The 56,829-nt window shown below is 61.6% G+C and carries 55 protein-coding genes (2 of these 55 running past the window's edge); 34 read left to right on the forward strand and 21 right to left on the reverse strand.

Annotation, left to right across the window (positions count from 1 at the left end):
* Window positions 1-804: the 3' portion of an aldehyde dehydrogenase family protein gene (locus EJ067_RS21655; protein WP_126087281.1), read on the forward strand. Its footprint begins 627 nt before the window's first position; only the last 804 of its 1,431 coding nucleotides appear in the window; its start codon lies off the left edge, out of view; its stop codon occupies window positions 802-804.
* 125 nt (window positions 805-929) lie between these two features.
* Here EJ067_RS21655 and EJ067_RS21660 read toward each other — a convergent pair whose 3' ends face one another.
* From EJ067_RS21660 to EJ067_RS21680, 5 genes are all read right to left on the reverse strand, one after another.
* A complete protein-coding gene (locus EJ067_RS21660) occupies window positions 930-1,394 on the reverse strand; it encodes an NAD(P)H-dependent oxidoreductase (RefSeq protein ID WP_245468001.1) in 465 nt (154 codons plus the stop codon).
* A 216-nt stretch (window positions 1,395-1,610) separates the two neighbouring features.
* Window positions 1,611-2,681 (reverse strand): GlxA family transcriptional regulator, encoded by a 1,071-nt coding sequence (locus tag EJ067_RS21665; RefSeq protein WP_245468002.1) that lies wholly within the window; start codon window positions 2,679-2,681, stop codon window positions 1,611-1,613.
* A 26-nt stretch (window positions 2,682-2,707) separates the two neighbouring features.
* Complete coding sequence (locus EJ067_RS21670) at window positions 2,708-4,312, reverse strand: GMC family oxidoreductase N-terminal domain-containing protein (RefSeq protein ID WP_126087283.1); 1,605 nt, start codon at window positions 4,310-4,312, stop codon at window positions 2,708-2,710.
* Window positions 4,312-5,313 (reverse strand): flavin reductase, encoded by a 1,002-nt coding sequence (locus EJ067_RS21675; RefSeq protein WP_245468003.1) that lies wholly within the window; start codon window positions 5,311-5,313, stop codon window positions 4,312-4,314. Before EJ067_RS21675 ends, EJ067_RS21670 begins: the two co-directional genes overlap by 1 nt.
* A gap of 23 nt (window positions 5,314-5,336) precedes the next feature.
* Window positions 5,337-6,698 carry an LLM class flavin-dependent oxidoreductase gene (locus EJ067_RS21680; protein WP_126087284.1) on the reverse strand — a complete coding sequence of 454 codons (1,362 nt, stop codon included), beginning with the start codon at window positions 6,696-6,698 and terminating at the stop codon, window positions 5,337-5,339.
* A 768-nt stretch (window positions 6,699-7,466) separates the two neighbouring features.
* Between EJ067_RS21680 and EJ067_RS35515 the strand changes: the two genes are divergently transcribed.
* Complete coding sequence (locus EJ067_RS35515; protein WP_245468004.1) at window positions 7,467-8,315, forward strand: hypothetical protein; 849 nt, start codon at window positions 7,467-7,469, stop codon at window positions 8,313-8,315.
* Between the two features lie 34 nt (window positions 8,316-8,349).
* Window positions 8,350-8,676, forward strand: coding sequence for a hypothetical protein (locus EJ067_RS35520; RefSeq protein WP_245468005.1), 327 nt, complete (start codon window positions 8,350-8,352; stop codon window positions 8,674-8,676).
* A 216-nt stretch (window positions 8,677-8,892) separates the two neighbouring features.
* Here the strand turns inward: EJ067_RS35520 and EJ067_RS21690 are convergent, their stop codons facing one another.
* Entirely contained in the window at window positions 8,893-9,621 is a 729-nt protein-coding gene (locus EJ067_RS21690; protein ID WP_126087285.1) for a glucose 1-dehydrogenase, read from the reverse strand.
* A 44-nt stretch (window positions 9,622-9,665) separates the two neighbouring features.
* On the reverse strand, window positions 9,666-10,736 hold the full coding sequence (locus EJ067_RS21695; protein ID WP_189510065.1) for an alcohol dehydrogenase catalytic domain-containing protein: 1,071 nt from the start codon (window positions 10,734-10,736) through the stop codon (window positions 9,666-9,668).
* 254 nt (window positions 10,737-10,990) lie between these two features.
* On the opposite strand from EJ067_RS21695, the gene EJ067_RS21700 reads away from it, so the two are divergent.
* The 5 genes from EJ067_RS21700 (at window position 10,991) to EJ067_RS21720 (ending at window position 15,701) form a co-directional block, all read left to right on the forward strand.
* Window positions 10,991-11,833: a fumarylacetoacetate hydrolase family protein gene (locus EJ067_RS21700; RefSeq protein WP_245468006.1), complete on the forward strand. Its 843-nt coding sequence runs from the start codon at window positions 10,991-10,993 to the stop codon at window positions 11,831-11,833.
* A 96-nt stretch (window positions 11,834-11,929) separates the two neighbouring features.
* Window positions 11,930-12,730: an SDR family oxidoreductase gene (locus EJ067_RS21705; RefSeq protein ID WP_126087288.1), complete on the forward strand. Its 801-nt coding sequence runs from the start codon at window positions 11,930-11,932 to the stop codon at window positions 12,728-12,730.
* Window positions 12,731-12,740: 10 nt separating this feature from the next.
* Window positions 12,741-13,754: a zinc-binding alcohol dehydrogenase family protein gene (locus EJ067_RS21710; RefSeq protein WP_126087289.1), complete on the forward strand. Its 1,014-nt coding sequence runs from the start codon at window positions 12,741-12,743 to the stop codon at window positions 13,752-13,754.
* A gap of 41 nt (window positions 13,755-13,795) precedes the next feature.
* Complete coding sequence (locus tag EJ067_RS21715; RefSeq protein WP_126087290.1) at window positions 13,796-14,686, forward strand: sugar phosphate isomerase/epimerase; 891 nt, start codon at window positions 13,796-13,798, stop codon at window positions 14,684-14,686.
* Between the two features lie 13 nt (window positions 14,687-14,699).
* A complete protein-coding gene (locus EJ067_RS21720) occupies window positions 14,700-15,701 on the forward strand; it encodes a TIM barrel protein (protein ID WP_189510067.1) in 1,002 nt (333 codons plus the stop codon).
* A 37-nt stretch (window positions 15,702-15,738) separates the two neighbouring features.
* Here EJ067_RS21720 and EJ067_RS21725 read toward each other — a convergent pair whose 3' ends face one another.
* On the reverse strand, window positions 15,739-16,620 hold the full coding sequence (locus EJ067_RS21725) for an NmrA family NAD(P)-binding protein (RefSeq protein ID WP_126087292.1): 882 nt from the start codon (window positions 16,618-16,620) through the stop codon (window positions 15,739-15,741).
* A gap of 156 nt (window positions 16,621-16,776) precedes the next feature.
* Here EJ067_RS21725 and EJ067_RS21730 point away from each other — a divergent pair, with 156 nt between their 5' ends.
* The 10 genes from EJ067_RS21730 to EJ067_RS21775 all read left to right on the forward strand — a co-directional run bounded on the left by EJ067_RS21730 (window position 16,777) and on the right by EJ067_RS21775 (window position 26,793).
* The gene (locus EJ067_RS21730) at window positions 16,777-17,859 is read left to right on the forward strand and encodes a sugar ABC transporter substrate-binding protein (RefSeq protein ID WP_245468007.1); all 1,083 of its coding nucleotides are present in this window, start codon (window positions 16,777-16,779) and stop codon (window positions 17,857-17,859) included.
* A 113-nt stretch (window positions 17,860-17,972) separates the two neighbouring features.
* On the forward strand, window positions 17,973-18,914 hold the full coding sequence (locus tag EJ067_RS21735; protein WP_245468008.1) for an ABC transporter permease: 942 nt from the start codon (window positions 17,973-17,975) through the stop codon (window positions 18,912-18,914).
* Window positions 18,911-20,428: a sugar ABC transporter ATP-binding protein gene (locus EJ067_RS21740; RefSeq protein WP_126087294.1), complete on the forward strand. Its 1,518-nt coding sequence runs from the start codon at window positions 18,911-18,913 to the stop codon at window positions 20,426-20,428. Before EJ067_RS21735 ends, EJ067_RS21740 begins: the two co-directional genes overlap by 4 nt.
* Window positions 20,429-20,480: 52 nt before the next feature.
* Window positions 20,481-21,455, forward strand: coding sequence for an ABC transporter permease (locus EJ067_RS21745; RefSeq protein ID WP_126087295.1), 975 nt, complete (start codon window positions 20,481-20,483; stop codon window positions 21,453-21,455).
* A 40-nt stretch (window positions 21,456-21,495) separates the two neighbouring features.
* Entirely contained in the window at window positions 21,496-22,398 is a 903-nt protein-coding gene (locus EJ067_RS21750; protein WP_126087296.1) for a VOC family protein, read from the forward strand.
* Between the two features lie 22 nt (window positions 22,399-22,420).
* Window positions 22,421-22,813, forward strand: coding sequence for a nuclear transport factor 2 family protein (locus tag EJ067_RS21755; protein ID WP_189510069.1), 393 nt, complete (start codon window positions 22,421-22,423; stop codon window positions 22,811-22,813).
* A gap of 97 nt (window positions 22,814-22,910) precedes the next feature.
* Entirely contained in the window at window positions 22,911-23,867 is a 957-nt protein-coding gene (locus EJ067_RS21760; protein ID WP_126087298.1) for a VOC family protein, read from the forward strand.
* A gap of 83 nt (window positions 23,868-23,950) precedes the next feature.
* The gene (gene hisD, locus EJ067_RS21765) at window positions 23,951-25,258 is read left to right on the forward strand and encodes a histidinol dehydrogenase (RefSeq protein WP_126087299.1); all 1,308 of its coding nucleotides are present in this window, start codon (window positions 23,951-23,953) and stop codon (window positions 25,256-25,258) included.
* The gene (locus tag EJ067_RS21770; protein ID WP_126087300.1) at window positions 25,255-26,034 is read left to right on the forward strand and encodes an SDR family NAD(P)-dependent oxidoreductase; all 780 of its coding nucleotides are present in this window, start codon (window positions 25,255-25,257) and stop codon (window positions 26,032-26,034) included. Before hisD ends, EJ067_RS21770 begins: the two co-directional genes overlap by 4 nt.
* 96 nt (window positions 26,035-26,130) lie before the next feature.
* A complete protein-coding gene (locus EJ067_RS21775) occupies window positions 26,131-26,793 on the forward strand; it encodes an FCD domain-containing protein (RefSeq protein ID WP_126087301.1) in 663 nt (220 codons plus the stop codon).
* 171 nt (window positions 26,794-26,964) lie between these two features.
* Here EJ067_RS21775 and EJ067_RS21780 read toward each other — a convergent pair whose 3' ends face one another.
* The 7 genes from EJ067_RS21780 to EJ067_RS21810 form a co-directional block, all read right to left on the reverse strand.
* Window positions 26,965-27,948: a beta-ketoacyl-ACP synthase III gene (locus tag EJ067_RS21780; protein WP_126087302.1), complete on the reverse strand. Its 984-nt coding sequence runs from the start codon at window positions 27,946-27,948 to the stop codon at window positions 26,965-26,967.
* A complete protein-coding gene (locus EJ067_RS21785) occupies window positions 27,945-29,210 on the reverse strand; it encodes an adenosylmethionine--8-amino-7-oxononanoate transaminase (RefSeq protein ID WP_126087303.1) in 1,266 nt (421 codons plus the stop codon). The genes EJ067_RS21780 and EJ067_RS21785 overlap by 4 nt, the downstream gene beginning before the upstream one ends.
* On the reverse strand, window positions 29,207-29,845 hold the full coding sequence (gene bioD / locus EJ067_RS21790) for a dethiobiotin synthase (RefSeq protein WP_126087304.1): 639 nt from the start codon (window positions 29,843-29,845) through the stop codon (window positions 29,207-29,209). The genes EJ067_RS21785 and bioD overlap by 4 nt, the downstream gene beginning before the upstream one ends.
* Window positions 29,842-30,996 (reverse strand): 8-amino-7-oxononanoate synthase, encoded by a 1,155-nt coding sequence (locus tag EJ067_RS21795; protein ID WP_126087305.1) that lies wholly within the window; start codon window positions 30,994-30,996, stop codon window positions 29,842-29,844. Before EJ067_RS21795 ends, bioD begins: the two co-directional genes overlap by 4 nt.
* Window positions 30,993-31,991: a biotin synthase BioB gene (bioB, locus tag EJ067_RS21800; RefSeq protein ID WP_126087306.1), complete on the reverse strand. Its 999-nt coding sequence runs from the start codon at window positions 31,989-31,991 to the stop codon at window positions 30,993-30,995. Before bioB ends, EJ067_RS21795 begins: the two co-directional genes overlap by 4 nt.
* An 84-nt stretch (window positions 31,992-32,075) precedes the next feature.
* Entirely contained in the window at window positions 32,076-32,525 is a 450-nt protein-coding gene (gene panD, locus EJ067_RS21805) for an aspartate 1-decarboxylase (protein WP_126087307.1), read from the reverse strand.
* Between the two features lie 324 nt (window positions 32,526-32,849).
* Complete coding sequence (locus tag EJ067_RS21810) at window positions 32,850-33,596, reverse strand: 3-oxoacyl-ACP reductase family protein (RefSeq protein ID WP_126087308.1); 747 nt, start codon at window positions 33,594-33,596, stop codon at window positions 32,850-32,852.
* 283 nt (window positions 33,597-33,879) lie between these two features.
* On the opposite strand from EJ067_RS21810, the gene EJ067_RS21815 reads away from it, so the two are divergent.
* Genes EJ067_RS21815 through EJ067_RS21830 form a run of 4 tightly spaced genes read left to right on the forward strand, consistent with a single transcriptional unit; the run spans window position 33,880 to window position 37,810 of the window.
* Window positions 33,880-35,166 carry a Re/Si-specific NAD(P)(+) transhydrogenase subunit alpha gene (locus EJ067_RS21815; protein WP_126087309.1) on the forward strand — a complete coding sequence of 429 codons (1,287 nt, stop codon included), beginning with the start codon at window positions 33,880-33,882 and terminating at the stop codon, window positions 35,164-35,166.
* Entirely contained in the window at window positions 35,166-35,588 is a 423-nt protein-coding gene (locus EJ067_RS21820; RefSeq protein WP_040974911.1) for an NAD(P) transhydrogenase subunit alpha, read from the forward strand. The genes EJ067_RS21815 and EJ067_RS21820 overlap by 1 nt, the downstream gene beginning before the upstream one ends.
* 1 nt (window position 35,589) lies before the next feature.
* Window positions 35,590-36,987 (forward strand): NAD(P)(+) transhydrogenase (Re/Si-specific) subunit beta, encoded by a 1,398-nt coding sequence (locus tag EJ067_RS21825; protein ID WP_126087310.1) that lies wholly within the window; start codon window positions 35,590-35,592, stop codon window positions 36,985-36,987.
* A gap of 13 nt (window positions 36,988-37,000) precedes the next feature.
* Window positions 37,001-37,810 (forward strand): SDR family oxidoreductase, encoded by an 810-nt coding sequence (locus tag EJ067_RS21830; protein ID WP_126087311.1) that lies wholly within the window; start codon window positions 37,001-37,003, stop codon window positions 37,808-37,810.
* Window positions 37,811-37,886: 76 nt separating this feature from the next.
* On the opposite strand, the gene EJ067_RS21835 is transcribed toward EJ067_RS21830, so the two are convergent.
* On the reverse strand, window positions 37,887-38,876 hold the full coding sequence (locus EJ067_RS21835; protein WP_126087312.1) for a zinc-dependent alcohol dehydrogenase family protein: 990 nt from the start codon (window positions 38,874-38,876) through the stop codon (window positions 37,887-37,889).
* Window positions 38,877-38,976: 100 nt separating this feature from the next.
* Here EJ067_RS21835 and EJ067_RS21840 point away from each other — a divergent pair, with 100 nt between their 5' ends.
* The gene (locus EJ067_RS21840; RefSeq protein ID WP_126087313.1) at window positions 38,977-39,873 is read left to right on the forward strand and encodes a LysR family transcriptional regulator; all 897 of its coding nucleotides are present in this window, start codon (window positions 38,977-38,979) and stop codon (window positions 39,871-39,873) included.
* Window positions 39,874-39,964: 91 nt separating this feature from the next.
* On the opposite strand, the gene EJ067_RS21845 is transcribed toward EJ067_RS21840, so the two are convergent.
* The 3 genes from EJ067_RS21845 to EJ067_RS21855 form a co-directional block, all read right to left on the reverse strand.
* Window positions 39,965-41,080, reverse strand: coding sequence for a branched-chain amino acid ABC transporter substrate-binding protein (locus EJ067_RS21845; protein ID WP_126087314.1), 1,116 nt, complete (start codon window positions 41,078-41,080; stop codon window positions 39,965-39,967).
* Between the two features lie 76 nt (window positions 41,081-41,156).
* Window positions 41,157-41,741, reverse strand: coding sequence for a hypothetical protein (locus EJ067_RS21850; RefSeq protein WP_126087315.1), 585 nt, complete (start codon window positions 41,739-41,741; stop codon window positions 41,157-41,159).
* 182 nt (window positions 41,742-41,923) lie between these two features.
* A complete protein-coding gene (locus tag EJ067_RS21855; protein WP_126087316.1) occupies window positions 41,924-43,558 on the reverse strand; it encodes a sigma 54-interacting transcriptional regulator in 1,635 nt (544 codons plus the stop codon).
* A gap of 186 nt (window positions 43,559-43,744) precedes the next feature.
* On the opposite strand from EJ067_RS21855, the gene EJ067_RS21860 reads away from it, so the two are divergent.
* The 11 genes from EJ067_RS21860 to EJ067_RS21910 are packed head-to-tail and all read left to right on the forward strand — an operon-like array spanning window position 43,745 to window position 55,068.
* The gene (locus tag EJ067_RS21860) at window positions 43,745-45,001 is read left to right on the forward strand and encodes a CoA transferase (RefSeq protein ID WP_245468009.1); all 1,257 of its coding nucleotides are present in this window, start codon (window positions 43,745-43,747) and stop codon (window positions 44,999-45,001) included.
* A 57-nt stretch (window positions 45,002-45,058) separates the two neighbouring features.
* On the forward strand, window positions 45,059-45,838 hold the full coding sequence (locus tag EJ067_RS21865; protein WP_126087317.1) for an enoyl-CoA hydratase-related protein: 780 nt from the start codon (window positions 45,059-45,061) through the stop codon (window positions 45,836-45,838).
* Window positions 45,839-45,842: 4 nt separating this feature from the next.
* Entirely contained in the window at window positions 45,843-47,459 is a 1,617-nt protein-coding gene (locus EJ067_RS21870) for a class I adenylate-forming enzyme family protein (protein ID WP_126087318.1), read from the forward strand.
* Entirely contained in the window at window positions 47,456-48,223 is a 768-nt protein-coding gene (locus EJ067_RS21875; protein WP_126087319.1) for an enoyl-CoA hydratase-related protein, read from the forward strand. Before EJ067_RS21870 ends, EJ067_RS21875 begins: the two co-directional genes overlap by 4 nt.
* Window positions 48,216-48,923 carry an SDR family oxidoreductase gene (locus EJ067_RS21880; protein WP_126087320.1) on the forward strand — a complete coding sequence of 236 codons (708 nt, stop codon included), beginning with the start codon at window positions 48,216-48,218 and terminating at the stop codon, window positions 48,921-48,923. The genes EJ067_RS21875 and EJ067_RS21880 overlap by 8 nt, the downstream gene beginning before the upstream one ends.
* A gap of 53 nt (window positions 48,924-48,976) precedes the next feature.
* Entirely contained in the window at window positions 48,977-50,089 is a 1,113-nt protein-coding gene (locus tag EJ067_RS21885; protein ID WP_245468010.1) for an acyl-CoA dehydrogenase family protein, read from the forward strand.
* On the forward strand, window positions 50,086-50,964 hold the full coding sequence (locus EJ067_RS21890) for a 3-hydroxyacyl-CoA dehydrogenase family protein (protein WP_126087322.1): 879 nt from the start codon (window positions 50,086-50,088) through the stop codon (window positions 50,962-50,964). Before EJ067_RS21885 ends, EJ067_RS21890 begins: the two co-directional genes overlap by 4 nt.
* A gap of 1 nt (window position 50,965) precedes the next feature.
* Complete coding sequence (locus tag EJ067_RS21895) at window positions 50,966-51,607, forward strand: 3-hydroxyacyl-CoA dehydrogenase family protein (protein ID WP_126087323.1); 642 nt, start codon at window positions 50,966-50,968, stop codon at window positions 51,605-51,607.
* Window positions 51,604-52,731 (forward strand): CaiB/BaiF CoA-transferase family protein, encoded by a 1,128-nt coding sequence (locus EJ067_RS21900; RefSeq protein WP_126087324.1) that lies wholly within the window; start codon window positions 51,604-51,606, stop codon window positions 52,729-52,731. Before EJ067_RS21895 ends, EJ067_RS21900 begins: the two co-directional genes overlap by 4 nt.
* 57 nt (window positions 52,732-52,788) lie before the next feature.
* Complete coding sequence (locus EJ067_RS21905) at window positions 52,789-54,225, forward strand: 3-hydroxyacyl-CoA dehydrogenase NAD-binding domain-containing protein (protein ID WP_126087325.1); 1,437 nt, start codon at window positions 52,789-52,791, stop codon at window positions 54,223-54,225.
* A 36-nt stretch (window positions 54,226-54,261) separates the two neighbouring features.
* Entirely contained in the window at window positions 54,262-55,068 is an 807-nt protein-coding gene (locus tag EJ067_RS21910) for an SDR family oxidoreductase (protein WP_126087326.1), read from the forward strand.
* A gap of 205 nt (window positions 55,069-55,273) precedes the next feature.
* Here the strand turns inward: EJ067_RS21910 and pcaF are convergent, their stop codons facing one another.
* Window positions 55,274-56,479 (reverse strand): 3-oxoadipyl-CoA thiolase, encoded by a 1,206-nt coding sequence (gene pcaF, locus EJ067_RS21915; RefSeq protein ID WP_126087327.1) that lies wholly within the window; start codon window positions 56,477-56,479, stop codon window positions 55,274-55,276.
* Between the two features lie 151 nt (window positions 56,480-56,630).
* Window positions 56,631-56,829: the end of an NADPH:quinone oxidoreductase family protein gene (locus EJ067_RS21920; protein ID WP_126087328.1), read on the reverse strand. The gene runs 794 nt beyond the window's last position; the window shows 199 of its 993 coding nt (coding positions 795-993); its start codon lies off the right edge, out of view; it ends in the stop codon at window positions 56,631-56,633.

Consider the following 56,829-nt stretch of genomic DNA (forward strand, 5'->3'; position numbering starts at 1 on the left):
TTGTCGAGTCATCCTGATGTCGACATGGTGTCATTCACCGGGTCCACCCGTGCAGGCGTTCAAGTCGCTAAGAACGCAGCCGATACCGTCAAGCGCGTCCATCAGGAACTTGGCGGAAATTCCGCCAACATCCTGATGCCGGATGTCGAGCTGGAGCCAGCCGTTACCAGGGGAGTTCTCGGCGCCTACCGCAACGCGGGCCAGTCGTGCACCGCGCCGACACGGATGCTCGTGCCTCGGCAACTGCACGCGGAGGCGATCGGGATCGCCAAACAGGCGGCCGAATCCGTGGTTATCGGTGACGTGAATGACGAAGCTACCATGCTCGGCCCGGTGATGAATGAACGGCAGTTCGAGCGCGTCAATTCGCTGATCGAATCGGCAGTCCGAGAAGGTGCAAGCCTCGTCACAGGCGGGTCCGGCCGACCGTCGTCGCTGAACCGGGGATTTTTCGTGAAACCGACGGTGTTCGGCCATGTGACGAAGGATATGACCGTGGCTCGGGAGGAGATGTTCGGCCCGGTCGTCAGCCTCATCCCGTATGACAGCGTCGATGAGGCGATCGAGATCGCCAACGACACGCCCTATGGCCTCGCCGCTTATCTGCAGTCGAAGGATCTGGGCGCGGCCAAACGCGTCGCCTCGAAACTCCGCGCCGGACAGGTGATGATCAACCACCCTGCCTGGGATGCGTCCGCGCCGTTCGGAGGCTTCAAGCAGTCGGGGAACGGTCGCGAATGCGGGGAGTTCGGTTTCGAGGCATTCCTCGAGGTCAAGGCGATCGGCGGACTCCATGGAGGCTAGTGCGTTTCGCCGTTTCACGGAAACGGCGAAACGCCCTATCGCTTTGTTTTTACGCAATTCCGAACGGAAAACCGCTCACACTTTTCCTGGAATTGCTCTAAGCCAAGCCGCACCCGCATTCAAACTCAGCGCACCGCGGCGACAAGCGTTCCCGCGGCCGTTGCGATCCGCTGACGCAGTCCCTCCGTCGGCTCGTTTTCCGGCCCGAAATCGTGGTCGAGGGCATAAACGGACCCGGCCACCACGTTCGCCCGAAAGAAGGCAAACAGCGGTCGAAACTGGTGGTCGATCATCAATTCGTGGCTCGGCGCCTTGGCTGTCGCCGCGACGAGGACCGGGCGCCCGCGAAGCGCGTTCATATCCAGCACATCGAACAGATGCTTCAGCAGGCCAGTGTAGGATGCCTTGTAGACCGGTGAGCCGACCACGAGCGCATCACATGTTTCGATGGCCGTCCAAATTTCGTCGATCTCGGGCGGCGCCTGTTTCCTTCCGAAGGTGGCGCCAAGGGAAGGTCCGGCGTCCACCAGATCGAAGACCCGGGAATCCCAATTCAGTTCTCTCGCGGCCGTGCCGACGATCGTTTCCACCAGGCTGCGGGTCTTCGAAGGACGGCTGAAATTGCCGCTGATGCCGACTATGGTTGCCATGGAGCCAGCCTCCTTTCCAGTTGTGTTTCGCGTCCGTCATAAATCGTTCGCGGTTGACGACGCGATTGACGTCAGCCGAGCAGACAACGACCATCGCTGCTCTATTGCTGTAGGCCGGTGCGCTCCGCGGCAATGAAGCGGCCGACGCATGTTCAGTCATACCATGCGTCCCGAAGATGCGCGCGATCCAGCCCGTCCGAGAGAAGGAACGCAGGCACTTCGAGGACGCTGCGTTCGCATCCGCTGCGGGGAGACGCCATGGAATGCTTTGTAGCACTTGGCGAAATGGGACCCCGAGACAAAGCCGCACGCTATGGCCACGTCGAGGATGGCCATGCTTGACTGCAGGAGCATCAGCCGTGCCCGATCCAGCCGAAGCTCGAGCAAGTAGCGTGAGGGGGATGTCGCGAGCTCTCTGGCGAACAAACGCTCCATCTGCCTGCGGGAAAGCTTGATGTGCCTCGCCACCGCCGCGACATCCGTCTGATCCGCGATACGGTCTTCCATGAACTGAACGGCCGATAGCACAAGCGGGTTGACGCTGCCCAACGTTCTCAACGGACTGGGCTGCCGTTCAAACGGCTCCCTTATGCGATCGACAATTGCCTGTTCGCATATCGCCAACGCCACCCGCCGGCCGCAATCCTTTTCAATAAAATGGAGCATCATGTCGAAGGAGGCCGTCCCGCCGACGCAGGTATGGATGTCGTCGTCGCTTTCGATGAGGCCACTGCCGACAATGACGGACGGAAACGTCTCTCTGAAGGCTGGAAGGTTCTCCCAGTGGATGGTGCAACGCCTCCCAGCCAACATTCCCGCATTCGCGAGGATGTACGCACCCGTGCAGATTCCCGCCACGGAGATGCCGAAATTGCGGCTTTGGCGCAGCCATCCAGCGATAGATTTGTCCACCGCATGTTCGACGTGCCAGCCAGCGCAGACCACGATCATATTCGGCCGCTCCGCTCGTGGGCTCGAGCGCTCTGCGGCAACGGAGCGATCGGGCGAGACCGACAGTCCGCAACTGGATCGCACGGTGTCACCGTCCACGCTGACGATCCGCCATCGATAGACGTCTTCCCCCATGACCGCATTCGCCAAACGCAACGCTTCGATGGCGGACGTAAACGCAAGCATGGTGAATTCGGGCACGATGTAGAAAACGAAGGTCTTTGACACGGGCTCTTTGGTCATTGTCGGATCACTCGAAACTGCAGCGGCGGTCATGCTTCCGCGCCCAATCACCCGTCAAATCATGCCGTCGCGTAGGCGGCTTGTTTCTTAAGGATCAGATCGGCGCCCTTCTCTCCGATCGCCATGCTGATGGCATTGAGATTGCAGCTCGGTATCTGCGGGATGATGGAGGAATCGACCACGCGCAGGCCCTCCACGCCGATGACCTTGAGATCCGGCGTCACGACGGCCATGGGATCGATGCCCATCTTGCAAGTGCCGCACGGATGGTAGCTGCCGCTCGCGTTCTCGCGCATATAGGCGATCCATTCGTCGTCCGTCTGGACGTCCTTGCCGGGCTTCATCTCGCCCGTGACATAGGGAGCGAAAGCCCTCGTTTGCAGCGCTGCCCGTGCAATCCTGCCGCCCGCCATCAGTGTTTCGATGTCGTAGCGATCGCTCAGAAGGTTCAGCTGAATCTTCGGTTGTTCATTCGGATCGGCCGAGCGAAGTTCCAGATAGCCGCGACTGCGTGAAGCGTTGACATTGGGCTGGAGGTTGATCGCAGCCTCCTTCTGCATCTCGATGCCTTCGTCAGTGTAGTTCGCGGAGAAGGCACCGAAATGGTACTGGATGTCCGGATACTCGAGATCGGGCCGCGTGCGCACCATTCCCATGCCGGTATAGGTGTAGGTCGCATAACCCGAGCGGCTAAGCAGGAATTGCGCTCCATACTTCAGGATGCCCAAGAGATTGAACTCCTGGTTCGGCGTCTTCACGTTGACATAAGCCTTTACCTGGGTACTGGCATGCTCCTGAAGATTGCGGCCGACGCCTGGGCTGTCTTTCAACACCGGAATGCCATGTGCCTCAAGCTGCTCGGCCGGACCGATGCCTGACAGCATGAGCAGTTTCGGAGAGTTTATGGCGCTGGCAGCGATGATCACTTCGCCGGAGCAATGCTCCGTCCGGGTCCTGCCCTCTATTTCCAGTTCTACACCGGCCGCGCGCCGTCCTTCAAAGATGACCTTTCGCGCGACGGCGCCGGTGATGATCTTGAGGTTTGGCCGTGACTTGATGGGGTCGAGATAGCCCCTCGCGGCGCTGAAGCGCGTCCCCATATGCTGGGTTACGTGGCTCAAGGCCACGCCCTCGGTCGGTTCCGCGTTGTAACTGGGGTTATGCGGGTAACCGAGTTCCTGCATGGCCTCGATGAATACCTGGGCCAGTTTCGGCGGCCTGCGGACGACACTGACGACGATCGGCCCGTCCTTGCCGTAGATATCCGTTACACCGTCCCGGTTGCCCTCGAGCTTCTTGAAGTAGGGCAGAATATCGTCGTAGGACCAGCCCCTGTTGCCGAGTTGCGCCCAATGGTCATAGTCGCCGCGATTGCCACGCACGTAGAACATCGCATTGATCGAACTGGAGCCTCCGAGAACCTTGCCACGCGGGACCATATCCCGACGGTTATTCCGCGTCGGATCCGGCTCGGCCATGAATTTCCAGTTAGTGCGCTTGTCGGCCATCGCCTTGAAGGCCAGCGACGGCATCATGATGTTGAACTTCTTGTCGCTGCCACCCGCTTCGAGCAGCAGAACCTTCGTCGATGGATCGGCGCTCAGGCGGTTGGCAAGCACGCAACCGGCAGAACCCGCGCCAACGATAATATAGTCCCAACTCATCAGTTTGGGGCCCGGTTCTGCGAAATAAGCTTGGACAGCGTCTTCTGCGTGGTACGAAGGTCCGCCTCCGGTATGCCCGCCATCTGGTCTCGCTGGAAGTTCCGCCAGCGGGTCTGGATCGCTTCGCGCAGGCGCTTTCCGGCCTCGGTGAGTGTCAGTTCTCCAGCCGTGCCGCTCACAAGCATCCCGCGCTCGGCAAGCGTCGCGAGGGCGTCCTCTGTGTCGCGCTGTCCGAGATAGGTGACGCGCGCCACTTGTTCCGCCTTCAGGCCTGGAATGTCATAGACGCAGGCGATGACGCGGGCCACCGGGATATCAAGGCCTTCCGCGTGTCTGTGCTCGTCGAACACCGCCGACAGCAGATGATGCGCCTCGAAAATCTGCGGGATAATCCCTGCCTGCGAAGGCATTTCAGGCTTGGGACCACTGACTTCGGGCGCTGCAGATACCTCCGGATGGGCGTAGGCGACCGAGTATTGGCCCTGCGCGAACAGAAGCGGCTCCCCCTCGAACCGGCTGGCCCGGCGTACCAGCCCTATTAGGACGGTGTGGTCGCCACCTTCCACCTGCGCGTAGGTCTCGCACTCGAAGTGAGCGAGGCAGCCATGAAGCAGCGGTGAGCCATGCTGGCCCGGACTCCAGTCCGCATCTGCAAACTTGTCCTCGATCTTGCTGGAAAAGTGCCGCGATACCCCCATCTGGGTGGAGGCGAGGATATTCACGGCGAACGGACCGCCAGCCTTGAACAACGGATAGCTGCGGGACGCGTGGCTGATCGACCAGAGCACAAGAGGCGGATCGAGTGAAACGGACGCGAAGGAGTTCACCGTAACCGCCGCCCGCTGACCAGCGTTCTCCATTGTGATGATGGCAATACCTGTTCCGTAGAGACCGAGGCATCTGCGAAACAGCCTGCTGTCCTCCGCGGGATCGGCCGACTCAATCGGTAGACGAGTAGCACTTTCGGACATCGTGGGTTCTCGACTGACGTTCGCCTGCATGTCGTGGACTCGTTCGATCGTGATCAGCTGGCGAGACGCGCAACTGCTGAAGCATCAGCGTCGTAGCGGCTCTTTGGCAACGGTAGTCCGAGGTTCTCGCGCAGCGTGCGGCCCTCATATTCGTCGCGGAACAGGCCGCGCCGGCGCAGTTCCGGCAAAACCAGTTCGACAAAATCATCAATGCCCTGCGGCAGGTGCGTCGGCGTGATGTTGAAGCCGTCCGCAGCACCGGCCTCGAACCAGCTTTCCATCTCGTCGGCGACGTCCTTCGCGGTGCCGACAACCGTCTTGTGTTCCTGCGCCATGCCAAGCTTTTTATAAAGCTGGCGGATGGTCAGGTTCTGCTTCTGGGCCAGTTCGTAATACATCTGCGCGCTGCTCTTGAGGCCGACCTTGTCGAGATCCGGTTTCGGTACCGGACCATCAAGCGGCAAGTGCGAGAGGTCGCCGAACGACCGATAGAGCAGCTGCAGGCCGACGACCGGATCGATCAGCGATTCCAGTTCTTCATACTTTTCCTGCGCCTCCTCGCGGGTGCGGCCGACGATCGGTGTCAGGCCGAGCATCATCAGGAGATCGGTCTTTTTCCTGCCGAAGCCGTCGAGCCGATTCTTGACCGACGAATAATAGTCTTGGGCGGACTTCAGGTCGTTCTTGGCCATGAAGACCATATCACAATACTCGGCCGCGATCTGCTGCCCTGGCTCCGATACGCCTGCCTGCACAAGGATCGGCCGACCCTGGGGCGAACGGCGGACGCTGAGCGGTCCGCGGACGGAGAAATGCTTTCCGACATGGTTGAGCACATGCATCTTGCGGTCGTCGAAAAAGATGCCGGACTCCTTGTCGATCACAAATGCGTCCTCGTCCCAACTATCCCAGAGACCGGTAACGACATCGACGAATTCCGCGGCCCGCTCATAGCGGGTGTCGTAATCGAGCTGCTTGCTCATCGAAAAGTTCCAGGCCTCCTGATCCGACCAGGAGGTCACGACATTCCATGCCGCCCGGCCATCGCTGATCTGGTCCAGCGAACCGTACTTGCGCGCAATGTGGAAGGGCTCGTTATAGGTAGTTGATGCCGTGGCGACGAGGCCGATGTTTCGCGTAAGCGCGGCCAACGCCGAAAGCAACGTCAGCGGCTCCAGCTCGACGTTGTGATGCGAGCGGCAGAGCGAGCCTTTCGGCTTGTCATCCAGCCGCACACCAATTCCGTCCGCGAGGAACAGCATGTCGAACTTGGCACGCTCCGCCGTCTGAGCGACGCCGAGGAAGGACTGAAGCATAGAATTTCCGCCCTTGACGGTATCCGGATGCCGCCATGCGCCCACGTGGTATCCCATGTAGCGCATGGAGAGCCCCAGCTTCATCTGCTTCTTGCTCATAAGGAAAACCCTCCGTTGGCATCCGTGGCTGCGGCGATCTGGTTACCGCACGACCCGCCCGGACATGCTCTTGTTGAGGGGAACGTCCGACTTCGGCCGGACATTGTAAACGCCGAAAAAACTGCCGTTGTTGTTAAGCGGAGCTTACGCTAGCGATGCGCAGATGTGGAAAATCCTGAGGCCAAATTTGGCGACCATGCACAAAGTCAATTGGGCGCCAGAACAAGAGGTCGCGCCTTGCGGCGTCCATCCTGCCCGCCTGAAATGTCGCCTTTCGACATATCACTACGGAAGACCGACAGACCGCTTTCGGTCCCATTTCACCGTTCACCGACAGCTATAAGGGAGGTCGCTCATGGCCCAAAGTTTGAAGGTCTGCAAAATTTGCCGTACTTTTTGGGCAAAAATAGTACGGCGATTTCCGAGCCAAACCATTGAAAACTATGGTGATCCCGACAATCGAACCTGTGACCTACAGATTAGGAATTTGTTAGACGATCTTTCCCTTTGTTTCCCAATGCCGATCGCTGTACGATTGATCCTATTCTAACTTACTAAAATTGTTGCATTTTTCGTACTGCGCGGATATGATGGCGTAAATAAACCGACAGATCGAGCGAGATCGACAATCGCGCAATTGCCGTACTAAATGCCGTACTAATTTCATGACAGACCTTCGGATCCCTCTCACCGACCGCGCCGTCGCGAGCCTTAGGCCGGCGAAATTCAGGTCAATATTTTGCCCGGGATACCGAGCTCCAGGGCTTCATGGTGCTTGTGGGCAAACGGCGAAAGACATTCGTTGTCCAGGGTGAGCGGAGGAAGGCGGGACATCGGCTGTCCGTCCGAATGAAGGTTGCTGAGGTCGGAGAACTCACGACGCGAGCGGCGCGGGCGAAGGCCAAGAACATTCTCGGGAAGATCGCCAGTGGAATTGACCCTCGCACGTCGACCCGTAAGCGAGGCCCTGCCGAGGTTGATCTGTCATCGATCGGGAACCCTACGCTGCGCATTGCCTGGGAACGCTACCGAGACGGGCATATGAAGAAGAAGGGCCGAAGCGAAGGAACGATCAACAACTATCGCGATCACGCCGAGCGTCTACTGGCCGACTGGCTTGATGAACCCCTTTCCAAGCTCGGCAATGATCCCGCCCTGGTAACGGCACGGCACGAGAAGTTGACCAAGGAAAACGGCGCCTACATCGCCAATGGTTGCATGCGAACGTTGCGCGCCATCTACAACCATGCCCGCAAAGTCGCCCGCACGTTGCCCGCGGATAACCCGGTCTCAGCCATAGATTGGAATGCCGAACACCGACGCAATAGCGCGCTTGGGCTATCGGATCTCGAAGGGTGGTTCACCCAGCTCGCGGCTCTGAAGAACCCCGTCCGGCGGGAGTTTCATCTGTTCATGCTGCTTTCGGGCCACCGCCCTGAAGCGATTCAGGAAAGCGCGGGTAGAGCATGTCGATTTTCGCGCCCGTGTCCTGCACATACCCAGGCCGAAGGGCGGCGAGGTCAAGGCTTTCGACATACCGCTGTCGAAGCCCATGATCCGCTGTCTGGTTCGAGTGATGCGCATTGGCCGCGCCCTCTATGCAGAGCAATCGCGTGAATGGCTCTTCCCGGCGGACAGCAGAAGCGGTCACATGATTGAACACAAGGAAAAGCGCGACGATTTGTCGAAATGGGGCAATGACCTGCGGCAGACGTTCCGCACAATCGCTCAAGCCGCGGGTGTGGCGGAGCTCGATGTTCACCTTCTGATGAACCACTCGATCCCAGGCGTAAATGCGGGCTACATTACCCGCAACAAGCTTCTGAGTGATCACCTGCGTCATCAGCAGGAGGCCATTTCACGTCGGATACTCGAAGCGGGGCGTTCGCGACAGAACGGACCGCAGCCTCGCACTTCTGCCTGGCCGGCGCTCCCGGCCAGGTGCATCCTTGATGAACTGATGGGCGGCAAGGATTAGTGGCCGCACACTCGCCACATTCCGCCGGACATAGCGCGGGCTGAAGGCTGCTTTGCGCCCATGTCAGCCGTTCGGAGCTTTGTTCGCATTGCCCGGAAGCAGACGATTCGGCACTTGAGGAAGGACGCAGGAAGACGGCTGGCAGCCTTGCAGTATGCAAATCCGTCGGCTCGGTTGCTCCGGATTCAATTTCGCAGACTAGGAGGCAGTTATCGATTACTGTGCCAGGTAGCCACCATCTATATTCAGCTCTAAGCCTGTCACGAAAGAGGATTCGTCGCTCGCCAGATAGAGCACGCCAAATGCGATCTCCTCGGGCTCGCCCGCGCGACCCATCGGCGTCACGGCGATGATGCTGTCGTTCATCTCCTTGCTCTGGCCTTCGATCAGCGGCGTCCAAATGATGCCTGGATGGACCGAGTTTACTCGGATGTTGTCCTTGGCGTAGCTGATGGCCGCATTCTTTGTCATCGTGCGCACTGCACCTTTCGCGGCTTGGTAAGGTGCTGCTCCAGCAGCGCCCGTGGTGCCCCAGATCGACGAAAAATTCACGATAGACCCTCCGCCGTTGCGCTTCATGACCGGGACAATCTCGCGCATGCCGAAGAAGGTTCCCGTTTGGTTGACTGAGATGACGCGGTGCCAGGCCTCGGTGCTGGTGGCGTCTATCTGGCCATAGTGCTCGACAATGCCGGCATTGTTCACGAGGACATCCAGACGACCGTGACGCTCGACGATCTCCGTGACGATGGAGCGCCAGTCATCTTCTTTCGAAACGTCCAGCCGACGATACTGCGTGCCGGGCTGAAGCTCGCCTTTCGGTGACGGCTGGACGTCGGTCAGGTAAAGCACGGCACCCTCGGCGGCGAATAGCTTTCCGATCGCCGCGCCGATCCCTTGTGCTGCACCGGTCACAAGCACCACTTTGCCCTCGAGACGGCCCATTGTTCTTCCTCCTTCTGTCTATGAAAGTCGTGACGCTGCAGGGTCTAAGCACCGACCGCGATGAGAATCTTCAGATGGTCCTGGTCCGGCTGTGCAAGCGTATCGAAGCCTCGGACGATGGCGTCAGCCATCGTCACCCGACCCGTTATGATTTTTTCAGGCTGGACCTGTCTAACGGCGATCATCTGGACGACGCGGGGGCCGATGGTGATCGGAAAGCCCCAACTCGTTGTCAGCGTCACGGCCTTGGAAACAAGCAAGCGCATGTCCACGCGGGGAGGATCAACGAAGATGCCCACCTGAACCACTGTTCCGCCGCGCCGCACAAGCCGGATACAGTCGGCCAAGGCACGCTCGTTGCCCGCGCATTCAACCGCCACGTCGACACCCAGGCCTTCCTCGGTCGGCCCCATTACGGCATCGCCAAAATTCGCCGAAGTGGGGTCGACGATCTCGTAGCCGAGTTGGAGAGATTCCAGCCTGCGGCGGCGTGCGGGATTGGCTTCGGACACCACCACCCTCGATGCGCCGGCAGCTTTCGCGGCCATTGCCACAAGGACGCCGATCGGACCCGCGCCGGTCACCAAAACGGTGCTGCCGGCATCGACGCCGCCCCGATCGATCGCGTTGATGGCCACGGCCATCGGCTCGAAAAGCGCGCCTTGCTCGTCGCTCACGCTATCCGGCAATTTGACGATGTTGTCCTGCGGAAGGACCGCATATTCCCCCATGCCGCCATAAGCCGAAGAGAGGCCCACCAAAGCCGTCGTATCGCTGATGTGGCCGATCCCGCGGCGCACGAAATAGTCTCCCGGCTTGTTGAGATGGGGGAGGATCGCAACCCGGTCGCCGTCAGAGAAGCGGCTGACACCGCGACCGACCGCGGCGATTCTGCCTGAGAATTCGTGGCCAAGCACGAGCGGTGCCGTCGCACCGGTGAGAGGGTGCGGCCGCGTCGACACGAATATCGGCCCGTCCAGATATTCGTGAATGTCGGTCCCGCAAATCCCGCAGTGGCTGACCGCAACGATGACCTCGTTCGGCTCCGGGGCGGCGGGCGGGTCTATATCCTCCAGCCGCAGATCGCGCGCGGCGTGAAAACGAAGGGCCTTCATGATCCATCCTCCCTGGCTGTCTTTTTTGGCGCCATGCAGCCGACAGCAGGCATGACGGCGCAAGCTGGCTCCTCCACCAACCCGCTCGATATGACTACTATCCATGCGTTGATCAGATGGTCAACGGAAAAATAGATTTTTTGTTGACATATCTTATTTTTTGGAAAATCCTTGCCTCAACAAGCAGCACACTGTGAGCGAGGAAACGCATGCGCTTTGTAAGGTTCGAATTGGGGGGTCAACGAGGCTTGGCCGTGGAAAGGGCGGGTCGGCTGCGCGGCTCGATTGCTGCCGGCTCGGATCGCACGCTCGACCTGGAGCATCTGATAGCCGAAGGTCCGGAGGAATTGTTGCGCGTGGGCCATAAGCTCGCCGAGGGCGCGGAATTTGATCCCGATGCCGTCACTTTTCTTCCGCCTTTGGCGCGGCCGCCGAAGATCATTTGCGTTGGGCTGAACTATGCCGACCATACCAAGGAGTCGCCATACGAACAGCCGAATTACCCGACGCTGTTTGCTCGCTTCGCCACCACGCTGGTGGGTCACAACCAGCCGATCGTGCGGCCGCTTGCCTCGACCAGCCTCGATTTCGAAGGCGAGATGGTGGTTGTGATAGGGCGGGGCGGTCGCCACATCCCGAAGTCGCGCGCCCATGACCACGTGATCGGCTATTCGATCTTCAACGAAGGATCGGTCCGTGAATACCAGTTCAAGTCACCGCAATGGACAGTGGGCAAGAATTTCGATTCCACAGGCGGCTTCGGCCCCGCGCTGGTGACTGCCGATGAAGTGCCGGCCGGCGGCAAGGGGCTGAGGCTCGAGACGCGGCTCAACGATGTGGTCGTCCAATCGGCGACCACGGACGACATGCTCTTCGATGTCGCCACCCTCATCGAGACGATCAGCGAGGCGATCACGCTCGAAGCCGGCGACCTGATCGTCAGCGGCACCCCCGCCGGCATCGGATGGGCCCGCAATCCGCGACTGTTGATGAAGGACGGCGACAAGTGCGAAGTCTCGATCGAGGGGCTTGGAAAGCTGGTCAATCCGATCCGCGACGAAGTTCGCCGTGAGGACATGGCCGGTAAGGCCGCCTGATCGAAAGCCGGAAGCAACGCTCCGGAAAACTGCACAACCAGCGTTGCTGCGCCTGCGTGGCGCACGGGCGCGAAGCAACCACTGCCTGAGGGATCGATGGACACCGGATTGAAGGGAAAGACCGTGCTCATAACGGGCGCGGCAAGCGGCATAGGCAGGGCGACGGCGCTCGCGTTTGCCAGGGAGGGGGCGGACCTGCGGCTCATCGATATGGACGCGGCGGGCCTGGAGAAGACGGCTGCATCAGCCTCAGCGACGGGCGTGGGCATCACGCTTGCGGTCGCCGATCTATCGTCGGCGCAAGGCGTTGGACAGGGGATTGCCGACGTGTTCCCGGCCGGGAACGGCAAACTGGATGTCCTGGTCAACAATGTCGGCATTGTCGACGCGCAGCCGTTCGATCTGCTGACCGACGCACACTGGCAACGCACATTCGATGTCAATTTCCTCAGCAATATCCGCATGACGCGCGCCCTGCTGCCTCGGCTGCGTGAAAGCCGCGGCGCGATCGTCAACAACACGTCCGATCTCGCCCGCCAGCCTGAGACCATTCCAGCCGACTATGCCGCCTTAAAGACCGCTCTGGTGAGCATCACCAAAAGCCTGGCACGCGCCGAGGCCCCCCACGTGCGGGTGAATGCGGTCGCGCCTGGGCCGGTCTGGAGCCCTCTGTGGTCCCGGCCGGGAGGGTTTGCGGACAAGCTTGCGGAGGTTCATGGCATGCCGCCGCGCCAGGCGGTCGACCATGAAATGAAACTTCGGCAACTGCCGCTTGAGCGCATGGGCGAACCTGAGGAGGTTGCCGACATCATCGTCTTCCTCGCCTCGGAGCGGGCATCCTTCGTCACATCATCGGTTTGGGGCGTCGATGGCGGCTCGATCCGCAATCTGTTCTAGGAGCAGCCGGATGAAGGCAGTCGGATTCACCAAGGCCGGGCCCGTCGACGCGCCGGATGCGCTTATCGATGTCGAACTGTCCCGACCGAGCGAATTGCAGGATCGCGACCTTCTGGTCGAAGTAAGGGCCATTTCGGTCAATCCGCTCGACGCCAAGCTCAGGCGCATAGCCGACCCGGGCGGTGCGCTCAAAGTACCCGGCTACGACGCCGCCGGGGTCGTTGTGGCGGGGGGCTCGAAGGTGGCGAACTTCAAGACAGGCGATGCCGTGTTTTACGCCGGCTCGGTCGTTCGCCAGGGCAGCTATGCAGAATACCAGCTTGTGGATGAGCGGATCGTCGCGGCGATGCCGAGGAGTCTCGATTTTGCGCAGGCGGCGGCCTTGCCGCTGACCACGCTGGCAAGCTGGGAGCTTCTGTTCGACAGGCTTGGCGCCCGTCCCAAACCGGCCTCTGATGGACGTACCCTGCTGATTGTCGGCGGCGCCGGTGGGACCGGTTCCATGGCGATCCAGCTCGCGCGCGCCTTGACCGATTTGACGGTGATCGCGACGGCGTCCCGGCCGGAGACGGCAGACTGGTGCCGGGAACTCGGCGCCGCCCATGTGATCGACCACCGGCAGCCGCTGAAACCACAGGTGGAGGCGCTGGGCTTCAAGGGCGTGGATCTCGTCATGGCCCTGGCCCAGACGCCTCGCCATCAGAGCCAGTTCGTGGATCTGGTTCAGCCGTTCGGGTCGATCGGCGTTCTCGATGATCCCGATCCGTTTCCGCTCGCTACGTTGAAAACAAAGTGCATCACTGTGCATATGCATTCAATGATGGCGCGGCCGGTCTTTCAGCGCCCGGACATGGCCGAGCAGGGCGCAATTCTGCGCAAGCTGGCGCAGCTCGTCGATGCAGGGCAGGTGCGAACCACGCTGGCGCGGCGCCTGGGGCCGGCCTCGGCGAACGCGCTGATCCAGGCCCACCGGGATATCGAGGCCGGTTCCGTGAACGGCAAGATTGTATTCGAAGGTTTTTGAGGCGCCATTGCTTCGCGCCTGGCTGCGACAAGGAGGAGAGTATGGACAAGTCGTCGACGATCATGTGGGTGGGAACGGTGCGGTCGCTGCCGCTGAAGGAGCAGCTGCGCGCCTCGCGGCTGGCAGGCTGCGATGCCATCTCCATCACGCCATGGCATTATTGCCGCTGGCTTGCTGACGGCATCACGACGAAGGACATGCTGCTCATGGCGGATGACGAGGGGGTGAAGCTCACCCAGCTCGATCCCTATTCGCGCTGGGCAACGCACTGGCTGCCCGACAATCTCGATCCGGCCGCGTTTTCGCTCGGCTTTTTCGGCTTTGACGAAGACGACTTCTTTCGTATCGGCGAGGCGCTTCGTGTCGACTCCATGAGCTGCATCATCACCTGTCCGGAAAGCCAGGTCTCGATCGATCAGCTCGTCGAAGGCTTTATCAGGACCTGTGACCGGGCAGCCGGCCTGGGCTGGCGCTGCGACCTCGAATTCATCCCGTTCTGGGGCCTTCCCGACCTTGAGACAGCCTGGAAGATCATCAAGACCGCGGATCGCGACAACAGCGGCCTTGTATTCGACTTCTGGCACTATCTGCGCGGAAAGCCTGACCCGGCGCTGCTCGACACGATCCCCGGCGACAAGATCTCCACCGTGCAGATCGCCGATGCCGATGCAAAGCTGAGGCCGGGCCTGTCGCTGCTGAACGACTGCATCTTCCATCGCGTGGACGCCGGCACTGGCGGCTTCCCGGTGGTCGAGCTGCTCCAGCAACTTCACCGCATCGGCGGGCTCAACCGTTACGGACCTGAGACCTTCTCCGGACTCTACGACACGCTGTCGGCCGAGGAGATCGGCAACCGGAGCCGGGTCGCGCTCGCCAATGTCTTCGACAAGGCGGGTATTCCGCATCGTTTCGGCACGGCCGAAGCCGCCTGACATCGGCTGCAAGTTGACCGACGGCGTTGCGGTCCACTCATCGGGTGATGAAGAGGCTGCCCCCGTCACGGCGTCGACCGGCGCGGCATTCCGCCGTGGCTGGCGGGAATCTGCGACGCCAGGAAAAGACAAGCGAGGGATTGTGATGACTGCACCTGTCGATTTCGTCTTCTGGCCCGCCTCCGCGCGCGCACATGGGTTTCGGGGGCATGTGGAAGCCGCGAGGGCAGGCGGCTTTACCGCTCTTGCCATCGCGCCCGAAACCTACCTCGATGCACTGGAGTCGGGGCTTACTCCATCGGACATGAAGGCGATGGCCGCCGATGTCGGCGCTCCGTTGCGCTACCTGGATTCGCTCACCGACTGGGCGCCCATCCGAGTCCCTGCCGAATGTTCGCCGGAGCTGCGCGCCCGCTTCGACGTCAGCACCGATCACTCTTTTCGCATGTGTGAGAAACTCGGTTTGACGTCGATCCTGGCGGTTGCCGGTTATGACAAGGGAACGGTTGAGCTCTCCCGGCTGATCGATGGGTTCGGGCGGCTCTGCGAGCGCGCCAAGGCGCAGGGTTACTGGATCGATCTTGAATTCATGCCGTTCTGGGGAATGCCCAATCTTTCCGATGCCTGGGCGATCGTCAGCGGCGTTAATCCATCCAATGCCGGCATCCTTGTCGACGTATGGCACTTTTCCAAGGGCGCATACGAGCTCGACCTGCTCAAGAGCCTGCCGGCCAGGCACCTGGCTGGAATGCAGATCGATGACGGCGTGCGGCGGCAGGTGGGCAATTCGCTCTTCGACGATACGATCAACTATCGGAATTTCCCGGGAGAGGGTGAATTCGACGTCGTGGAGATCATCAAGATCGTCGCGGGCAAAGGCAACCTCCGCCATGTCGGCCCCGAAGTCTTCTCGCTGGAAGCCGACGCGCTGTCGGCGACAGAGGCTGGAGAGCGTTCGGGAGATACCTCCCGCAAGGTACTGGCCGAGGCCGGCGTGAGGCTGGCAACAGCCTGACACCTGGGCCGGACAAAACGGTCCGGACGCTCGCATGCTATCCTGTCTTTCGTTCCGCCGCGAAGCGGCGGGCGAAATCCTCGAAGGCGGCGGGCTCGCGGCCGAGGATCATCGATGCCGCCGCCGGATTGCCACCCGGCAGACCGAAGCGGTCATAATGCCGGCACATCGCCGCATAGATCCGAAGGTAGTCCTCCGGAAAGCGGCCGCGGTTGCGGCGTCGCCATTCCGCCGGTGCATAGCGCGACGCCCGAACCGGCTTGCCCAAAAGTCCGGTCAGCACCTTCGCCATGCCGGCGTGTGAAAGCGGCTCGCCGCCAACCAGTTCATACGTGCCCCCGATGTAGCGCTCTGTCGTGAGCACGACCGCCGCCGCCTCGGCCAGATCGGCGAGATCCACCATCGCCATGGGAAGGTCTGTCCGGTAGGGGCGTTCATAGATGCCCTCGGTTTCGATCTTCGGCCATTCGAGCGCGATGTTCTGCATGTACATCGCCGGCTGGAGGATGGTGTAGGGCAGGCCGGATTCGATCAGCATCTCCTCCAGCCGAAGCTTCTGCCGGTGGTGGATCATGGTTCGGCATTGCGAATGGAAGACCGAATGAAGGACGAAATGCCTTAGACCGGCGGCGCGGGCGGCCGCGATGATGTTGGCTCCCAACGCTATCTCGCGGTCATTGAAACGCGGTCCGATATGGTAGAGCCGCGCAACTCTCGATACTGCGCTATCGAGCGACGAGCGATCCCCGAGATCGGCAACTGCGACCTCATGCGCGCCTGCAGCGCGAAGGCTGTCTTCTCCCGCCAGCGTGCGGGTCATGGCGCGAACGCGCGCTCCGCGCGCGGCAAGCGCGGCGATCACCGCTTTGCCTGTCCGCCCCGTGGCGCCTGTGACAAGCACGGTTTCTCCTGTTCCCATGGCCGAATCCTCCTATCGGTTGCGCAGGTATCGATTATCACTTTTCCTTTTAGATAATTTATTAGTCTTTACAAAATAGATTTTTTGAGGAAATGTATCCTCTGCAGGGCCGTAGAGGACGGCCCGTCGCATGAACACGATCATCGGGAGGATGAAGTGAAACTGCTGAAAAGGATTTCAGCCGCGGTAGTGGCGGCTGTGGCAATCGCCGTTGGCCCTATGGCCGGCCACGGCGCAATGGCCCAAGAAAAACCAAAGACCATCTATCTGGCCGTCGGGACGACCAGCAGCGAGTATTGGCAGGAAGTCATCTGGGGCGCGGAGCAGGTGGCAAACTCCGTCGGCGCCAAGCTCGAGGTCTACGAGAGCGGGTTCGACGGCCAGAAGCACATGCAGCAATTGGGGGCGATACTTGCAGCCGGCTGCGAAGGCTGCGCATTCGCCTGGTTCCCGGACTCGACCGCTTTCACCAAGGCATTCGTCGAGCGGGCGGAAGCCGGCGGCGCTTTCATGACGACGATGTGGAATCGTCCTGAGGAGATCCATCCCTGGGATACGGCTTCCGATGCATGGATCGCCAACATTTCCTTCGACGGTGTCGATTCCGGCTATCAGAACGGCATGGCGCTGTGCAAGGCGATTGGCGGCAAGGGCGGCATCGCGGTCCTCAAAGGGACGCCGGACAATCCGCCGTCGAAGCAGCGGGAGATCGGCCTCCTGAAGGCGGTCTCGGAATGCCCCGGCATGACGATCCTCGACACCCAGATCGGCAATTGGGGGCAGACGGAAGGTCAAAACATCACCCGTACATGGATTGCGCGCTACGGGGACCAGTTGAAGGGTGTCTTCGCGCAAAATGACGGCATGGCGCTCGGCGCGGTCGCGGCGCTGCGCGAGAAGGGCCTGGTGGGCAAGGTCCCTGTCACCGGCTCCGACGGATCCAGCGACGTGCTGAAGCTGATCAAATCCGGCGAGATGCTGTCCAGCATGCGGATCAGCTCGCAATTGCACGGAGCCGTGGCGGCAGCTCTTGCCTACGCGGTGGCCTCGGGAGACCTCAAGATCGGCGACCTGGCGCAGGCTCAGCGCGACTTCTACCTGGTGCAAACGCTTGCGACCAAGGACAATGTCGATGCGATGCTCTCGGCCCAGCCGAATCCGGCCGACTTCTCCTATGACGCGTTGAAGAAGAATTTCTGGGCCCGGTCAAAGGGTCAGATCCCGGTCGGCGTGAACTGAGCCGCACCATGACCCAGGCGCAATTGCACGCCCACGACACCAGCGCAATGGCTTCCCCGCGACGCGGGGAAGCCGGAATGCAACGGCGATCTGGGCACACCGGACTCGGTGTCTTGAAATCGGCCGGCCCCATAGTGTCGCTGCTTGCAATGGTTCTGGTGTTCGCCAGCCTGACCCCGAATTTCGTTTCGGCAGCCAATTTGCAGGCGATCCTGGAGTCGGCGGCGGTTCCCGCCGTGGTCGCAATCGGGATGACTTTCGTGCTGGTGCAAGGTTCGATCGACCTGTCGGGCGAGGGAGTGGCTCCGCTCGCCAACATCCTGCTTTCAATCCTAATCGCGAACAGCGTCACGGCACATGACCTTGGCGCGGGTGCGATCGCGGTCGCTCTGGCCGCGGGCCTGGCCGTCGGTGCTCTCAACGGGATCCTGTATGCCCATCTGCGGATGCCGTCGCTCATCGTCACGCTTGCGATGTGGTTGATCACGCTCGGCCTGGCGGCTTTGCTCTTTCCCTCGAGGCAGCCGCAAATCCTCGACGGCGGCTTTGTCGGATTGGCCCTGCACAAACATCTAGGCCTAAGCGCGCTGGTGTACCTGGCCATGGCGCTCGCTCTCGTCGCCTTCATTGTCGAGCGGCGCACCAAGCTTGGCCGTATCGGCTTTGCCATCGGCGCCGACGAGGCGCTTGTCCGTTTGGCCGGCGTGAACGTGAACGTCTACAAGGTCGGCGCCTTTGCCATCTGCGGATGCCTGACCGGATTGGCCGGCATCTTGACCGCGGCGCAGATCGGCGTCGGCAATCCCCTGGCGGGAGAGGGGCTGCTCTTCCCCGGAATTGCCGCTTGCGTGATCGGCGGCACGTTGCTGTCCGGCGGCCGGGGCGGCGTGCTGCATTCGCTCGTCGGCGTCCTTGTTCTCGTCACGCTGCGCAACGGGCTCGTGCAGACGGGAGCCAACCCTCTGCTGCAGAAAGCCATCGAAGGGGTGGTGATCGTCGTCGCGGTCGCCGCGTCCACCTGGCACCTGCGGCGCAAGACCAGAGTGGTAAAATGACCGTACTCCTGTCACTGCAAAATATCTCCAAGCGCTTCCCCGGCGTGCTCGCTGTCGATGAGATAGACATGGAGCTGCGTCAGCACGAGGTTCTCGGCCTGATCGGCCAGAACGGATCGGGCAAGTCGACATTGATGAAGATCATAGGCGGCCTCCATCAACCAAGCGCCGGGGAAATGCGTCTGCGGGGTTCGCCCGTGCGCTTCGGCTCTCCCCTGGAGGCCGCGCGAGCGGGCATTGGTCTTGTCCATCAGGAGCAGTCGCTCATCGGCAATCTCACCGTTGCCGAGAACCTTTTCATCGACAAGCCGACCGACTTCAGCCGCTTCGGATTCTATCGGCGCGGCCGGATGAACGATGCGGCCCGCATCCAACTGGACAAGGTCGAACTCGATGTCGCGCCGGATACGCCCGTCGACCAGCTGACCTTCGCGCAGCGCCAGATGGCCGAACTGGCCAAAGTGCTGTCGCTTGAGGAACTGGTGGAGGGCCATCTCGTCGTCCTGTTCGACGAGCCGACATCGGTCCTGACGCCGACCGAGATCCAGGCGCTGTTCAGGCAGGTGCGGCGACTGAAGATGCGCTCATCGGTCGTCTTCATCTCGCATCGCATGGACGAGGTGCTGGCGATCTCCGACCGGGTCTATGTGCTTTCCGACGGACGCAATGTCGCCGAAAGAGTGAAGGGCGAGACCGACCCCGACGAGTTGTACGAGCTGATGGTCGGACGCCAGCGCGCGGGCTCGGTGCTGCCGCGGAGCAACCCGCCGGGCAAGGACGCGCCGAAGCGACTGGCAGTGCGCGACCTGACGGTACCGGGCAAAGTCGAGGATGTGACCTTCGATGTCGCGTCCGGGGAGATCGTCGGCTTGATCGGCGTCCAGGGATCCGGCGCCGAGGCGGTCTGCCGCGCGATTTTCGGCGTCGAGGACAGCCATAGCGGCCACATCGAATATGAGGGTCGGCCGGTGCGTGTCAGCTGTCCAAGCGGCGCCGTCGGTCTCGGCATAGGCTATGTCCCGGCCGAGCGTAAGGCGGAAGCGATGATGAAAGGGATGAGTGTCTGCCAGAACATGACCGTAACCTTCGGGTCCGACTATGGCTATGGCGGGCTCTTGCTGTCGAAGCGGCGCGAACGGCGCGAGGCGGCGAACTGGGTTGAGCGGCTCAAGATCAAAACGCCGTCGCTCGACCACCGCATCGACCAGCTTTCCGGCGGAAATCAGCAGAAGGCCGTGCTCAGCAAATGGCTTCTGGGCCGCTCGCTGCGGCTGCTGGTGCTCGATCATCCAACCCGCGGTCTCGATCCCGGAGCGCGCGCCGATCTTTTCAACGCGATCCGTCAATTGGCCGAAGACGGCCTGTCGATCGTCTTCGTCGGCGACACGCTGGATGAGATGGTGACCCTCTCGGACACGATCCTGGTGTTGCGGGACGGGAGGCTCAGCCAGCGCTTCGATGACGTGCAAACCAAACGGCCGTCGGAAGAAGACATCGTGAGGGCGATGGTATGAGCACGCGCCGCGACCCTCTCGATCGAGACTGCACCTCCCATCGGAGCCGTTCATGACCCCCACACTCGCCCGAATGTTCCCATCCATCCGATCCGCCGGCGACCTGCTGCGCGCTTGCGGGCCGGCCATTGTCCTCGTGCTGGTGTTTGCGGCTGTGATCTGGATCGCGCCGGGTATTCTCAAATGGCGCGCGATCAATGCGCTGCTCTTCGATGCAGCGCCGCTGCTGATCCTGGTTATCGGCAGCACCCTTCCGGTGCTGCTCGGCTGCATCGACCTGTCGGCAGCTGCCATGGCGTCGTTTTCAGCGGTGGTCGTGGCGCTGCTTGTCCCCGAATTCGGTTCGGCCGCCGTGCCGATGGTGCTTGTTGGAGCGGCAGGGATCGGGGCCGCCCAGGGGTGGCTGATCGGGCGGCTTCAGATTCCTTCCTTCGTGATGACCCTTGGGACGCTTGGCCTGTTTTCGGGCCTGGCCCTTTATCTCAGCAACGCCTCGACCGTCGGCCTCAGTCCTGGAGTTGCGCCGCTCGACTTTCTCGGCGGCAGGACGCATGGCGTGCCCAACGCGTTCCTCGCGGTGGTCGCGGTGTGGGCATTCCTGTCCCTTTTGCTGCGCTTCACGCGTGTCGGCCGGGATATCTACGCCTTCGGGGCGAGCGAGCTGGCTGCCTATATGTCCGGCGTCCGGCGCGATCTGATCCGAAGCTGCGCGTTCGCGATCTCGTCGGTCTGCGCCGCTCTCGGAGGGATGATGCTTCTGTCGCAGACCCTCTACAGCGCGCCGACGATGGCGAGCAACCTGCTCTTGCCTGCGCTGGTCGGCGTGGTGGCGGGCGGAACCGCGATCTCGGGCGGGGTAGGCGGCCTGTCGGCAAGCCTGATAGGCGGGCTCACGGCGGTCATGGTCCGTGTCGGCGCCACGATTGCGGGCCTGCCGGGGGCGGCGCAGGACGTCGCCTTCGGCATCATCATTCTGGTTGCGGTCGCCGTTACGACAGACAGGACCAAGATCGGCATCGTCAAGTGATCCGGGCGGCGGCCGGAAAATCATATCTCGGGAGGATTTGATGAGACCGATGGTTCAGCGGCTGGGTTATGTCGCCCTCAACGTGGCGGATATAGATACCGCGATAGAAGACGCTTGCACGATAGCAGGCGCCCGCGTCGTCGAGCGGGAGCGAGGTCGAGCGTTGCTGACCTCGAACCAGCGTCATGCCGAACTCGTCCTGCATGCCGGCGATGGCGACAGCGTTCGAGCAATCGGGCTGCAGGCCCACGATGCCGAGGCGGTCGCCGCGGTCCGCATCCGTGCCGAACAGGCTGGCCTCAGAGTTCTGTCCGAGCGTCCCTCGCTTGCGTGCATCGAGCGCTCCGTCACTTTCGCGACCGGCGAGGGCCATGTGTTCGAGGTCCACACGCCGATGCCGCTCACGCAGCCGGTCCGTCACACAGGCCCGGGCATCCGCCCGCGCTGCCTCGATCACGTTAACCTGTCGAGCAGGGATTCGGAGGCGATCAGCCGGGAGCTCGAGGCCGTGCTGGGGCTTCGACAGTCCGAGAGGACCACCGGCCATGAAATCGTCTGGATGCGTGCGGCCGACAACCGCCACCACACAGTCGCGACCGTCAAAGGACCGAGCGGGTTGCACCACTTCAGCTGGGAGTTCGCCAGCTTCGACGATTTCAAGCGGCTGGGGGATACGCTTGACGCACAGGGGCGCTTCCTCGTCTGGGGACCTGGCCGCCATGGCGCCGGCGACAATCTGTTCGCCTACTACATCGACCGGTCCGGGTTCATGGTGGAATGCATCGCCGAGATGGAGGTGATCGAGGACGAGAACCATCAGGCAAGGATTGCCGACCCCGGCGAAAACCTATCAAATCCCAAGGTCGTGAACCGCTGGGGCGCGCTGCCGCCCCGCCTTTGGACGGAGCATTTCATGCCGTTCGCCGCGCCAATCGCTGCCTGAAATCGCGAGGAAAACCATGAGCTTGCCAAAAGCCGACCTTGCCGATGAGGTTCGCCGCCTCATCGAGGCACTTGAGCAGAAACGCTATTCGGCAATGCTGGCGTCCGACGTCGCGACGCTTGAAGATCTTCTCGATGACGACCTGGTCTACACGCACTCTTTCGGAGAGCGTGACGACAAGGCGGGCTATCTGAAGAAGGTCGCGAACCGGTTCTTCATCTATCACGAGATCCACTACAGCAGTGAACGCATCGTCGTCCGTGACAGCTGTGCCATCGTCGCGGGAATCATGCGCGCGAAGGCGACTGTGGGGAACGCGGCCCGCGAGATCGACAATTCCTGCATGGCGGTGTGGGGAAAAAGCAAGGGCCAGTGGCGTCTGATTGCATATCAGCCGACGCCCTTGCGGAAGTAGTTAGATCGCATCATTGACTTAAAAATATATTTTTCGTAACGGTATCTCGTGTTCGGCGGAAGTGAGGACGTTGGGCACGGCAGGTGGAGGATGAGCAATGACGGCAATTCGCAAGCGGCAGCCTGAGGCAGGAGGCGAGGGCATCCTCGGCATCCACTCCGTCAACCACTTCGTGCTGGCCGTGCCTGACCTCAAGGAGGCCGAGCGCTTCCATCAGGCTTTCGGCCTTGACGTGGTCGGCCACCGTGCCGGCTATGCGGTGCGTACCGAGGGTGTCGACCACAATTGGGGCTTCTTCGTCCAGGGTTCGCGCAAGCAGCTGCAGCATCTGTCCTTCGGCGTCTTCGACGACGATTTCCAGCGTTTCAAACTGCATCTGGAGTCCAAAGGGATGGAGCTTCTATCTCCGCCCAAGGGCTTTGAATCCAATGGACTGTGGTTCCGCGATCATGACGGCAACCTGATAGAGTTGGTCGTGAGCGCCAAGACATCGCCGGACTTCAAGGCGCAGTCGGGGCATGCCTCAACGCCCGCCGGCATTGTCGCCGCGCCGCTGCGCAGCAAGGCGGCGAAGGTTCGCCCGACCCGGCTTGCCCACATCCTGATCTTCACCCGTGATGTCCAGAAGGCGATCGATTTCTACACCGGCGTCCTGGGCATGGGACTATCCGACCGGTCGGGAGACAACATCGCATTCCTGCATGGCCGCCACGGCAGCGACCATCACATGCTTGCCTTCGTCAAATCATCGGCGCCCGGCCTGCATCATACAAGCTGGGACGTGCCGCTGATCGACAATGTCGGGCAAGGTGCGATGCAGATGGCCGACAAGGGTTTTTCGAGAGGCTGGGGACTGGGGCGGCATGTGCTGGGTTCGAACTTCTTCCATTACATCCGCGACCCCTGGGGCAGCTACGCCGAATACTCGTGCGACATCGACTACATCCCGGCCGAAATGGATTGGGAATCCAAGGACCATGACCCGGAGGATTCATTTTACATCTGGGGGCCGACTCCGCCTGACGACTTCGCCCGCAACTATGAGGCTGAGTAGGCGGAACGCGCCTTTCGACACCATTGCAGCCCGCCGGGTGGATAAGGCTCCGGCGGCAAAGAACGCAGAGCGAAGGAAATTGCATGATCAGAATACTGAAGTCGGGTCGGTCCGCGGAAGCCAAGGCAACCGATGCCAGCGCCGTCCGCGGCGCGGTCGAGAGTGTTCTCATCGACGTCGAGGCCCGTGGCGACTCTGCGTTGCGGGAACTGTCGCAGAAGTTTGACCGGTGGTCGCCACCGTCTTTTCGCCTTTCGCAGGACGAGATCGATGCATGCGTCGAGGCGCTGTCTTCCCGCCAGCTGGACGATATCCGCTTCGCGCAGGCACAGATCCGCCGCTTTGCGGAAGTCCAGAAGGCCGCGCTCAAGGATGTCGAGGTCGAGACACTGCCCGGCGTGGTGCTCGGCCACCGCAACATTCCCATGAATTCGGTCGGCTGCTACGTGCCGGGAGGCAAATATCCGCTTGTGGCATCCGCCCATATGGGGATCGTCACCGCCAAGGTGGCCGGCGTGAACCGGGTTATCGCCATGACGCCGCCGTTCCAGGGAAGACCGGCCGCGGCCGTCATCGCAGCCATGGCTCTGGCGGGCGCCGACGAGATTTATGTGCTGGGCGGCATCCAGGCGGTGGCCGCGATGGCGATCGGCACCGAGACGATAGCGCCGGTCGACTTTCTGGTCGGCCCGGGGAATGCCTATGTCGCCGAGGCCAAGCGGCAGCTCTTCGGCCGCGTCGGCATAGACCTGCTCGCCGGGCCGACGGAAACGCTTGTGATCGCGGACGACACGGCCGATGCCGAACTCTGCGCCACGGATCTGCTTGGGCAGGCCGAGCATGGTCCGAACTCGCCGGCCATCTTGCTGACCACGTCGGAGCAACTCGCGACGCAAACGATGGCCGAGGTCGAGCGGCTTCTCGGCATCTTGCCGACCGCAGCCATCGCAAAGCAGGCGTGGGCCGATTTCGGCCAGGTGATCGTTTGCGACACCGACGACGAAATGGTGAGCGAGGCGGACCGCATCGCTTCCGAGCATGTGCAGGTCATGACGCGCGATCCCGATTACTTTCTGCAGCGTATGACCAACTATGGAGCGCTTTTTCTCGGACCGAGGACGAACGTCGCCTATGGCGACAAGGTGATCGGCACGAACCACACCCTGCCGACTTTGGGAACGGCGCGTTTTACGGGCGGGCTTTGGGTCGGCAAATTCCTGAAAACCTGCACCTACCAAAAGGTTCTCACCGACGAAGCCTCGGTGATAATCGGGGAATATTGCTCGCGACTTTGCGTCCTGGAGGGATTCCTCAGTCATGCCGAGCAGGCCAATGTGAGATTGCGGCGCTATGGCGCGCGCAACATTCCTTATGCTGAGGCCGCGGAATGAACGCGTCGCCCGTCACGCTGCCGAAGGCGCCCTCGTTCCGGCTCGATGGGCGTCGCGCGTTGGTGACGGGCGCGGGTCGTGGAATCGGACTGGCCTTGGCCACGGCGCTTTCGGAGGCCGGGGCTGACACGGTGCTTGCCGCGCGGACCAGGAGCGAGGTGGAGGAGGTCGCGACGGCGCTGAGGGATCGTGGCGGCAAAGCGGAGGCGCTCGTTCTGGACGTTACCGACATTGCCGGAGCCGGCGAATTGATTGCACAACAGCCAGCTTTCGACATCGCGGTGATCAATGCGGGCACCAATAGGCCCAAGCTGATGGCCGAGGTATCCGAGGCGGACTATGACATCGTTCTGGATCTCAACGTCAAGGCTGCCTATTTCTCGGCACAGGCCGTTGTTCGCAAAATGCTGGCGGAGCATATCCGGGGTTCGATTATTTTCACGACCTCACAGATGGGTCACGTGGCAATGGCAGCGCGAACGCTTTATTGCGCGTCCAAGCATGCGGTGGAGGGACTTGTGAAGGCCATGGCCATCGAGCTCGCGCCACGGGGCATCCGCGTCAATAGCATTGCCCCCACCTTCATCGAAACCCCGATGACCGCTCCTTACTTTGAAAGCAAAGCATTTCGAGATGAGGTATTGTCCAAAATCAAGCTTGGCCGACTCGGTCGAGTCGAGGATCTCATGGGTGCCGTTGTGTTTCTGGGTTCAGATGCCGCCGCGTTGATGACGGGCACTTCCATTAAGATTGACGGAGGCTGGACAGCGGAATGACTTTTGCAACTTTGACATTCGCTTTAAGTCGACCAAGAAGCAGCACAATGCCTAACGCATCTGAATCACTTCGGCGCCCAGATAAGCGAAATTAAGATGGATCCGATTGCCCGCACTATTGCCAACGACGTCTACGAGCAGCTTCGTCACGATATCATTTCGTGTCGCATGCTGCCGGGTTCCAAGATCAATATACAGGCTCTCGTGCAGAAGTATGACGTGAGCCTGGGCGCTGTCCGCGAAGCGCTATCGAAACTTTCGGCTGAGGGCCTTGTCGACGCAAGAGCGCAGCGCGGATACACGGTCTCAGACGTGTCCCCCGAAGATCTCGCTGAACTAACTGACGCCCGCGTCCGCATCGAGCAGGAGTGCCTCAAGCTCGCTATCGAGAAAGGCGGGTTAGAATGGGAGACTGATATCGTGGCCGCACTTCACCGTCTCAGCCACACGCCATACACGATACCCGGCGACACTGCTATCCTGGATCAGCGCTGGGTCAAGGCGCATCGCGAATTTCACCGCGCTTTGGTTTCGGGTTGTGACAACCGCTGGCTGCTTCGTATCCGCTCGCAACTGTACGATCAGAGCGAACGCTACCGTCAGCTCTCTGTGCCGCTAGCAAGATCAGAACGCGATGTAGCGCGAGAGCACAGGGATATCGCAGATGCTGTCATTGCCCGAGATGTCACGCGCGCCTGCGCGGCGATAGCATCGCACATGTGGACGACGACGCAGATCGTCACGACCGGGCTGAGCTGAGTACAACTCCAAGCTTACTATACGAAACTGCAGCGCTGAAACACGCCTTGGCCAAATGCTGAACGAGGCCGCTGTGTGTTGGGTTCACGGCAAAGGTCGGCTTTCTAGTAGTAGTTCAATCATTCGGAAGAGGACGATCTGCTTACGGCCCAAGAGGCACGAGATTCCGACCTAAACGCCAACCACCAGCGCCCCGCCAGTCAGGCCCGCGCCGGCGGCCGCCAGCAGCAGCTTCTCGCCCGACCGAAAGGGGTTGGCACCGTGGGCGATCGACAGCGACAGAGGGATCGTTGCGGCCGACGAGTTGCCATAGTCTGCGATGGTCTTGACGATGCGCTCATCCTCGATGCCGAGCGACTTGCCGACCGCGTTGAAAATGCGGGCATTTGCCTGATGCGGCACGAAGCGGGCGATGTCCGGCGCCGAAAGGCCGGCGGCCGCCAGCGCCTCGCTTGCACAGCGGCTCATCATCTCCACAGCCTTGACGAAGACGTCGCGGCCATTGGCGATGGTCATGCGGGTTTCGGCGATGTCGATCTCTTCCGCGAAGGGACGGTTGCTGCCGCCGGCCGGGATATGGATCAGGTCGTAGGCAGAACCGTCCGAGGCGAGCGAGGAACCGAGGATGCCGTGACCGGGATCGATTGATGGGGCGAGCACCACTGCGCCGGCGGCATCGGCGAACAGCACGGCGCTCGCCCGCTCGGCCGGATTGATCCGGCGGCTCAATATGTTGGCTGCGATGACGACGGCCGGTTTGTTGTTGAGGCGCACGAAGCCGTCGGCGAAGGTCATGGCGTAGATGAACCCCGCGCAGGCACCCGCGAGGTCGACTCCTCCGGCCTTTTCGAGGCCGAGCCTGTGCGCCACCAGCGGCGCGCTCGGCGGCAGGAGATGGTCCGGCGTTGAAGTTGCCAGGAGAAGCAGGCCGATATCTTTGCGATCGATGCCGGCGGTCTCAAGCGCCATGTCGCCCGCATTGGCCGCCAGCCAGGAAAGCGTATCGCCGGGCTCCGCGCAGAAGCGCGAGCGGATGCCGGTTCGCCCTTCGATCCAGCCCTCTTCCAGCCCGAGGCTTGCCTCGATCTCGGCATTGCCGACTTTTCGAGCCGGCACGTGATGGCCCAGGCCTATGATGCGCGCCGTGCGGTTCATCTCTTGTTGCCCGCAAGGCCGGCAGCCTCGTCGATAGCGTCGTAAAGCCGGTCGAGCTCGTCCGATGTGACGCAATAGGGCGGCAGCACGTAGATGACGTTGCCCAGCGGTCTCACCAGCAATCCGCGCTCGAGGAAGAAGGCGCGCAGTTTTGGCCCGACCTCGGCGAGATAGCCTGCATTGCCGACTCGGAGGTCGAGCGCCGCGATTGTGCCGCTGGTGCGTACATTCTCGAAATGCGGATCCCGACTGAACCGCGCAACCTTTTCCGCTTGCATCCGCGACAGCGCAGCTATGCGTTCCACCACCGGCTCGTCGTTCCAGATGCCGACATTCGCGCGCGCCGCCGCGCAGGCGATCGGATTCGCCGTGTAGGAGCTCGAATGGAAGAAGGTCCTGGCGCGATCGCTGGAATAATGCGCGCGGAAGATCGCCTCGGTGGCAAGCGTCGCCGCAAGCGGCAGCGAGCCGCCCGTCAGCCCCTTGGAGGTACACAATATGTCGGGCGCGACCGCTGCCTGCTCGCAGGCGAAGATAGTGCCGGTGCGGCCCCAGCCGGTCATGACTTCGTCGGCGATGAAAAGCGTCTCGGTGCGCTCGGCAATGCGTTTGAGCTCGGCAAGGATCCAGGCAGGATACATGAGCATGCCTCCGGCGCCTAGCACCAGCGGCTCGACGATCAGCGCGGCAACCTGCCGGTCGCGCGCCAGCCGTTCGAAGGCATCGAGCGTTTTTTGCTCCCAGCCCGACGCGGGGAAGGGGATGGTGTCGACCTCGAACAGCAGCGGCTCGTAAGCGGCGTTGAAGACGCCGCGCGCGCCGACGCTCATCGTGCCGATGGTGTCGCCGTGATAGCTGTGTTCCATCACGACGATGCGCGAGCGGGGTGCGCCGTTGTTGCGATGAAAGCCGAGCGCCATTTTAAGCGCCACCTCGACGCTGGTCGAGCCGCTGTCCGAGTAAAAGACCCAGTCGAGACCCGGCAATGCCATGTCGACCAGCGCCGACGCCAATTGCTCGGCAGGCTCGTGGCTGAGGCCGGCGAAGATCACCTGGTCGAGAGTCTCGGTCGCGTTGCGGATCGCCTCGATGATCTTCGGGTGGCGATGGCCGTGGGTGACGACCCACCAGGAGGAGATCGCATCGAGTATGCGCTTGCCGTCGCGCGTCTCGACATAGGCGCCCTCGGTGCGCACGATCGTCGGCGGCGCCGGCTCGGTGGCATGTTGGGTGAAGGGATGCCAGACAGTGGAGCGGTTCATGCCCGGGCCTCCATGAACTCGGCGACGTTGAACGCGGCCCGCATCGCCGCCGAAAGCGCCTCGGGCGTCAGCGGATCGAGACGCGGCAGACGACCGAGCACGCGAACCTTGCCCATTTCGGCGATCGTCCTTTGCGTATCGGCCATCTCGCCGCCGATGAACGCGATGCCGAGCAACGGAATGGAGCGGGCACGCAGAGCTTCCAACGAAAGCAAGGTGTGATTGATGGTGCCGAGCGCTGTGCGTGCGCAAAGAATGACCGGCAGTTGCCAATCCCGGAAAATATCGATGAACCTCGTCTGCCGATTGAGCGGCACCATCAGCCCGCCGGCACCTTCGATGATGAGTGGGCCGGCCAACTCCGGAAGCGAGAGCTTTGCCGCCTCGATCGCGACGCCATCGATTTCGGCCGATCGATGCGGCGACAGAGGCGTCTTCAGACGGTATACTTCCGGCAGGACGCGCCCTGAAGGTAGGCCAGAAAGCCGGGCAACGACCTCGCTGTCGGTCTCTTCGTCGAGGCCCGATTGCACCGGCTTCCAATAGAAGCCGTTAAGCAGCCCCGCTAGACCGGCCGAAAACACCGTCTTGCCGACACCGGTGTCGGTGCCGGTCACGATGAAGCGTGCCGTCATGGTCTGCGCTCCCATTCCTCGGCAAGAGCATCGAACAGCGTCGAAACATCTGCTTCGTCGACATTCAGCGTCAGCGAGATGCGCAGCCTCGCCGTGCCCTCTGGCACGGTTGGTGGGCGGATGCCGCGTACGTCGAAACCGCGCGACTGCAGAGCCTCAGCCAGCGCCATGGCACGGGCATTGTCGCCGACGATGATCGGCAGGATCTGCGAACCGCTCGCCGGCAAGCCAAGGTTAGCGGCCCTCTTGCCTGCAAGCGCGACCAGCCACGCCAGCCGCTCACGGCGATCCGGTTCGTCGGCAACGATGTCGAGGGCCGTTGCCGCCGCCACTGCCATCAGCGGTGAGGGCGCGGTGGCGTAGATGAAGGGCCGACAGCGGTTGACCAGATAGTCGCACAGCAGCGCGGGCGCTGTGACCAGCGCGCCGGATGCGCCAAGCGCCTTGCCGCAGGTATGCAGCACCACGACATCGTCGCGGCCTTCGAGATCGTGCGCGAAGCCGCGCCCATCCGGGCCGCAGACGCCGGTGGCGTGCGCCTCGTCGACGAACAGGAATGCGTCGTGCCGATCCGCGACTTCGATCAATTCGCCGAGCGGCGCCCGGTCGCCGTCCATGCTGTAGAGACTCTCGACCACGATCCAGGCACGGCCGGCGCCGCCTCTTGTGCGCCATGCGCGGATCGCATCGTCCACGGCATTTGCATCGTTGTGCGCGGCTTCCGTCACTTCGGCACGGCCGGCCCGCGCCCCCTCATGGGCGCTGGCATGGATGAGTTCGTCCAGCACCACCAGGTCACCCTTCTGGGGCAAGGTCGTGAGCACCGCGAAATTGGCGACATAGCCGCCGCCGAAGAAAAGGGCGCGCTCCGTGCCGAAGAAGCCGGCTGCCTTGGCTTCGAGCGCCTCATGCTCAGGCGTATTGCCGCGCAAGAGCCGCGACCCTGTCGCCCCGACGGGTGTGCCTGCGGCGAGTGCCGCGGCGACCGCCTCCGCCAAACGCTTCGAGCGCGCGAGACCGAGATAGTCGTTGGAGGCGAAGTCGAGCCCGGCGCGACCGCCTAGGGCCCGCAACCGGTTCTTGCGGGCCAACCCGCGCAGACTGGCCTCGTAGCGGTCGAGCAAGGCTCGCCCGTTCGCTCGGCCCTTCACTGGGCGTCGCGCTCCATCGGCTTGATGCCCAGCCGGCGAAACAGCGCGCTGTCCTTGTCCTCGCCTGGATTTTCGGCGGTCAGCAAGGTGTCGCCGACGAAGATGGAGTTGGCGCCGGCGAAGAAGCACAGCGCCTGCATCTCGTCGCTCATCGCCGTGCGGCCGGCCGAAAGCCGCACATGCGACTTCGGCATCATGATGCGGGCAAGCGCGATTGCGCGCACAAATTCGATCGGCTCGATCGGCTCGGCCTCGCCGAGCGGCGTGCCCTCGATCGGGATCAGCATGTTGATCGGCACGCTGTCGGGCGGCTCCGGGAGGTTGGCTAAAGTCACCAGCATGTCGATGCGGTCGGCCTTCTCCTCGCCCATGCCGACGATGCCGCCGCAGCAGACCTTGATGCCGCTGTCGCGGACATTGGCGAGGGTGTCCAGCCGGTCGGCGAAGGTCCGCGTCGAGATGATCTCGCTGTAGTAGCGCTCGGAGGTATCGATGTTGTGGTTGTAGTAGTCGAGCCCGGCCTGCTTGAGCCGCTGCGCCTGGTCGAGGTCGAGCATGCCGAGCGTCATGCAGGTTTCCATGCCAAGCGCCTTCACGCCCTCGACCATGGCGGCCACCGCGTCCATGTCGCGCTCCTTGGGGCTGCGCCAGGCGGCTCCCATGCAATAGCGGGTAGCGCCCGCATCGCGCGCCTTCCTGGCCTCGGCGACGACGCGCTCAACCTCCATCAGCTTCGAGGCCTTGAGGCCCGACTGGTGATGCGCGGACTGGCTGCAATAGCCGCAATCCTCTGGACAGCCGCCGGTCTTGATCGAAAGCAGGCGCGACAGCTGCACCCGGTTGGGATCGAAATTCTCGCGATGGATCGTCTGGGCTCGGAAGAGCAGGTCGTTGAAGGGCAGGTCGTAGACTGCTTGGGCCGCTTCGCGGTTCCATTGAATGGAGGCCTCGTGGGCCGACCTCAAGGCGGCGTTCAACTGTGGTTCGGCGTTCATTCCATCTCCATCGTCAGTATGTCCATTCGGTACTGGTTCCGCCCAACTGGGGTTGAACTTTCCGCAGCGGCCAGCTTGGCCAATTTATCCGCCCACGAGCGCCGGTATCGGCAGAGCTTCGCGGACCTCATTGAGGATCGAGAAGCTGTAGCCTCCGTCCGCGTTATGCTCAACCGAATAGGTCAGGCGGCTAGCGATGCAATTGTCCTTGTCGAAGGTCAGCACGCGCGGCTTGAGCGTGGTCAGTTCTCTCTCGTGCATATAGACCGAGTTGCAGATGATGACCTGATCGCCTGGCTGGCAGGTGCGGGCCGCGGCGCCGTTAAGGATACAGCAGCGCGATCCCCTTTCGCCAAGGATGACATAGGTCGAGATCCGTGCGCCTGAATTCTTGTTCCAGATATCTACGAATTCCATCGGCAGGATGCCTGCCTCCTCGCAATGGTCGGGGTCCAGCGTGATCGAGCCGTGGTAATCGAGGTTGGCTTCGGTGACATAGATGCCGTGCAGCTTACCGGCGACGATTTTGCGCATGCACTTCCTCCAAAACAGCTAGCGACACTAATGCAACCGCGTCGAGCCCCTCATTCGCCTCGGCGGCTACGACTGGCCGCAAAGCGACTCTCCATCAGGTGCGCGGGTTTCTGGTCGTGGCCGTATGCGCTTTGATCGAAATCCAATGTGGCTCTACCGGCGTGCGCGGTGCGCACTGGGCCGTTCTGGACGTGATCGGGCCTGCCCATCATGCCTGCCACCATTTCTTTCTCGACGCTGGCACCAGCGACCGTCGTTCGCGGGCCGCTCGTGCAACGCGGGGGCTACTTTGCGAGCTGTCTACGCAGTCATATTGTTCGACTGTCAAGCGTTAGATCCGCGATCGATGGTGTACACGGAACCGGTGACGCTTGCCGCGCCTGGCCCGGCAAGCCATGCGACAAGACCAGCTACGTCTTCGGGGGTGGCGAAGCGTCCCGGCAGCGCCATGCGCGCCCGCTGATTGTCGGCGAACGCCCCATCGGCAGGGTTCATTTCCGTATCTGTGGAACCTGGCTGAACGACGTTTACGGTTATGCCTTTCTGGCCGAGTTCGCGGGCGAGGGCTTTGGACATGCCGACAAGGGCGGCCTTGCTCATGGAATACAGGCTTAAGCCCGGTCGAGGCGCTCGATCAGCAAGATTGCTGCCGATTGAAATGATCCTTCCGCCCGCACGCATTTGGCGGCCAGCCGCGCGGCAAGCTAGAAAGGGAGCTCGTACGTTGATTGCAATGGTCTGCTCAAAATCCTCGAGCGTGAAGTCCTCAATTGGCCCGGTGTGCAGAATCCCAGCGTTGTTGACGAGAATGTCCAGACCTCCGAGCTTGGCGATCGTTTCATTCACGGCAAGATCCATTGCTTCAGCGGCCAGATTGTCGGCACAGATAGCGATGGCGTTGCGGCCGATGGCCTCCATTTCCTTGACCACTTCATCGGCTTTGTCTTTGGCCGAAGTGTAAGTGATGGCGACGTTCGCACCGTCGCGCGCAAGTTGCTTCGCTATTGCGGCGCCGATGCCGCGGCTGCCTCCTGTGACCAAGGCGATCTTGCCTTCAAGTGCAGAGCTCATCGACTAATCCTCCCGAGTGATGCCGTCATTCTCTTCGCAATAACCATGCCATTCCGCTGGCAGCCAGGGATGGCGAGAAAAACATCAACCCAAGCGCTGACCTTCACGCGCACGCCGGTGCTGGCTGTCCTTGATAAACACATGATGTTGCCGCCGGAAACACCGGGATCCCCCTGCCTGGAAACAGACGAGTAGCTGGTAGCCAGTTACTCGGCCTCCATCCTCTCTGGCACGGGACTTGCTACTGAGCGTGGCAACGAACCCAACAGAAAGATCAACCCGTTTGGCAGCGACGCAAACCATATTCATCCCTCGTGAGCTTGATGCGAACGAGCCGCGTGTCGCGGCCTCGCCTGAGACGGTGAAGCGGCTGGTTGGTCTGGGCTTCGAGGTGATCGTGGAGAAGGGCGCCGGCCTCGGCTCGCGCATCATCGATCAGGATTTTGCCGCGGCGGGTGCCGCGATCGGCAAGGCTGCCGACGCGTCGAAGGCCGACGTGGTGCTCAAAGTGCGCCGGCCGACGGATGCGGAGCTGAAGGGCTACAAGCCGGGCGCGGCCGTCATCGCCATCATGGACCCCTACGGCAACGATGCGGCGGTGGCCGCGATGGCCAAGGCCGGCATCACCGCCTTCTCGATGGAGTTCATGCCGCGCATCACCCGCGCGCAGGTGATGGACGTGCTGTCCTCGCAGGCCAATCTCGCCGGCTACCAGGCGGTGGTCGACGCGGCCGCCGAATATGACCGCGCGCTGCCGATGATGATGACGGCGGCGGGCACCGTGCCGGCGGCCAAAACCTTCATCATGGGCGTCGGCGTCGCCGGCCTGCAGGCGATCGCCACCGCGCGCCGCCTCGGCGCCGTCGTCACCGCCACGGACGTGCGCCCGGCGGTGAAGGAGCAGGTGCAGTCGCTCGGCGCCAAGTTCCTGGCGGTCGAGGACGAGGAGTTCAAGGCGGCCGAGACCGCCGGCGGCTACGCCAAGGAAATGTCGAAGGAATACCAGGCCAAGCAGGCGGCGCTGACCGCCGAGCACATCGCCAAGCAGGACATCGTCATCACCACGGCGCTGATCCCCGGCCGTGCGGCGCCGAAGCTGGTCTCCGCGGCCATGGTCGCCTCCATGAAGCCGGGCTCGGTGATCGTCGATCTCGCCGTCGAGCGCGGCGGCAATGTCGAGGGCGCGGTGCCCGGCAAGGTCGTGACGACGGAAAACGGCGTCAAGATCGTCGGCCATCTCAACGTGCCTGGCCGCGTCGCGGCCTCGGCATCACTGCTCTATGCCAAGAACCTCTACGCCTTCCTCGAGACGATGGTCGACAAGGCAACGAAAGAGCTTGCCATCAAGCGCGACGACGAACTGGTCAAGGCGACGATGCTGACCGATGGCGGCCAGGTCGTGCATCCGAACTTCTCCAAGGCGGCGGAGGCGCCGCGCACCGAACCGGCGGCCATTCCCGCCACGATCATTGTCGCTGACGCCTCGACCAAGCCGGTCGCGAAGAAGACAGCGGCGAAGAAGCCTGCCGCAGCCAAGTCGGCCTCGTCCAAGTCGAAAGGGACCGCGTGATGGAACAGCTGCAAAAAGCCCTCGACCAGCTCGATCAGGCGACCGCCGCCGTCCGCCTTGCGGTGCAGGATCTGGCCAATGCGCCCGCCGGCGCCGAGGCTGCCGGCAACGCGGCGCATGCGCTCTCCGGCGGCGCCATCGACCCCTTCGTCTTCCGCTTCGCCATCTTCGTGCTGGCGATCTTCGTCGGCTATTATGTCGTCTGGTCGGTGACCCCGGCGCTGCACACGCCGCTGATGGCCGTCACCAACGCCATCTCCTCGGTCATCGTCGTCGGCGCGCTGCTTGCCGTCGGCATCGCGGCTTCCGGCCTTGCGGCGGGCTTCGGCTTCGTCGCCCTGGTGCTGGTCTCGGTCAACATCTTCGGCGGCTTCCTCGTCACCCAGCGCATGCTGGCCATGTACAAGAAGAAGGAAAAGTGACGTGACCGTCAATCTCGCCTCCTTCCTCTATCTGGTCTCCGGCATCCTGTTCATCCTGGCGCTGCGTGGCCTCTCGCATCCGACCACCAGCCGCCAGGGCAATCTCTACGGCATGATCGGCATGGGCATTGCTCTATGCACGACGCTGGCGCTGGCGCTGCCCTCGGCTGGGCGCTTCGGCCTGATCGTGCTGGGTCTCGCCATCGGCGGCGGCGTCGGCGCCTATGTGGCCCGCCGCATCGCCATGACCTCGATGCCGCAGCTTGTCGCCGCCTTCCACAGCCTCGTCGGCTTCGCCGCCGTCATGGTGGCGGCCGCCGCCATCTATGCGCCGGAAAGCTTCGGCATCGGCACGGCGGGCGACATCCATGCCCAGGCGCTCATCGAGATGAGCCTGGGTGTGGCCATCGGCGCCATCACCTTCACCGGCTCGGTCATCGCCTTCCTCAAGCTCGACGGCCGCATGTCGGGCAAGCCGATCATGATCGGCGGCCGCCATCTCATCAACATCGCGCTCGGCATCGCCCTTGTGGTGCTGATCGTGCTGCTCGTCACCACCGAATCCAAGCTGGTCTTCTGGCTGATCGTCGCCGCCTCGCTGGTGCTCGGCGTGCTGTTGATCATCCCGATCGGCGGCGCCGACATGCCGGTCGTGGTGTCGATGCTGAATTCTTACTCGGGCTGGGCTGCCGCGGCACTTGGCTTCACGCTCGGCAATCTGGCGCTGATCATCACCGGCGCGCTGGTCGGCTCGTCGGGTGCGATCCTGTCCTACATCATGTGCAAGGGCATGAACCGCTCCTTCATCTCGGTCATCCTCGGCGGCTTCGGCGGCGAGACGGCGGCAGTTGCCGACGACGGCGTCGAGCGCACCGTCAAGCAGGGCTCGGCCGACGACGCCGCCTATCTGATGATGAACGCGCAGAAGGTCATCATCGTGCCCGGCTACGGCATGGCGGTCGCCCAGGCGCAGCACGCGCTGCGCGAGATGGCCGACAAGCTCAAGGCCAACGGCGTCGAGGTGAAATACGCCATCCATCCGGTCGCCGGCCGCATGCCCGGCCACATGAACGTTCTGCTCGCCGAGGCCAACGTGCCTTATGACGAGGTGTTCGAGCTCGAGGACATCAACTCCGAATTCGCGCAGGCCGACGTCGCCTATGTCATCGGCGCCAACGACGTCACCAACCCGTCCGCGCGCGACGACAAGGCCTCGCCGATCTTCGGCATGCCGATCCTCGACGTCGACAAGGCCCGCACCTGCCTCTTCGTCAAGCGCTCGCTCGGCTCCGGCTACGCCGGCATCGACAACACGCTGTTCTACAAGGACGGCACCATGATGCTGCTCGGCGACGCCAAGAAGATGACCGAGGAAATCGTCAAGGCCATGGATCACTGACGATGGGTGGCTTTTGACTGAGTTTTCAACGACGAATGAAGCTCTCGCGCCGAAGAAGAAGGTTGCACTGGTGACCGGCGCTAGCCGCGGCATTGGTCGGGCTATCGCGTTGGAACTCGCAAGAGCCGGCTTTTCCCTTTGCTTGGCTGCGCGCGACAGCCAGTCTCTCGCGGAAACGCAACAGTCTGCGACAGCACTTTCTGGCAAGCCAGCAGCTGCCATTGTTGCAGATCTGAAAAAGCCTGACGCTCCACACCGTTGCATCGAGTTTGCACTAGGTCAGTTCGGCCAGCTCGATCTTCTGGTCAACTGCGCGGGCGCTACCAGGCGTGGAGAGTTTCTGGATTTTACCTTCGAGGATTGGCTGGATGGGTTCGCGCTCAAGTTTCACGCGAGCGTGCTTCTGTGCCGGGCGGCGTGGCCGCATCTGGCTTCACGCAGCGGCTCAATAATCAACATTATCGGCTCGAGCTCTCGCACGCCAAGCGCAGATTTCACAATTGGCGGCGCGGTCAATTCCGCGCTGCTGAACCTTACAAAGGCCTTGGCTGACAAGGGAAGTCGCGATGGCGTTCGTGTGAACGCAGTAAACCCGGGCTATATCAAATCGGGTCGGTTGTACGCCCGTATCGAGTCCCTGATGAAAGAGCGACAGTTGAGCGAAAGCGCCGCCGAGGAAGAACTGCTCACGGCCTACCAGATCGGACACTTCGGATCCCCACAGGATGTAGCGCAGCTTGTTGCTTTTCTTGCCTCCGATCAGTCTGCCTACATCCAGGGCGCCACAATCGATATCGACGGCGGCGCTACCCGTGGGATCTAGTTTGATGGTCTCCTCCGGTTTCTAGCGTCTGAGCGGCCATTTGGGCCGCTCAGACGCTAATTGATTTGCGACGCCTCTAAAGCGACACAACCACTTTGCCAAATTGCTCGTTCGATTCGAGATATCGATAGGCCTCAACGATATCTGCAAAATCAAAGGTCTTGGCGATAACAGGCTTCAGTGATCCGTCAGTCAGTCCGTCGACAATGAATGTCTTGGCAGCTTCGAGGCGGCGAGGGTCCTGAACGATCTCGTGTACAAGATAACCGCGCAGCGTCAGACATTTGCCCAACACCGTGAATAGCGGGAAGGGGGTGGGCTCGGGGCTGAGCCCACCATATTCGAGCAGAATGCCACCGCGGGACATGGCAGCGGTCAGCGGATTGAAAATCGAGCCACCAACAGCGTCGAGAACGACCCGCACGCCGGCCGAGCCGGAAATTGCCTTCAGCCGGGCTTCCAGGTCTTCCTCGTTTGCCGCGATCACGTGGGTAGCGCCGAAACCGAGCAACGCCTGCTTCTTGGCTGAAGATCGCGTGATGGCAATTGGCGTGGCGCCAACCTTATTCGCGATCTGAATGGCTGCTAGTCCGACACTGCTTGACGCTGCAGTAATGGCGACGAAGTCCCCGGCGCGCAGTCGGGCGATCTCGATCAAAGCGCCATACGCCGTGAGAAACTGCATCCATAAAGCGGCAGCAGCTTCGAAGCTGAGGCTCGCAGGGTGCTTGACGATGTGCACGGCCGGGAATGTGGCGAGTTCGCCGTGGGCCGGATATTCGATCATCGAGATCGGCGGAATAGTACTGACAACGTCACCTGGCGCGAAGCCGCTGACGCCAGCACCGACGGCATCAACGATGCCGGCGGCCTCGAGGCCAAGACGCGAGGGCAATTCAGGGGTCTCGATATAGGTGCCGGCGCGCATCAGCGCTTCGGCGCGATTGAGGCCGATGGCCTTCACGCGAATGCGGACTTCCCGAGGGCCAGGAGGCGCCACATCGATAGTGTCGATGCGCAGGACTTCCGGCCCACCAAACTCATGAAAACGAACGACTTTTGTCATTGTGACTCCTAACGATTTCCATCGAATTGGCTTTACCATGCGTTAATTACCGGGATATACCGGTCGAAATGCAGATCAGACAAAACTATGAGTTTGGAATATGGACCGTCTCACAAGTATGACCGCTTTCGTCAAAGCCGTAGATCTCGGTTCGTTCGAAGCGGCGGCCTCTGCCCTTCAGATGTCCGGGCCGATGGTTGGAAAGCATGTGCGCTTTCTGGAGGAACGGCTCGGTGTTCGATTGCTGAACCGCACCACGCGAAGGCAGAGCCTGACCGACATTGGCAAGATCTACTACGAGCGATGCCGCATCATTCTTACCGAGGCTGAAGCCGCCGACGCGCTCGCAGCCGATCAGCTCTCGGAGCCACGAGGTAAGCTGAGAGTTACAATGCCGGTCCATTTTGGCCGGCAATGCGCTGCCCCCGTGATGCTGAATCTGGCCAAGCGCTATCCTGGATTGGAGTTGGATCTCTCTTTCACCGATCGGCTTGTCGATCTTGCTGAGGATGGGTTCGACCTCGCAGTCAGGACAGGAGAATTGACCGATAAGGCCGGCCTGATGGCCAGGCGTCTCGCGCAGCAACACATGATCGTCTGTGCTTCGCCGGGCTACATTGCCGAGCGTGGCCTGCCGCAAGATCTGTCCGATATCATGCAGCATGAGACAGTGGTCTATTGGCGCGCCGGTCCAGTTCCTCCTTGGCTGTTTCCGCGCGATGGGGAAGCGCCTTTCGAGATTGTTCCGTCGAGCCGATTTCGCTTCGATGATCTCAATGTAATTGCCGACGCCGCCGCAGCAGGGGCCGGCCTTGCATGGCTGCCCTCATGGCTGGTGCGCGCTTATATCGCCAATGGCAGCTTGAGGGATGTGTTTCCGACGGCGCCGAGCTTTCCTTACGACGCCTATGCTGTCTGGTTGCGGGCGCCGCTGATGCCAGTCAAGTTGAGGCTTGCCATAGACGAACTGGCAGCATCCTTGCCGAGATTGATGTGAGAGCTCAGGAATGGCCGCCTGGGTGTAGTGTGGCAATGGGCCGGACTGTCGTTCGACCCGCCAATATCGAGCCATCAGGCATTGGAGATCGTCATTCGGCCGCCGGTTTGAAGGTAAGGTGGCCGTCCGCGTCCTTGATCCATTGATAAACGATGAACCCTGGAAGCTTCGGATCGCCCTTGTCATCAAAAGCGATGCCGCCAAGCACCGTCTTGAAGGGCCCTTTTTCATGCAGGGCCCTAGCCACTGTCTGGGGATCGTTCGAGCCCGCTGCCGCCGCTGCCCCAGCGATCACCTGGACCGCCGCGTAGGAATAGAGTGTATAGGCTTCGGGATTAAATCCTTGCGCCCTGAATCTGGCAACCACGTCCTTGTTGTCGGCATCAAGCGTGGGATCCGGGCCAAAGGTATGCAGCGTACCGACAACCGCTTCCCCAGCGATTGACGGCAACTCATTAGACACAATGCCATCCCCGGACATCAGTGTTGCAGAGAGGCCCTGGTCCTTCATCTGGCGGATGAGCAATCCCGCCTCGGTGTGCATGCCGCCCCAATAGACGAGCTTGACGTTTGCGTTTTTGAGTTTGCCAATCAGGGTCGAAAAGTCCTTCTCACCGAAGTTGACGCCTTCATAGGCAACCTCCTTGAGGCCGGATTCGTTCAGCACACGTTGCGTTTCGTCGGCCAGGCCTTGTCCGCCTGGCGTCTTGTCATGGACAATCGCGATATTGGCGCCTGCAAAATGTTTGGTGATGTACTTGGCCGCGACCACACTTTGCTGATCGTCACGGCCGCAGGTGCGGAAAGTGTTCCACATGCCGCGCTCAGTGTAGTTCGGCTTGGTCGTGGCGGGCGTGACCGCCAGGATTCCGTTTTCGGCATAGATCTCCGAAGCCGGGATAGAGATTCCCGCGTTGAAGTGACCGACGACGAAGCGCACACCATCAGCGACAAAGCCATTGGCAACCGAGATACCCTGCCTGGGGTCCGAAGCATCGTCGCCGATCTTCAGCTTGATTTGCTCCCCATTCACGCCGCCCGCCGCGTTAATGTCGGCAACGGCCATCTCCGCGCCTTTCTGGAGCTGCGCGCCAAAGGCGGCATTGCCACCAGTGATAGGCCCAGCCACGCCGATGAGAAGATCGGCTTTGCTGGTTGCGGTAAAGGTAATCAGAATGCCCAAGGCAATCCCGATTGATCGGAACATGTCTTCCTCCCTTTTGGTTGTGCGCCTGTGAATCCGTTGCCGCGGCCCAGGCGAAAGCGCGCGCCGGATCGCGTGGTCAGCGCACGAGCGGTAGCGCTTCGGGCTGCTCGGTGATCACCAGATCGGAGATGGGTTGGTAGAAGGCCTCATTAACGCCTGCGATTGCAGCGTAAGCGGTATCCGATTTTTCAACGGATAGGCCGAGAAGCGGGGTGTGCCTGTCGAGGCCGACAGATCGGAACCATCTGGTGCCGGGTCGCTCGGCATCGATTTGGGAATGGGCATCCGTCGCGGATGCTTCCGACGCGCCCTCGAATGAAACCAAGCGCAACAACTCGCCTGGTCGCAGCCTGGGTGCCGCCACCGAATGCCCGTTACGGGCTTCAAACAAGTCGCGGCTCCAATCGACGATATAGGGGCGCCATTCGAAGAAGCCCCAGTCGCTTGTATATTCCTTGGTGGTGAAGGCCTCCGCTGAAGCGATCGTCCAGAAGGCGAGATAATTTCGCCCCGATCCCGAGACGCGTCGAAATCGCTGCACGGTCAGGAAGTGTGGCTTTGCCAACATCTGCCCCAGCTTCGGACCGCTATACCACTCGTTCCAGGCGGCCTCGCGTGAGGCGTCGTTGAAGTTGCAGCGTACGACATAGGCGAGATTCATATTCATCCTCAGACAGGCGCGGCGATCTGGCCTGGTCCTGCAACCAATGTGCCAGTTAGGCTGGGAGGCTTCGGACGGTGGTAAAACATCCTTCGGGTAGGCTTAGCTGCCTTTCTGGGGGACACGGAAGTCACTGAATGCCTGTGCTGCGGACAGTGACAGCATTCCATGGGCTATCTCCGCTAACGGTCGACGTCTCCGAGAACCTTGTAGAGATAGGATCGTGAAATGCCGAGCTCATCGGCGACACGTTTCTTGTTCCCGCCATAGACTTGCATTGCTTCCCGTATAAGTGCGGTTTCGGTACGCTCGATGGCATCCTTCAACCGCGGCAGACTGGCTCGGGGCTCCCGTTCAAGCGGCAGTTCCGAACGCGCGGCGCTCGCTTCCAGGCCGCCATGTCGGATCAAGGTTTCGGTGGTGATCAGACCGTCCTCGGCAAAGATGAAGGCCCGCTCGATGACGTGACGAAGCTGGCGGACATTGCCGGGCCATGTCCGCTCCATCAGATAGGTCGCCGCGCTCTCGCTCATCTTCGGCGCCGGTCTACGGTGAATACGCGAGAACTCATCCAGGAAATGCGCAGTAAGCAGTTCGATGTCCTCAACACGCCTGCGAAGCGGCGGCACTTCGATGACGACCGGTGAGATCCGGTAGTAGAGATCGAGACGAAACTTCTCTTGCGAGACGAATGACTGCAAATCCCGGTTGGTTGCCGATACGAGGCGAAAGTCGACATGCCGCGGGCGCTCGCCACCGACACGTTCAACGACCCGGTCCTGCAGGACGCGTAGCAACTTGGCCTGCACGTCGAGCGGCATGTCGCCGATCTCGTCCAGGAAGATGGTGCCGTCAGCGGCCTGTTCGAACTTACCCTTGCGGCCCTTCCGATCGGCGCCGGTGAAAGCGCCGCCCTCATAACCGAAAAGCTCCGATTCGACCAGATTGGCGGGGAGCGCCGCAGCATTGACCATGACAAGCGGATTGTCGCGACGTGGGCTCAAGCGGTGCAGCGCATGCGCCACCAGTTCCTTGCCCGTCCCGCTCTCGCCGGAAATCAGCACCGGGACCTCCAAGGGCGCCACCTTTGCGATCTCTGTTTTAAGGCGCTGCATAGGCGCGCTTTCGCCGATCAGGTGCTCGAGGCCGAAACTGCGTCCGCGCAAGGCGGCTGCTTCGCGGCGATGGAACTCGACCTCACCCTCCAATTGACTGATGCGCTTACTCAGCGCGGCGAGTTGTTCAGGGCCCTTGAACATGATTCGGCCGATCGCGCCGAGGGTCTTTCCGTCGCGCAGAATTGGCTGCCGCGAAACCACGCGCTCAACGCCGTTCATGCGCTGGATCTCCCCGATCTCGGGGCGCCCCGACCGCACGACCGAATCCAATCTTGTGTTTTCGATGACGCGCGCGACGGGACGACCATTGGCTTCGCCATGTCGCAGGCCAAAAAAGGCCTCGTGCACGGGCGAGATGTAGACGAGGCGCGCCTCGCGATCGACCACCGTCATGGCCTCGAAGGGATCGGTCAACAGCTTCTCGATGATGTCGTAGGCGAAGTCGACGGAGCCGATGAATTCAAGAACCGCGTTGCGGCTCGTGCTGATCAAGATGACGTCGCCATCGGCGTACGAAGAGATGAGCGCCGAATAGTCCTTGCCGCGCAACAAGAGCGGTTGCAGCCGTCGGGTTCTCGCTTCCGCTATCCATTCCCGGTCAGTTGCAAGGGCGCGCACGCGGGGATCTGCACCAGCGCCGCACGCAAAGACGACGCCCTTACCCGTCTGGGTAACCACAAGGCCCTCAATGCCCGACATCCCACCCTCCAAACGAACAAGTGTTGTCAGAAAAGACACACCAGCGCAGTCCGCTGTACTCGATGAATACAATCAGACAGGGCTGATGTAAATCTTAGCCGGATTTCGGTTCAAGATTCTTCGCGTGAGGCTCGGGGCGCAATTGGCATGCGGCTTGCTACGAGTGGCTTAGCAGCGAGGAACCGCATGTCGCATAACCACATGATTGCAAGAGGCTTGCCGCTCGACCAGCTTCCCGTCGCGCAAGAAGGCAACAAGGGCTTTGACCTGCTAGAGGGAGTGCGTGTGATCGATTTGACGACCTCGATCGCCGGTCCTTATGCCGCGCAATTGCTCGCCGATTTCGGCGCCGACGTAATCAAGGTCGAGCGGCCTGGCGGCGATGATGCTCGGGCATGGGGGCCGCCCTTCCTTGACGGCGAGTCGCTTTGGTTCGAAAGCGTCAACCGAAACAAGCGCAGCCTGTGTCTGGACTATAATCAGCCGGAAGGCGTGGGGGTCTTGCGCGACCTGGCCGAGAGGGCCGATGTTATCCTAATCAACACCTCTGTACGGGTCGCCGCAAAGCTTGGCCTTGACCAGGAAACCGTGCGTTCGTGGAACCCCCGGCTGGTCTATGTCTCAATCACAGGTTTCGGAATGACCGGGCCCCGATCTGATTTGCCCTGTTACGACCTGATCGCAGAGGGGTATTCAGGCATCATGGACGTCACCGGCGCGGCTGACGGAGATCCGCAGAAGGTCGGCGCACCCGCGGCCGACATGTTGGCCGGCCAGGACGCCGCTCTCGCGGCAATAGCGGCGTTGATGCGACGCGCCCGAACAAACGTGGGCGCAACCGTCGACATCGCTTTGGTCGATTCGATGTCGCGCTTTGTCGCCTGTCGCATCGTGCCGTTCCTAGGCTCTGGCGAAATCCCCCGGCGGTCCGGCGGTAAGGATAGTGTGATTGCAATCTACCAGGCGTTTGAGACCGCCGATGCGCCGATCACGCTTGGGCTTGGCAATGACAATATCTGGCAACGGTTCTGGGAAGCGCTCGGCAAGCACGAAATCGCTGGCGACGATCGCTTCGCCAGCAACGCCCTACGACGCGAGTGCAGGACAGAGATTGTAGGGCTGATCCAGGAGGTTCTTCTGAGCAAGCCTCGCGCCCATTGGCTGTCCCTGTTTGCCAGGGCGCGGATACCGGCCGGACCTATAAACCGTGTCGATGACCTCGTCAGCGACCGCCACCTGCTCGAGCGCGGCCTGTTCTATACCTTGCAAAGCGGCGATCGCAAAGTTCCGCAGGTTGGCATCGGCATCCAGGTTGATGGCGAGGTCAGCAGGCCGCGGCTTGGGCCACCGCTTCTCGGCGAGCATAGCGCCGAGATACTCGAAAGTCTTTTGGGGTACGATCAGGAGCATCTCACGGATTTGCGGCGCCTGAAGGTGGTCTAGCCACAAACGAACAATGTCGTTCAGCCGGCAAACTGCAAGCAATAGGGACCAGGATCAATGAGCTACGATACAATCATCTACGAAGAAGACGGTCCGATTGGGACGCTTACGCTCAATCGTCCTGACGATGGCAATATGTTCAACCTGACAATGTGCCACGAAATCCGAGATTGCCTGAACGAGGTCCGCCGTGAAACGCGCACGCGCGTGATCGTGCTGACCGGCGCAGGCGACCAGTTCTTCTGCGTCGGTGGCCGTAAGGATGAGATGGAGGATAGCCTGCTTTATGCCGGCACGCTCCCCACTCTGGAAATGTACGAGACGATCGATCGGCTGCAGAAACCTGTCATTGCCTCAGTCAACGGTTTCGCGGTCGGTGGCGGCAACGTTCTGCAGATGGTTTGCGATTGTACGATCGCCAAAGAGAGTGCCGTCTTCCGACAGGTCGGGCCGATGGTCGGATCCTTCGATGCTGGCTATGGCACCTGGTACCTGGAAGATCTGGTCGGCAAGAAGAAGGCGAAGGAAATCTGGTACCGCAACCCGAAGATTCCGGCCCGTGAAGCGCTTGAGCTCGGTTTGATCAACAAGGTGGTGCCCGACGCCGACCTCAAGGAGGAGACGCTCAAGTTTGCGCTGGAGATCGCCGAGCGCGGCTCTTTTGCGCTTGCCTCGATCAAGGCGGCCTTCAACGCTCGCCATGGTGGCGTGTCGGGTCTGTCCCGCATGGCACACGACCTGTTGCTGCGGGCCTATCTCGAGACGGATGAGAGCCTTGAACTGGCAAGCGCCTTCACAGAGCGGCGCAAGCCCGATCCCTCCAAATTCGGGGCCTGACGCGATGCGCCCATATCTGACGCTGCACCATCCTACGGTGGCGCGCGACTATTATGATGCAGGGCTTTGGCAGACGGATACGTTCTATTCGCTGCTCCAGCGCAACGCTCGCAGGCGACCCGACGATGCGGCCCTGCAAGACGGCCGTTCCGGGCTGTCGTGGGCAGAGCTATTGGCGCGTGTCGATGGGGTCGCGGCAGATCTGAGGATCTACGGCCTTGTACCTGGCGATCGCGTCTCGATCTGGATGTCCAACAAGATTGAGGCCGTCATCCTATTCCTGGCCTGCGCGCGCGAGGGCTTTGCCTGCAATCCTTCGCTTCATCGCACCTATACTTGCGCGGAAGTCGCAGGGCTTATCAATCGGCTCTCCGCGCGCGCCCTGTTAACGGAAGAAGGGTGGGGCGCGGACCGAGCGACGGCAAAGTTCGATCAATTGCTCGCCGGTGTGCGATCGCTGAAGATCGTATACACGCCGGAAAGTCTGCCGGTCGCCGCTCCGAATCTGGCGGAACCGTCCCACGATCCCGACAAGGTCGTCTACCTCGCCTTTACATCCGGCACGACAGGGACACCCAAATGCGTGATGCATTCCGACAACACGCTGTTGGCGAATGCGCGCGAACTCGTGCGCGACTGGGGCCACGGGCCACAGACGGTTGTCATGGTTTTGGCTCCGCTCTCGCATCACATTGCCTGGGTGGCAGTGTCACAGTGGCTTTTGACCGGCGGGCGTTTTGTCACCGATGATCCACCACAGGGCATGAGCCGCCTTGACTGGATTCTGAAGAACGGCGCCACCTATGTGCTTGGGGTACCTACGCACGCGATGGACATCCTGGCTGAGCAGCAGCAACGGGGTCTGCCGCGGCTTGGAAGTGTGGCGACGTTCTATATGGCTGGGTCTCCCATCCCGCCTTCCGTGGCGAGCGCTTTCCTGGCGCAGGGGATCAAGGCACAAAACGTCTACGGCATGACCGAGAACTCCTCTCATCAGTACACGCATCCGGACGATGATGAGCTGACGATCGTCAACACCTGCGGGCGAGGGGGTAACGCTTATCGGGTGCAGATCTTCGATGCAGCTGATCAGGATGTAGCTCTGCCTGCCGGCCAGATCGGTCAGATCGGCGGTAAAGGCGCTTCGCTCATGCTTGGCTATTTCGATAACCAAACCGCGACCGAAGGTAGTTTCAACCGTGAGGGCTGGTTCATGTCCGGGGACCTCGGCATCCTCGATGAGAAGGGCAATCTGCGCATAGAGGGCCGCATCAAGGACGTCATCATTCGTGGCGGCCATAACATCTACCCGGCGCATATCGAGGCGATTGCATTGCGCCATGCTCAGGTCGACCGGGTTGCATGCTTTCCTGTCGCCGATGTCCGGCTCGGCGAAAAGGTCTGTATCGCCGTGATCGGCACCGTCGACCCGGGCGAGCTGCTCGAACACCTGGCCCGCGAAGGTCTGTCTCGGTTCGACATGCCGGAGTACTTCATCAGGCTTAGCGAGTTGCCTCTGACCCCAAGCGGCAAGGTGCTCAAACGCGAGCTGGTCGAACAGGTCAAGCGCGGCGAGATCGCCCCTACGGCCATTCGCTACCAGGCGAGGACGCCGGCATGAGTATCACCCTCGATCGGAAGGACGATTGCGCCATCCTGACGATAGATCGCCCGGAGAAACTCAACGCACTGTCGTTTTCGGTGCTCGCCGAGTTGGACGGCGTGCTGGAACAAGCCGCAAGCCTGCCTGTGCGCGCCCTGGTCGTTACGGGCGCCGGTGACAAGGCGTTCTGCGCCGGAGCCGACATTGAAGAGTTACGCGGGCGCAGCCAGACCGAACAGCAGCGCGGCGCAGAGTTTGGTCAGGCGGTGTTCGAGAGACTTTCACATTTTCCCGCGCCGTCGATCGCCGCCATCAACGGATATGCATTCGGCGGCGGGCTGGAGCTCGCCATGGCATGCACCTTTCGTATTGCCGTACGGACCGCGCGTCTGTCGTTGCCCGAGATCAAGCTTGGCCTAATTCCGGGTTATGGGGGAACCCAGCGCTTGCCGAGACTGGTTGGTGAGGCGCGCGCAATGGAACTCATTTTGACCGGGCACATGATCGATGCCGAGGAAGCCTTACGGATCGGCCTCGTCAACAGCGTGACTGATGGGGATCCGGTGGCAGCAGCTATCGAATTCGCAGGGGCATTCATGCGCCATGGCCTGGTGGCGCTGCGGTTGGCGCGATCCGCGGTTGCGAGGGCGCTCAACAATCCGATCCAGGAGGGGCTCAGGATCGAAGCCGATCTGTCAACCCTGGCCTATCAGACACATGATTCTGAGGAAGGCATGGCCGCCTTTCTGCAGAAGCGCAAGCCGGAGTTTCGAGATGCCTGAGCAGCAGATCATCGTCACCGGCGCGAGTAAGGGGATTGGCGCTGCCATCGTTTCAGACCTCGATCGGCGCGGCTTCATTGTGGCTGGTCTTTCACGATCCGGCGAAGTGCCTGCGGGCTATGGGCTTGCTTGCGACGTCTCCGATCCGCATTCGATTGCAGCCGCAGTGGATGCGGTGGCGGCCAGAGGCTACATCTCTGGCGTTGTGAACTGCGCCGGAGCGCACGCATCAGGCCCGAGCACGGACTTGCCGGTCGAAGGCTTTGAAAACACCATGCGCCTCAATGCGACGTCGGTGCTGGCCGTCTGCCAGCAAGCCTATCGCCATCTGGTTCGTGCCGAGACGTCGCTGATAGTTAATATCGGCTCCTTTTACGACAAGCTCGCCGTGGCAGAGAACGTCGCTTACTGCGCCTCGAAAGCGGCGGTCGGCGCGATCACCCGTTGCCTCGCGGCCGAATGGGCCAAGGACGGGGTCCGGGTCATCAATATTGCCCCTGGATATATCGAGACTGATCTTAACCGCGAGTTTCTTGCCAAGGACAAGATCCGCGCTTGGATCGGCAAACGAGTACCGGTCGGACGGACCGGCAAGCCGGATGAAGTAGCCAGGCTCGTCGGCGCGCTGTTCGCTGAAAACATCGGCTTTTTGAGTGGCGAGACGATCTATCTGGACGGTGTGCAAGGGATCAATCTGTAATGAAGTTCCTCGATCAACTCGACCGCCGGCGCGGCTGGTCGTCAGACGAGCGCATGGTTCTCGACCAGGTGCGCCGGCTTTGCCAGGAATTGATCGGCCCAAGGGCCGAACACCATGACCGGACGGGCGAGTTTCCCACCGAGAACCTCGCCGCGCTGAACGCCCTTGGCCTGAACGCGATCTTCATTCCGGAAGCCTATGGCGGCTCGCCGATGTCATACCGGCTCTACCTCGAAGTCGTGAAAACTATTGCGGAGGCTTGCGCGTCGACTGGCATTATCTACGCAACGAACTTCCATGGCATGAAGCCTCTGGTGGACTTCGGCAGCGAAGAACAGAAAGCGAGGCTGCTGCCACGCATCGCGGAAGGCGGTATCGGTGCGCTGGCGATTACCGAGAACAGCGCCGGTTCGGATGCTACGGGCATGAAGACGCGCTTTAGGCCCGACGGTGACGAGATTGTCGTCGTTGGCAGCAAGCTCTTCATCACCAATGGCGATGTCGCCGACCTCATCCTGCTGTTCGGCAAATGGACTGAGATCGACGATGCCCGCGCGGCGATATCGGTTCTGGTGTTCGAGAAGGGAACGCCAGGCTTCGAGGTGGTGCGGCTCGAAGACAAGATGGGGCATCGCGGTTCGTCGACGGCTGCGATCTCGTTTCACGAATGCCGGGTTCCACGCGCAAATCTCTTAGGCAACCCCGGGGACGGGCTTCGCATCCTGCTTGCGTCACTCAACAAGTCGCGCCCCAGCATCGCGGCGCATGCGCTGGGCATTGCCCGCGCAGCGTTCTCCGATGCCGTCGCATACTCGAACCAGCGACGTCAATTCGGCCACGCCTTGCTTGAATTTCAGGGCAACCAATTCACCTTCGCCGACCTATCGGTGGAGCTCGCCATGGCGGAGCTGTGGCTCGACTATGTCGGCCGGCTGGTCGACGACGGAGAGACCGACTTTGGGCTGGAGGCCTCCATGGCGAAAATGCGAGCATCTGACCTTGCCATGCGTCTCAGCACCGAAGCGGTCCAGATGCACGGCGGCTACGGCTATTGCAGGGACTACCGCGTGGAACGCCTGATGCGTGACGCCAAGATCACGCAGATCTGGGAAGGCACCAATCAACTGCATCGTCAATTGATCGGCAGGAGTCTCATCGCCAAATGAGCAACATAAAGACAGTAGGGGTGTGTGGTGCGGGCGGCACCATGGGGGCCGGCATCGCGATTGTGGCGGCGCGGGCGGGCTTCCGCACCATTTCTTTCGACACATCGGCTGAGGCGCTCGAGCGGTCAAGGCAGAGCACGGCCACCTTCTTCGGCAAGTCCGTGGAACGGGGCAAGATGACGACTGCGGAGCGGACTGCCATTCTCGACAACATGCGGTCGACTACCGCGCTTGATGATCTGGGTGAATGCGACCTGGTCATAGAGGCGGTGTTCGAGGACCTGGAGACCAAGCGCCATCTGCTTGGAGCGCTCGACAGAGTATGCGGGCCGCAGACAATTTTCGCCTCAAACACCTCGACCTTGTCCATCACCGAGATTGCGGCTGGTTCGAGGCATCCGGAACGGGTGGTCGGCATGCATTTTTGCCTGCCGGCACAGTTGATGAAGCTCATCGAGATGTCGCCGGGCCTGCTGACTTCGACCGAGACCTTCGCTGCTGCCTGGGATTGGACGGAGGTCTGCGGTCAGATCCCGGTCAAAACCCAAGACAAGCCGGGCTTCATCCTCAACGCGCTCCTGGTGCCATTCAACAATGACGCCATCCGGGCCGTGGAAGCCGGCGTTGCATCGCCGGCAGACATCGACAAGGCGATCAAGGTGGGCCTCGGTTACAAGATGGGGCCGCTGGAGTTGCTCGACCTGATCGGCCTCGACACGCAGATAAGGCTGTCGGAAGCCTTCTATCCCATCACGCTCGACGCACGCGCAGCGGCGCCGCCACTGCTGCGGCGGATGGTTGCCGCGGGCCTGCTCGGGCGAAAGTCGGGAAGGGGGTTCTTCAGCTATGCCGGCGACAAGATGTTCGGAGCTTGAGATGCGCTACACACTGGTAAAGAAAGGCAACAGCCCATCGTTCCCCGACGGCGATCCCTTCCTGGTGGCCGCGGTTGCCGACCCGGATGCAGAGATGGTGATCTACCTGTCGGGGACCCGGCTGCAAAGCGACAGCTCGAAGTCTGCTATCCTTGTCGAGCTCGGCCTTGAAAGCCTCGGCTTCCATACAGGCGAAGCGGCAGGAGAAGAGGGCTCCAACATCCTCGGCTTCGCGCGCTATCGGAACGGGGCGGACCTGCCTTCCTCCCTGATCGAGCTCGTCACTCAGCCCAAGACTTCCCCCCAAGCCGTGGCTTGCGCGCGCGCCCTGCTGGAATCGGCCGGGTTCACCGTCACGATTTGCAGCGATCAGGCAGGCCGCATCATCGATCGGTTGGTCCGGCCAAAATACAACGCGGCGCTGCGGCTGCTCGATGAAGGCCTTGCCAGCCAGAAGGACATCGATCTGACCTGTCGCCTTGGCCTCGGTTATCCCGACGGACCGATTGAACGCACGGTGCGCGGCGGTCTTGCCTATCATCATGACGTCTGCAAGGCCCTGTTCGAAAGCTATGGCACCCCGGCTTTCGCGCCAGCGCGCCGTGCCGTTGTCGCTGCCCAGCGCAGGGAGGCAGGCGATTGAGACCACTGCAGGGACTGCGTGTACTTGACTTCTCGACGCTGCTGCCTGGTCCGCTGGCTTCGCTGTTGCTGGCCGAGGCCGGCGCCGACGTCGTCAAGATTGAACGCCCGGGGACAGGCGAAGATATGCGTGGCTACGAGCCGCGATGGGGACATGACAGTGTCAATTTCGCCATGCTGAACCGAGGCAAGAAAAGTCTTGCTCTGGATCTGAAGCTGGACAGTGACCGCGCCGTGTTGGCGCCGTTGCTGGAGAGCGCCGACATTGTCCTGGAGCAATTCCGACCCGGTGTCATGCAGCGGTTGGGACTTGATTACGCGACAGTCTCGAAGATCAATCCGAAGCTTATCTATTGCTCGATAACGGGTTACGGACAAAGCGGCCCCAAGCGCGACGTGGCCGGGCATGATCTGAACTATATTGGCGACACCGGCCTGCTGTCGCTCTCGATGGGAACACCACAGGTGCCGGTCATTCCGCCGGCGCTGGTGGCCGACATTGCGGGTGGCGCCTACCCCGCGGTGATGAATATTCTGCTGGCTCTGGAGGAGCGTCGCGCGACCGGGAAGGGTCGTCATCTCGATATTGCGATGACCGACAATCTGTTCACTTTCATGTACTGGGCGATGGGCAGTGGCCTGGTCACGCAGAAATGGCCTGGCAACGGTACCGATCTTGTAACGGGCGGCACCCCCCGCTATCGCCTCTATCCCACGCAGGACGCCCGATTCGTCGCCGCGGCGCCGATCGAACAGAAATTCTGGGATCTGTTTTGTGACCTGATTGGTTTGCAGCAGCATTATCGCGACGACACGATCGATCCATCAGCGACTGTCCGCCAGGTCACGACGATCATTTCATCGCGTCCCTCGCAGTACTGGCGAGACAGTTTCACCGGTCGCGACTGTTGTTGCTCGATTGTCGCGACCCTCGAGGAGGCGCTGGCCGATCCTCACTTTGCCGCCCGCGGCGTTTTCAGCCATATCGTGACGAACGAGGCCGGCCAGACGCTGAAGGCCTTGCCTGTGCCGATCAACGCCGGGTTCCGTGGCGATGCAGGGCAGCCCCTGGCAGCCCCAATCCTCGGTGGGTTCACGACGGGACCAAGCGGATCGGAGCGATGAGGCAGTTTTGCAACCGAACTTATCTGCGGAAAAATCAACAACAGGACAACCAGCAAAATGAGCGCTCTGTCACAAGATTCACTTGTCGCCGTGGTCGGTGCGGGCGCAATGGGATCAGGTATAGCTCAGGTGGCGGCGACAGCGGGACATCCGGTTGTCATCTACGATGCAATCCAAAGCGCTGCGGCACGCGGCCTCAGGCGCATAGAAGACAGCCTTGCTGGTCTCGTGTCAAAGCGGCGACTTGGCGACGATGAGCGCCGAAGCATTCTTTGTCGGATCAGGCCGGCTGAGAGTTTAGACGGGCTGGCCGGCGCCAGATTGTGCGTTGAAGCAATCAATGAGGACCTTGCGGCAAAGCGCTCATTGTTTGCTGCGGTTGAGGACAAGCTGGAGCCCAGTTCCATCCTCGCCACCAATACGTCGTCCCTGTCGATCCCCGCCATTGCGGCCGGCCTCGCAAGTCCGCAACGCTTTGCCGGCATGCATTTCTTCAATCCTGCACCGGTCATGAAACTTGTGGAGGTCGTCCAGGGACCGGCAACATTGCCCGAGGTCGCCACCACCATATTCGATACCGCTCAGGCATGGGGTAAAGCGGCGGTCCTTTGCCGGTCGACCCCGGGCTTCATCGTCAACCGCATCGCCCGGCCTTTCTATGGCGAGGCCCTGCGCATCCTCGAGGAGGGTGTGGCCGACGTCTCGACGATTGACGCTCTGATGGTGGAGAGCGGTGGCTTTCGCATGGGACCCTTCACCTTGATGGATCTCATCGGGCAGGACGTCAATTATGCCGTCTCCTGTTCTGTTTTCGAGGCTTACTACGGCGATCCGCGTTATCGACCTTCCCTGCTGCAAAAGGAGCTGGTCGAAGCCGGCTGGCTCGGTCGCAAGACCGGGCGCGGCTTTTATACTTATTCCGACGGTGTTCAGTCTGGTATCGATCGGTCCGATGCCGATTCTGCCGCGGTGACTGCGGCCGGCTACCGGCTCGCGGAGCGCATCGAAGGTGTACGCTTCCAGCGCACGGATGGGCGTATGGCAGCCGAGGTCGCGCGAACCCTTGGCGAGCCGGTCATCCTCCACGACCTCGCCCTTGATGCCGTTAGCAGCAGGAGGATCGGTATCGCCGCCTCGCCGGATCTACCAGGCGCGCTGCTGCAACGCGTGATTAATGCGCTCCAGGAAGACGGGCTAGCGGTCTCCTGCCTGAGTGATCACCCCGGCCTTGTTGTGATGCGCGTTGTCGCGATGCTTGTGAACGAGGCCTATGAGGCAGCAATGCACAAGGTCGCGACGCCCGACGCCATCGACATGGCCATGCGCCTTGGTGTCAACTATCCGATTGGCCCCATCGCCTGGGGGCAGCGCATTGGCCTGAACACGGTGCTTCAGGTCCTCGAGGCTGTTCTTGAGCGCACAGGCGACACTCGATACCGGCCGTCGCTTGGCCTGAGGCGAGCCTGCCTGGCCGACGAGCTTTTGTCGGCGTGACGACTGCATTTTTCCTAAGACTGTGAGGTGGGACAGATGACGCGAATGAATGGCAAAGTGGCTTTCATCACCGGCGCCGGCGGCGGGCAGGGGGCTGCCGAAGCCGAACTGTTTGCCCGGGAAGGAGCGTCGCTTGTTCTGAGTGATGTCGATGCGAGCAGGGTCGCTGCTATTGCAGCCAAGGTCGAGAAGGCTGGAGCGCGGGCGATATGGTGCAAGCAGGATGTGACTATCGAGGCTGATTGGGTCTCGGCGGTCGAGAAAGCACAGCAAACATTTGGCGCCCTGCACGTCCTGGTCAACAACGCAGGCACCATCAGCCGGCAAGGGATCGCAAATACTGAGCTCGCCAATTGGAACAGAACGCTCGATGTGAACCTGACAGGCGCGATGCTGGGCATGAAGCATTGCGCGCCGGCCATGCGCGACGCCGGCGGAGGTGCTATCATCAACGTGTCCTCGACGGCCGGACTTGGCGCTCACTATGACGCCGCCTACACGGCAAGCAAATGGGGCCTTCGCGGTCTGACCAAGTCGGCGTCGGTGGAGTTCGTCGAATGGAACATTCGCGTCAACTCCATTCATCCTGGCCAGATTGTCGATACGAGCTTCTACCGCGAAGGATCACCGGGGCACGCTGAATCTGGCCGGCTAAGTGTGCCGATGCAGCGCCAGGGCACGCCGTTGGAATGCGCCCAACTTGTGCTGTTTCTCGCTAGCGATGAGGCCAGTTACATCACCGGAGCCGAAATCGCCATTGACGGCGGTTATTCTGCAGCCGGCGGTCTCTGGTTGCGCAACCGTCTGCGCGACACTTTAGCTGCCAGTTCGCCGCACCCCTAGATGACGATCTGCGGTCGCGGGCCGATTGCTTTTTTCGGCCGCCCTGCGCGGACGAGATCATCCCGCTGGGAGCTGTTGTTCCGGCCTTGCGAAGGAAGTCCGGGGCGCCGTTGGAGAAGACGATGGTCACTCGCACCTCGTGTTGAGTGCGGGTCATGCTTTTGTGGACATGGTCCTGCGCGGCATCACCCGCCCGAGGGCAGAATCAAACCCGCTCCAGCGCGATCGCGATGCCCTGGCCGACGCCGATGCACATGGTGGCTAGCGCATAGCGCCCGCCGCGCTCGCGCAGCTCGAGCGCCGCCGTGCCGGTGATGCGGGCACCCGACATGCCGAGCGGATGGCCAAGCGCGATCGCGCCGCCGTTCGGATTGACGTGGGCGGCGTCCTCGGCAATGCCGAGCTGACGCAGCACCGCGATGCCTTGCGAGGCGAAGGCCTCGTTGAGCTCGATGACGTCGAACTGGTCGGGCGTCAGGCCGAGGCGGGCGCAAAGCTTCTTGGTGGCCGGTGCCGGGCCGATGCCCATGATGCGCGGCGCAACGCCCGCGACGGCACCGCCGAGGATGCGGGCGATCGGCGTCAGCCCATGCTTCTTCGCCGCTGCTTCGGAAGCGATGATGAGGGCGGCCGCGCCGTCATTGACGCCGGAGGCGTTGCCGGCGGTCACCGTGCCGCCCTGGCGGAACGGCGTCGGCAGCTTGGCCAGCGCTTCGATGGTCGTGCCGGCGCGGGGATGTTCGTCTTTCGAGACAATGATAGCATCGCCCTTCTTCTGCGGGATGGTCACCGGCGTTATCTCCTTCGCCAGCCGGCCGCTCTCTTGCGCAGCCACCGCCTTGTCCTGGCTGCGCACGGCGAAAGCGTCCTGGTCGGCTCGGGAGACGGAAAAATCCTCAGCGACGTTCTCACCGGTCTCCGGCATGGAATCGACGCCGTATTGCTTCTTCATCAGCGGGTTGACGAAGCGCCAGCCGATGGTGGTGTCGTTAATCTCGGCATTGCGCGAGAAGGCGGCGTCGGCCTTCGGCATGACGAAGGGCGCGCGGCTCATCGATTCGACGCCGCCTGCAATCATCAGCTCGGCCTCGCCGGACTTGATGGCGCGAGCGGCGATGGTGACGGCGTCCATGCCGGAGCCGCACAGGCGATTGACGGTCGAGCCGGGGATGTCCTGGGGAAGGCCGGCAAGCAGCAGCGCCATGCGCGCCACGTTGCGGTTGTCCTCGCCGGCCTGGTTGGCGCAGCCATAGACGACGTCGTCGACGGCCGCCCAGTCGACGCCGGCGTTGCGGTCGATCAACACTTGCAACGGGACGGCAGCGAGATCATCGGCGCGCACCGAAGACAGCGCGCCGCCGAAGCGGCCGATCGGCGTGCGTATGTAATCGCAAATGAAGGCGTCAGTCATTTATGCAGCTTTTCCTTTGGCGGTTCCCGTTGGCGCCGGCGTGTCGTTAACTGCTTCGGCAAATTCTACGATCGAGGGTTTTGCACCTGCTGGCGTGTAACGCCCGGTAGCGAGATCAGGGTGAAATTCCTTGGTGACCTGGGTTTGCACGTCATCCAATCTTGAGGACGATCTTGCCCTGCGCCTTGCCGTCGCGCAGCAGCCTTAGCCCTTCGGCGAATTCCTCCAGCGCGAACTCTCGACTGATGATCGGATCAATCTTGCCTGCCATGAATAGCGAGAAAATCTGCTCTTGAGCTTCTTTCACCCGCTCCGGAGTCCGCTCGCGATAATCTGACCATTGCAAGCCG

This window comes from Mesorhizobium sp. M1D.F.Ca.ET.043.01.1.1 (assembly GCF_003952385.1).
In the GTDB taxonomy this organism is placed as follows: Bacteria; Pseudomonadota; Alphaproteobacteria; order Rhizobiales; family Rhizobiaceae; genus Mesorhizobium.

Excerpts from the sequence above, each read along its gene's own strand:
- EJ067_RS21665 (WP_245468002.1), bottom strand. The coding sequence starts at position 2,681 with ATGACCGCCGCTGCAGTTTCGAGTGATCCGACAATGACCAAAGAGCCC.
- EJ067_RS21670 (WP_126087283.1), bottom strand. The coding sequence starts at position 4,312 with ATGAGTTGGGACTATATTATCGTTGGCGCGGGTTCTGCCGGTTGCGTG.
- EJ067_RS21675 (WP_245468003.1), bottom strand. The coding sequence starts at position 5,313 with ATGCAGGCGAACGTCAGTCGAGAACCCACGATGTCCGAAAGTGCTACT.
- EJ067_RS21680 (WP_126087284.1), bottom strand. The coding sequence starts at position 6,698 with ATGAGCAAGAAGCAGATGAAGCTGGGGCTCTCCATGCGCTACATGGGA.
- EJ067_RS35515 (WP_245468004.1), top strand. The coding sequence starts at position 7,467 with ATGGTGCTTGTGGGCAAACGGCGAAAGACATTCGTTGTCCAGGGTGAG.
- EJ067_RS35520 (WP_245468005.1), top strand. The coding sequence starts at position 8,350 with ATGATTGAACACAAGGAAAAGCGCGACGATTTGTCGAAATGGGGCAAT.
- EJ067_RS21690 (WP_126087285.1), bottom strand. The coding sequence starts at position 9,621 with ATGGGCCGTCTCGAGGGCAAAGTGGTGCTTGTGACCGGTGCAGCACAA.
- EJ067_RS21695 (WP_189510065.1), bottom strand. The coding sequence starts at position 10,736 with ATGAAGGCCCTTCGTTTTCACGCCGCGCGCGATCTGCGGCTGGAGGAT.
- EJ067_RS21705 (WP_126087288.1), top strand. The coding sequence starts at position 11,930 with ATGGACACCGGATTGAAGGGAAAGACCGTGCTCATAACGGGCGCGGCA.
- EJ067_RS21710 (WP_126087289.1), top strand. The coding sequence starts at position 12,741 with ATGAAGGCAGTCGGATTCACCAAGGCCGGGCCCGTCGACGCGCCGGAT.
- EJ067_RS21715 (WP_126087290.1), top strand. The coding sequence starts at position 13,796 with ATGGACAAGTCGTCGACGATCATGTGGGTGGGAACGGTGCGGTCGCTG.
- EJ067_RS21725 (WP_126087292.1), bottom strand. The coding sequence starts at position 16,620 with ATGGGAACAGGAGAAACCGTGCTTGTCACAGGCGCCACGGGGCGGACA.
- EJ067_RS21740 (WP_126087294.1), top strand. The coding sequence starts at position 18,911 with ATGACCGTACTCCTGTCACTGCAAAATATCTCCAAGCGCTTCCCCGGC.
- EJ067_RS21745 (WP_126087295.1), top strand. The coding sequence starts at position 20,481 with ATGACCCCCACACTCGCCCGAATGTTCCCATCCATCCGATCCGCCGGC.
- EJ067_RS21750 (WP_126087296.1), top strand. The coding sequence starts at position 21,496 with ATGAGACCGATGGTTCAGCGGCTGGGTTATGTCGCCCTCAACGTGGCG.
- EJ067_RS21760 (WP_126087298.1), top strand. The coding sequence starts at position 22,911 with ATGACGGCAATTCGCAAGCGGCAGCCTGAGGCAGGAGGCGAGGGCATC.
- hisD (WP_126087299.1), top strand. The coding sequence starts at position 23,951 with ATGATCAGAATACTGAAGTCGGGTCGGTCCGCGGAAGCCAAGGCAACC.
- EJ067_RS21770 (WP_126087300.1), top strand. The coding sequence starts at position 25,255 with ATGAACGCGTCGCCCGTCACGCTGCCGAAGGCGCCCTCGTTCCGGCTC.
- EJ067_RS21775 (WP_126087301.1), top strand. The coding sequence starts at position 26,131 with ATGGATCCGATTGCCCGCACTATTGCCAACGACGTCTACGAGCAGCTT.
- EJ067_RS21780 (WP_126087302.1), bottom strand. The coding sequence starts at position 27,948 with ATGAACCGCACGGCGCGCATCATAGGCCTGGGCCATCACGTGCCGGCT.
- EJ067_RS21785 (WP_126087303.1), bottom strand. The coding sequence starts at position 29,210 with ATGAACCGCTCCACTGTCTGGCATCCCTTCACCCAACATGCCACCGAG.
- bioD (WP_126087304.1), bottom strand. The coding sequence starts at position 29,845 with ATGACGGCACGCTTCATCGTGACCGGCACCGACACCGGTGTCGGCAAG.
- bioB (WP_126087306.1), bottom strand. The coding sequence starts at position 31,991 with ATGAACGCCGAACCACAGTTGAACGCCGCCTTGAGGTCGGCCCACGAG.
- panD (WP_126087307.1), bottom strand. The coding sequence starts at position 32,525 with ATGCGCAAAATCGTCGCCGGTAAGCTGCACGGCATCTATGTCACCGAA.
- EJ067_RS21810 (WP_126087308.1), bottom strand. The coding sequence starts at position 33,596 with ATGAGCTCTGCACTTGAAGGCAAGATCGCCTTGGTCACAGGAGGCAGC.
- EJ067_RS21820 (WP_040974911.1), top strand. The coding sequence starts at position 35,166 with ATGGAACAGCTGCAAAAAGCCCTCGACCAGCTCGATCAGGCGACCGCC.
- EJ067_RS21835 (WP_126087312.1), bottom strand. The coding sequence starts at position 38,876 with ATGACAAAAGTCGTTCGTTTTCATGAGTTTGGTGGGCCGGAAGTCCTG.
- EJ067_RS21840 (WP_126087313.1), top strand. The coding sequence starts at position 38,977 with ATGGACCGTCTCACAAGTATGACCGCTTTCGTCAAAGCCGTAGATCTC.
- EJ067_RS21845 (WP_126087314.1), bottom strand. The coding sequence starts at position 41,080 with ATGTTCCGATCAATCGGGATTGCCTTGGGCATTCTGATTACCTTTACC.
- EJ067_RS21850 (WP_126087315.1), bottom strand. The coding sequence starts at position 41,741 with ATGAATCTCGCCTATGTCGTACGCTGCAACTTCAACGACGCCTCACGC.
- EJ067_RS21855 (WP_126087316.1), bottom strand. The coding sequence starts at position 43,558 with ATGTCGGGCATTGAGGGCCTTGTGGTTACCCAGACGGGTAAGGGCGTC.
- EJ067_RS21860 (WP_245468009.1), top strand. The coding sequence starts at position 43,745 with ATGTCGCATAACCACATGATTGCAAGAGGCTTGCCGCTCGACCAGCTT.
- EJ067_RS21865 (WP_126087317.1), top strand. The coding sequence starts at position 45,059 with ATGAGCTACGATACAATCATCTACGAAGAAGACGGTCCGATTGGGACG.
- EJ067_RS21870 (WP_126087318.1), top strand. The coding sequence starts at position 45,843 with ATGCGCCCATATCTGACGCTGCACCATCCTACGGTGGCGCGCGACTAT.
- EJ067_RS21875 (WP_126087319.1), top strand. The coding sequence starts at position 47,456 with ATGAGTATCACCCTCGATCGGAAGGACGATTGCGCCATCCTGACGATA.
- EJ067_RS21880 (WP_126087320.1), top strand. The coding sequence starts at position 48,216 with ATGCCTGAGCAGCAGATCATCGTCACCGGCGCGAGTAAGGGGATTGGC.
- EJ067_RS21885 (WP_245468010.1), top strand. The coding sequence starts at position 48,977 with ATGGTTCTCGACCAGGTGCGCCGGCTTTGCCAGGAATTGATCGGCCCA.
- EJ067_RS21890 (WP_126087322.1), top strand. The coding sequence starts at position 50,086 with ATGAGCAACATAAAGACAGTAGGGGTGTGTGGTGCGGGCGGCACCATG.
- EJ067_RS21895 (WP_126087323.1), top strand. The coding sequence starts at position 50,966 with ATGCGCTACACACTGGTAAAGAAAGGCAACAGCCCATCGTTCCCCGAC.
- EJ067_RS21905 (WP_126087325.1), top strand. The coding sequence starts at position 52,789 with ATGAGCGCTCTGTCACAAGATTCACTTGTCGCCGTGGTCGGTGCGGGC.
- EJ067_RS21910 (WP_126087326.1), top strand. The coding sequence starts at position 54,262 with ATGACGCGAATGAATGGCAAAGTGGCTTTCATCACCGGCGCCGGCGGC.
- pcaF (WP_126087327.1), bottom strand. The coding sequence starts at position 56,479 with ATGACTGACGCCTTCATTTGCGATTACATACGCACGCCGATCGGCCGC.